The 57545-nt window shown below is 59.2% G+C and carries 51 protein-coding genes and 1 tRNA gene (1 of these 52 running past the window's edge); 30 read left to right on the forward strand and 22 right to left on the reverse strand.

Going from position 1 to position 57545, the window contains the following annotated elements; genetic code table 11:
- Nucleotides 1-273 precede the first annotated feature (273 nt).
- The 3 genes from NW839_RS03415 to NW839_RS03425 all read left to right on the forward strand — a co-directional run bounded on the left by NW839_RS03415 (nt 274) and on the right by NW839_RS03425 (nt 3170).
- On the forward strand, nt 274-618 hold the full coding sequence (locus NW839_RS03415; RefSeq protein WP_011432412.1) for a hypothetical protein: 345 nt from the start codon (nt 274-276) through the stop codon (nt 616-618).
- 187 nt (nt 619-805) lie between these two features.
- Nucleotides 806-2737 (forward strand): BamA/TamA family outer membrane protein, encoded by a 1932-nt coding sequence (locus NW839_RS03420; RefSeq protein WP_414351550.1) that lies wholly within the window; start codon nt 806-808, stop codon nt 2735-2737.
- 64 nt (nt 2738-2801) lie between these two features.
- Nucleotides 2802-3170, forward strand: a complete 369-nt coding sequence (locus tag NW839_RS03425) for a hypothetical protein (RefSeq protein ID WP_414347463.1) — start codon at nt 2802-2804, stop codon at nt 3168-3170.
- Here the strand turns inward: NW839_RS03425 and NW839_RS03430 are convergent.
- Nucleotides 3167-4249: an Mrp/NBP35 family ATP-binding protein gene (locus NW839_RS03430; RefSeq protein ID WP_011432409.1), complete on the reverse strand. Its 1083-nt coding sequence runs from the start codon at nt 4247-4249 to the stop codon at nt 3167-3169. The two genes, NW839_RS03425 and NW839_RS03430, sit on opposite strands and share 4 nt — an antisense overlap.
- Before the next feature lie 296 nt (nt 4250-4545).
- On the opposite strand from NW839_RS03430, the gene NW839_RS03435 reads away from it, so the two are divergent.
- The 3 genes from NW839_RS03435 (at nt 4546) to ylqF (ending at nt 6580) form a co-directional block, all read left to right on the forward strand.
- Nucleotides 4546-4710 carry a DUF6464 family protein gene (locus tag NW839_RS03435; protein ID WP_238376969.1) on the forward strand — a complete coding sequence of 55 codons (165 nt, stop codon included), beginning with the start codon at nt 4546-4548 and terminating at the stop codon, nt 4708-4710.
- Between the two features lie 68 nt (nt 4711-4778).
- Nucleotides 4779-5273, forward strand: coding sequence for a GNAT family N-acetyltransferase (locus tag NW839_RS03440; RefSeq protein ID WP_041436262.1), 495 nt, complete (start codon nt 4779-4781; stop codon nt 5271-5273).
- Nucleotides 5274-5728: 455 nt separating this feature from the next.
- A complete protein-coding gene (gene ylqF / locus NW839_RS03445; RefSeq protein WP_414343260.1) occupies nt 5729-6580 on the forward strand; it encodes a ribosome biogenesis GTPase YlqF in 852 nt (283 codons plus the stop codon).
- A 95-nt stretch (nt 6581-6675) separates the two neighbouring features.
- On the opposite strand, the gene NW839_RS03450 is transcribed toward ylqF, so the two are convergent.
- The gene (locus NW839_RS03450; protein ID WP_414330230.1) at nt 6676-7764 is read right to left on the reverse strand and encodes a radical SAM/SPASM domain-containing protein; all 1089 of its coding nucleotides are present in this window, start codon (nt 7762-7764) and stop codon (nt 6676-6678) included.
- A 114-nt stretch (nt 7765-7878) separates the two neighbouring features.
- Here NW839_RS03450 and NW839_RS03455 point away from each other — a divergent pair, with 114 nt between their 5' ends.
- The 4 genes from NW839_RS03455 to NW839_RS03470 all read left to right on the forward strand — a co-directional run bounded on the left by NW839_RS03455 (nt 7879) and on the right by NW839_RS03470 (nt 12543).
- Entirely contained in the window at nt 7879-8244 is a 366-nt protein-coding gene (locus NW839_RS03455; RefSeq protein ID WP_011432289.1) for an NAD(P)H-quinone oxidoreductase subunit M, read from the forward strand.
- 80 nt (nt 8245-8324) lie between these two features.
- Nucleotides 8325-8750: a DUF2996 domain-containing protein gene (locus tag NW839_RS03460; protein ID WP_011432290.1), complete on the forward strand. Its 426-nt coding sequence runs from the start codon at nt 8325-8327 to the stop codon at nt 8748-8750.
- Between the two features lie 550 nt (nt 8751-9300).
- On the forward strand, nt 9301-10776 hold the full coding sequence (gene glgA, locus NW839_RS03465) for a glycogen synthase GlgA (RefSeq protein ID WP_011432291.1): 1476 nt from the start codon (nt 9301-9303) through the stop codon (nt 10774-10776).
- A gap of 159 nt (nt 10777-10935) precedes the next feature.
- Nucleotides 10936-12543 carry a glycoside hydrolase family 57 protein gene (locus NW839_RS03470; protein ID WP_414330234.1) on the forward strand — a complete coding sequence of 536 codons (1608 nt, stop codon included), beginning with the start codon at nt 10936-10938 and terminating at the stop codon, nt 12541-12543.
- Between the two features lie 297 nt (nt 12544-12840).
- On the opposite strand, the gene ilvB is transcribed toward NW839_RS03470, so the two are convergent.
- Nucleotides 12841-14637, reverse strand: a complete 1797-nt coding sequence (gene ilvB, locus NW839_RS03475; RefSeq protein ID WP_414351549.1) for a biosynthetic-type acetolactate synthase large subunit — start codon at nt 14635-14637, stop codon at nt 12841-12843.
- 214 nt (nt 14638-14851) lie between these two features.
- Here ilvB and NW839_RS03480 point away from each other — a divergent pair, with 214 nt between their 5' ends.
- Complete coding sequence (locus NW839_RS03480) at nt 14852-16429, forward strand: phospholipid carrier-dependent glycosyltransferase (protein WP_414351547.1); 1578 nt, start codon at nt 14852-14854, stop codon at nt 16427-16429.
- Between the two features lie 109 nt (nt 16430-16538).
- Nucleotides 16539-17603, forward strand: a complete 1065-nt coding sequence (locus tag NW839_RS03485; protein WP_414351544.1) for a Gfo/Idh/MocA family oxidoreductase — start codon at nt 16539-16541, stop codon at nt 17601-17603.
- Between the two features lie 61 nt (nt 17604-17664).
- Here the strand turns inward: NW839_RS03485 and NW839_RS03490 are convergent, their stop codons facing one another.
- Together NW839_RS03490 and NW839_RS03495 are read right to left on the reverse strand one after the other, a co-directional pair.
- Nucleotides 17665-18180, reverse strand: coding sequence for a Uma2 family endonuclease (locus NW839_RS03490; protein ID WP_414351541.1), 516 nt, complete (start codon nt 18178-18180; stop codon nt 17665-17667).
- Nucleotides 18181-18212: 32 nt separating this feature from the next.
- Nucleotides 18213-19931 (reverse strand): transglutaminase domain-containing protein, encoded by a 1719-nt coding sequence (locus NW839_RS03495; protein ID WP_414351540.1) that lies wholly within the window; start codon nt 19929-19931, stop codon nt 18213-18215.
- A 342-nt stretch (nt 19932-20273) separates the two neighbouring features.
- Here NW839_RS03495 and NW839_RS03500 point away from each other — a divergent pair, with 342 nt between their 5' ends.
- Nucleotides 20274-21131, forward strand: a complete 858-nt coding sequence (locus NW839_RS03500; protein WP_011432297.1) for a sulfite exporter TauE/SafE family protein — start codon at nt 20274-20276, stop codon at nt 21129-21131.
- Between the two features lie 256 nt (nt 21132-21387).
- Here NW839_RS03500 and pheA read toward each other — a convergent pair whose 3' ends face one another.
- The 4 genes from pheA to sppA all read right to left on the reverse strand — a co-directional run bounded on the left by pheA (nt 21388) and on the right by sppA (nt 25296).
- On the reverse strand, nt 21388-22374 hold the full coding sequence (pheA, locus tag NW839_RS03505; protein WP_414351555.1) for a prephenate dehydratase: 987 nt from the start codon (nt 22372-22374) through the stop codon (nt 21388-21390).
- Between the two features lie 13 nt (nt 22375-22387).
- On the reverse strand, nt 22388-22756 hold the full coding sequence (locus tag NW839_RS03510) for a late competence development ComFB family protein (protein WP_414330167.1): 369 nt from the start codon (nt 22754-22756) through the stop codon (nt 22388-22390).
- A gap of 183 nt (nt 22757-22939) precedes the next feature.
- On the reverse strand, nt 22940-24214 hold the full coding sequence (gene alr / locus NW839_RS03515) for an alanine racemase (protein ID WP_414351538.1): 1275 nt from the start codon (nt 24212-24214) through the stop codon (nt 22940-22942).
- Between the two features lie 44 nt (nt 24215-24258).
- The gene (gene sppA / locus NW839_RS03520; RefSeq protein WP_414351536.1) at nt 24259-25296 is read right to left on the reverse strand and encodes a signal peptide peptidase SppA; all 1038 of its coding nucleotides are present in this window, start codon (nt 25294-25296) and stop codon (nt 24259-24261) included.
- A 253-nt stretch (nt 25297-25549) separates the two neighbouring features.
- Here sppA and NW839_RS03525 point away from each other — a divergent pair.
- Nucleotides 25550-25622 (forward strand) — tRNA-Ala (locus tag NW839_RS03525).
- A 386-nt stretch (nt 25623-26008) separates the two neighbouring features.
- Here NW839_RS03525 and NW839_RS03530 read toward each other — a convergent pair.
- The 4 genes from NW839_RS03530 to NW839_RS03545 form a co-directional block, all read right to left on the reverse strand.
- Nucleotides 26009-26266 (reverse strand): hypothetical protein, encoded by a 258-nt coding sequence (locus tag NW839_RS03530; protein WP_414330173.1) that lies wholly within the window; start codon nt 26264-26266, stop codon nt 26009-26011.
- 147 nt (nt 26267-26413) lie between these two features.
- On the reverse strand, nt 26414-27406 hold the full coding sequence (locus NW839_RS03535; RefSeq protein ID WP_414351553.1) for a heme o synthase: 993 nt from the start codon (nt 27404-27406) through the stop codon (nt 26414-26416).
- A 53-nt stretch (nt 27407-27459) separates the two neighbouring features.
- Nucleotides 27460-28392, reverse strand: a complete 933-nt coding sequence (locus tag NW839_RS03540) for a COX15/CtaA family protein (RefSeq protein ID WP_414329307.1) — start codon at nt 28390-28392, stop codon at nt 27460-27462.
- Between the two features lie 676 nt (nt 28393-29068).
- Nucleotides 29069-30178: an RpoD/SigA family RNA polymerase sigma factor gene (locus NW839_RS03545; protein ID WP_414351534.1), complete on the reverse strand. Its 1110-nt coding sequence runs from the start codon at nt 30176-30178 to the stop codon at nt 29069-29071.
- A 320-nt stretch (nt 30179-30498) separates the two neighbouring features.
- Between NW839_RS03545 and NW839_RS03550 the strand changes: the two genes are divergently transcribed.
- Both NW839_RS03550 and NW839_RS03555 read left to right on the forward strand, forming a co-directional pair.
- Entirely contained in the window at nt 30499-30756 is a 258-nt protein-coding gene (locus tag NW839_RS03550; RefSeq protein ID WP_041436246.1) for a helix-turn-helix domain-containing protein, read from the forward strand.
- A 328-nt stretch (nt 30757-31084) separates the two neighbouring features.
- A complete protein-coding gene (locus tag NW839_RS03555) occupies nt 31085-31444 on the forward strand; it encodes a hypothetical protein (RefSeq protein ID WP_414351532.1) in 360 nt (119 codons plus the stop codon).
- Nucleotides 31445-31498: 54 nt separating this feature from the next.
- Here the strand turns inward: NW839_RS03555 and NW839_RS03560 are convergent, their stop codons facing one another.
- The 5 genes from NW839_RS03560 to NW839_RS03580 form a co-directional block, all read right to left on the reverse strand.
- Nucleotides 31499-32791: a Glu/Leu/Phe/Val family dehydrogenase gene (locus NW839_RS03560; protein ID WP_414351530.1), complete on the reverse strand. Its 1293-nt coding sequence runs from the start codon at nt 32789-32791 to the stop codon at nt 31499-31501.
- Between the two features lie 72 nt (nt 32792-32863).
- Nucleotides 32864-33535, reverse strand: coding sequence for a diacylglycerol/polyprenol kinase family protein (locus NW839_RS03565; protein ID WP_414351527.1), 672 nt, complete (start codon nt 33533-33535; stop codon nt 32864-32866).
- A gap of 9 nt (nt 33536-33544) precedes the next feature.
- Nucleotides 33545-33838, reverse strand: a complete 294-nt coding sequence (locus NW839_RS03570; protein WP_369791762.1) for a c-type cytochrome — start codon at nt 33836-33838, stop codon at nt 33545-33547.
- A 299-nt stretch (nt 33839-34137) separates the two neighbouring features.
- Complete coding sequence (locus NW839_RS03575; RefSeq protein ID WP_414351525.1) at nt 34138-35934, reverse strand: glycoside hydrolase family 3 N-terminal domain-containing protein; 1797 nt, start codon at nt 35932-35934, stop codon at nt 34138-34140.
- A gap of 147 nt (nt 35935-36081) precedes the next feature.
- Nucleotides 36082-37497 (reverse strand): RecQ family ATP-dependent DNA helicase, encoded by a 1416-nt coding sequence (locus NW839_RS03580; RefSeq protein WP_414351522.1) that lies wholly within the window; start codon nt 37495-37497, stop codon nt 36082-36084.
- Nucleotides 37498-37809: 312 nt separating this feature from the next.
- Between NW839_RS03580 and hisB the strand changes: the two genes are divergently transcribed.
- From hisB to NW839_RS03630, 10 genes are all read left to right on the forward strand, one after another.
- Entirely contained in the window at nt 37810-38454 is a 645-nt protein-coding gene (hisB, locus tag NW839_RS03585; RefSeq protein ID WP_414351519.1) for an imidazoleglycerol-phosphate dehydratase HisB, read from the forward strand.
- A 171-nt stretch (nt 38455-38625) separates the two neighbouring features.
- Nucleotides 38626-38826 carry a hypothetical protein gene (locus NW839_RS03590; RefSeq protein ID WP_414380478.1) on the forward strand — a complete coding sequence of 67 codons (201 nt, stop codon included), beginning with the start codon at nt 38626-38628 and terminating at the stop codon, nt 38824-38826.
- Nucleotides 38827-38966: 140 nt separating this feature from the next.
- Nucleotides 38967-39650, forward strand: coding sequence for a hypothetical protein (locus tag NW839_RS03595; protein WP_414342254.1), 684 nt, complete (start codon nt 38967-38969; stop codon nt 39648-39650).
- Between the two features lie 36 nt (nt 39651-39686).
- Nucleotides 39687-40610 (forward strand): ABC transporter permease, encoded by a 924-nt coding sequence (locus NW839_RS03600; RefSeq protein ID WP_414350693.1) that lies wholly within the window; start codon nt 39687-39689, stop codon nt 40608-40610.
- Nucleotides 40611-40970: 360 nt separating this feature from the next.
- The gene (locus tag NW839_RS03605; protein ID WP_414330801.1) at nt 40971-41123 is read left to right on the forward strand and encodes a photosystem II protein Y; all 153 of its coding nucleotides are present in this window, start codon (nt 40971-40973) and stop codon (nt 41121-41123) included.
- Between the two features lie 34 nt (nt 41124-41157).
- The gene (locus NW839_RS03610; RefSeq protein WP_414350691.1) at nt 41158-42258 is read left to right on the forward strand and encodes an NAD(P)/FAD-dependent oxidoreductase; all 1101 of its coding nucleotides are present in this window, start codon (nt 41158-41160) and stop codon (nt 42256-42258) included.
- 177 nt (nt 42259-42435) lie between these two features.
- Nucleotides 42436-43341 carry a 6-carboxytetrahydropterin synthase gene (locus tag NW839_RS03615; RefSeq protein WP_414350689.1) on the forward strand — a complete coding sequence of 302 codons (906 nt, stop codon included), beginning with the start codon at nt 42436-42438 and terminating at the stop codon, nt 43339-43341.
- Between the two features lie 10 nt (nt 43342-43351).
- Nucleotides 43352-44668, forward strand: coding sequence for a DNA double-strand break repair nuclease NurA (locus NW839_RS03620; RefSeq protein WP_414350687.1), 1317 nt, complete (start codon nt 43352-43354; stop codon nt 44666-44668).
- A 119-nt stretch (nt 44669-44787) separates the two neighbouring features.
- On the forward strand, nt 44788-48228 hold the full coding sequence (gene treS / locus NW839_RS03625) for a maltose alpha-D-glucosyltransferase (RefSeq protein ID WP_414380474.1): 3441 nt from the start codon (nt 44788-44790) through the stop codon (nt 48226-48228).
- Nucleotides 48229-48275: 47 nt separating this feature from the next.
- Entirely contained in the window at nt 48276-49034 is a 759-nt protein-coding gene (locus NW839_RS03630) for an SOS response-associated peptidase (protein ID WP_414350683.1), read from the forward strand.
- On the opposite strand, the gene dprA is transcribed toward NW839_RS03630, so the two are convergent.
- Nucleotides 48973-50130 (reverse strand): DNA-processing protein DprA, encoded by a 1158-nt coding sequence (dprA, locus tag NW839_RS03635; RefSeq protein ID WP_414350682.1) that lies wholly within the window; start codon nt 50128-50130, stop codon nt 48973-48975. The genes NW839_RS03630 and dprA overlap by 62 nt on opposite strands.
- Nucleotides 50131-50209: 79 nt before the next feature.
- Here dprA and NW839_RS03640 point away from each other — a divergent pair, with 79 nt between their 5' ends.
- Both NW839_RS03640 and NW839_RS03645 read left to right on the forward strand, forming a co-directional pair.
- The gene (locus NW839_RS03640; RefSeq protein ID WP_414350680.1) at nt 50210-50455 is read left to right on the forward strand and encodes a hypothetical protein; all 246 of its coding nucleotides are present in this window, start codon (nt 50210-50212) and stop codon (nt 50453-50455) included.
- Nucleotides 50448-51902 (forward strand): sodium:solute symporter family protein, encoded by a 1455-nt coding sequence (locus tag NW839_RS03645; protein WP_414350678.1) that lies wholly within the window; start codon nt 50448-50450, stop codon nt 51900-51902. The genes NW839_RS03640 and NW839_RS03645 overlap by 8 nt, the downstream gene beginning before the upstream one ends.
- Nucleotides 51903-51926: 24 nt before the next feature.
- Here NW839_RS03645 and NW839_RS03650 read toward each other — a convergent pair whose 3' ends face one another.
- Together NW839_RS03650 and clpS are read right to left on the reverse strand one after the other, a co-directional pair.
- A complete protein-coding gene (locus NW839_RS03650; RefSeq protein ID WP_414350675.1) occupies nt 51927-52751 on the reverse strand; it encodes a lysostaphin resistance A-like protein in 825 nt (274 codons plus the stop codon).
- 15 nt (nt 52752-52766) lie between these two features.
- Nucleotides 52767-53048 carry an ATP-dependent Clp protease adapter ClpS gene (gene clpS, locus NW839_RS03655; protein WP_011432326.1) on the reverse strand — a complete coding sequence of 94 codons (282 nt, stop codon included), beginning with the start codon at nt 53046-53048 and terminating at the stop codon, nt 52767-52769.
- A gap of 284 nt (nt 53049-53332) precedes the next feature.
- Between clpS and NW839_RS03660 the strand changes: the two genes are divergently transcribed.
- Together NW839_RS03660 and NW839_RS03665 are read left to right on the forward strand one after the other, a co-directional pair.
- Nucleotides 53333-55060: an alkaline phosphatase D family protein gene (locus NW839_RS03660; RefSeq protein WP_414350672.1), complete on the forward strand. Its 1728-nt coding sequence runs from the start codon at nt 53333-53335 to the stop codon at nt 55058-55060.
- Between the two features lie 250 nt (nt 55061-55310).
- Nucleotides 55311-55670, forward strand: coding sequence for a hypothetical protein (locus NW839_RS03665; protein WP_414350669.1), 360 nt, complete (start codon nt 55311-55313; stop codon nt 55668-55670).
- A 56-nt stretch (nt 55671-55726) separates the two neighbouring features.
- On the opposite strand, the gene NW839_RS03670 is transcribed toward NW839_RS03665, so the two are convergent.
- A protein-coding gene (locus NW839_RS03670; protein ID WP_414350667.1) for a glycosyltransferase family 2 protein crosses the window boundary here: on the reverse strand, nt 55727-57545 show its 3' portion. It continues 476 nt past the right edge of the window; 1819 of the gene's 2295 nt are visible here — the last part of the coding sequence; its start codon lies off the right edge, out of view — the gene reads right to left on this strand; its stop codon occupies nt 55727-55729.

The raw sequence follows: 57545 nt of genomic DNA on the forward strand, positions 1-57545 counted from the left end.
GAGATAGGCAGGATGCGATCGCTTCTTTCCTGAACCATGTTCAGGAGAGTTCAGCGTGAATGTATCAGCTCCATCAAGACAATCCAGACGAGCAAGACGGGCCTGCACAGAGTACCCTCTGCAGGCTTTTTTGTGGGCCTGGGCCGCGCGGCTGTACGTCCCCAGCAGGGATCCCTCCCCATCACGTAGCTTTTTTTGCTTTTTTGCGGCAACTCAGCGGAGGGCAAAGCAGGCTAAAGTGTCGGCATCCTGGCGTCTTGTGGAGAATCCTCGATGTTGTCCACCCAACTCCTCCTCCCCGGAGTGGCAGCTCTGCTCGGCTTCGGGTTTGCTCCAGCCGTCCTGGCTCAGACTTCCCACACCCAGCAGATGGCGATCCTGAACGGCAACGCCACCACCCTGCAAAGCAACGTCCTGCAAAACACCGTCCTGATCCTGCCCAACGTTCCCCCACAACAGTACGCCGACAGTTGGGGCTGGAGGAGCAGCCGCTCTTTGCCTCCCACTCCTGCTCCCATCACCGTCGTCATCCTCAACTCCCAAGTCAACCTAGCTGCCGAGGAAGTCGAGCCGAGGTCTTGCGGCCAGCGCTGTAGGGGATCCCTGCGCCTGCCTTGAGCGGGGGAGGCTGCTTTTTGCACTCCAGACTGCCCAAGTCCGCAATCCGGTTCGCGGCCACGCTCGGATCTGGGTGGATGGGGATTGATATAATCCAGGGCAATTGTCCGCTGCTGGGCGGCAGAGGGTTTTAACGCAAGCTTGGCCCGGCTTTGCAATCTTGCTTTTTGGTGTGCGAGGGATCCCCATGAATCGTTCCAAGCAACTTCGCCCTTGGCTGGCTTCAGCTCTCACCTGCCGGATGGTGCTCAGCACCGCTTTTGCCCTCGCTGGAGCGTTGCGTAGCGATCTGCTGATGGGATCCCCGGCTTGGGCGCAATCGGTTCCTCAGCCCGGCACCCTCGACCTGCGCACCGGTGGCGACACCCCCGCCCAGCCCTCCCCCACCCCACCCCCCACTGCCGGCGAGCCAGAAGTGTTGGTAGCGGAGGTAGTGGTTGAGGGCACTGAAGATCCGGAGCTGATCAACCGGGTTTACAGCGTCATCCGCACCCGCGCCGGCGAGGTTTCCACCCGATCCCAGTTGCGGGAAGACATCAATGCCGTGTTTGCCACCGGATTGTTTGCCGATGTGCGGGCAGTGCCTTCCGATACGCCTTTGGGGGTGCGGGTCACCTTTGAGGTCAAGCCCAACCCAATCCTGAAAGCCGTGCGCACGGAAGGGGCGAAAGTTCTGGATTCGGAAGTGCTGCGGGCCGCCTTTGCCGACCAGGAAGGGCGGGTGCTCAACTTCGGCGAGCTGCAATCGGCGGTGGCCGAGATTGAACAGTGGTACGCCGATAAGGGTTACGTGCTGGCCAAAGTGACGGATGTGCGCTCCTCTGAAGACGGCACCATCACCCTGGAAATCGCCGAAGGGGTGATCGAGGATATTCGCGTTCAGGGCAACACCAAAACCCGTGACTTCATCATCACCCGCGAGTTGAAGTCCAAGCCGGGGGATGTGTTTAACCGCAACCAAATCCAGGAAGACCTGCAGGCGGTTTTTAATCTCAACCTGTTTCAAGATGTGAATGTGGGGCTCAACCCCGGCCAGGATCCCGACAAGGTGGTGGTGGTGGTGAACGTGGAAGAACGTCGCACCGGTACCTTGGGCGGCACCATCGGCGTTAGCTCCGCCACAGGGGTCTTCGCCGGCCTCAACGTCTCCGAACAAAACTTGGGCGGCAACAACCAAAGTGCCAGCTTCAACGTGCAGGTGGGCACCAACGAAACCCTCTTCGACTTAAACTTCACCGACCCGCGGATTGCCACGCTGGAGATCCCCACCTCCTACAACGTCAACATCTCCAACCAGCAAAGTTCTAGCTTTGTCTTCAATGAGGGATTCACCCTGCCCAATGGGGATCCCGTGCGCATCAACCGTCTTGGTGGCGGGGTGACTTTCTCTCGCCCGATTGGGGGCAATTGGCGGGCCAGCTTGGGCACCCGCATCCAATTTGTAGAAGCTCGCAACAGCAACGGGGAGCAGCAGCGCTTCGATGTGCTGGGCAACCCGATTACCTTCAGCGAGAGCGGCCAAGACAGCTACACCACCCTGCGCCTCGGCCTCATCAACGACGCCCGCGACAACCCCAACAGCCCCAGCCAGGGCTCGGTCTTTCGCATCTCCACAGAACAGTCGGTACGTCTGTTTCAAAATGGCTTGAATGCCAACCGCCTCGAGGCCGGCTACAGCCAGTTCATTCCCGTCAACCTGTTTGAAACCCGCAGCGAGCGACCGCAGGTATTGGCCTTTGATGTGCGAGCGGGCACGACCATCGGCGACTTGGCTCCCTACGATGCTTTTGCCATTGGTGGCGGCAACTCGGTGCGGGGCTTTTTTGAGGGGGGTATCGGTTCCGGTCGCAGCTTTGCCACCGCAACCGCCGAATTGCGTTTCCCCCTTTTTGACCCGGTGGGAGCCGTGGTTTTCGCCGACTACGGCACTGATCTGGGCAGTGGAGCTGCCGTGGCCGGCAATCCCGCAGCGGTGCGCAACAAGCCGGGCAGTGGTTTGGGGCTGGGGGTCGGCATTCGCATCCAATCTCCCTTGGGGCCGTTGCGCATCGACTACGCCATCGGGCAAGGTGGAGCCGGCCAAGGTCAACTGCACTTCGGCATTGGCGAGAAGTTCTGACTTGGCCGTGGATCGGCTGCCGGCTTGCTATGGTGGGAGCAGGTGCTCGTAATGGAAGCAACCCATGAAACAGCAACTTGGCCAATCGTTCCGCGGCGGATCCCTGGCGCTCCTGCTGGGCCTCAGCTTAGCCCTGGCAGGGTGTGGGCAACTGGCGCGGCTGGGCATCGGCACAACCCCCATCGCCACCGTAGAGCAAAATCCCTCCCGCTACACCGATGTGTATGTCCGCGGTCGCGTGGTAAACCAGATAGGGGTGTTCGGCCAGGGTGTGTATGAGCTCCAAGACAACAGCGGCTCCCTCTGGGTCATCACCGACAAGGGCCTACCGGCCATGAACAGCACTGTAACCGTGCGCGGCAAGGCCCAAGAGGGGATTGTGGTGGGGGGACGCAGCTTCGGGGTCTCGTTGGTGGAAGCCGAGCGCTTCTAGCCTGCCCCCAAAGCCAGCATCGAAACACGGCCTGCCAAGGTTTTGGCAATTTGCCGCAGCGCCTGGGCCGAGGCTGACTCAGGCTGGCTGATGACGATGGGCTGGCCCGCATCCCCCCCTTGGCGCAGGGCAATCTCCAACGGGATCCGCCCCAGCAGCGGGACACCAAGCTCGCGGGCCGTGGTCTCTCCCCCTTCCGAGCCGAAAATATCGTACTGGCGATCCGGCAGGTCGGGCGGGATGAAGTAGCTCATGTTTTCCACAATACCCAGGATGGGCACCCCCAACTGCCGAAACATGTTCAAGCCCTTGCGACTGTCCAGCAGGGCCACCGATTGTGGCGTGGTGACGATCACAGCTCCTGCCAGCGGCACTGCCTGCACTAGGGTCAATTGGGCATCGCCGGTGCCGGGGGGCATATCTACAATCAAGTAGTCCAACTCTCCCCACTGCACCTGATAGAGAAATTGCCGGATCACCCCGTTTAACATTGGCCCCCGCCAGATCACCGGCTGATCCCGTCCCACCAAGAGGCCCATCGACACCATCTTGACGCCGTAATTTTCCAAGGGGAAGATGTCTTCGCCGCCATCTTCCCGTTTTTGCACAACCAGAGACCGATCCTGCAGGCCCAGCATCAGCGGCACATTGGGACCGTAAATATCGGCATCCAGCAGCCCCACCCGCGCTCCACTTTGGGCCAGCGCCACGGCCACATTTACCGACACCGAAGTTTTGCCCACTCCCCCCTTGCCGCTGGAAATGGCGATGATGTTGCGCACACCGGGGATGGACTGGCGATTCGGCAGGGAAGGGGAACGGGGGGTTTCTGCCGTTACCGTAACATCAATGGCTTCGATGGGGGCCAGCTGGCGGATGGCAGCTTTGCACTCCTCGACAATGAATTCTCGCAAAGGGCAGGCCGGCGTGGTCAGCACCAGGGTAAAGGCCACTCGCCCAGGCTCGACGCGAATATCCCGGATCATGTTCAGTTCCACCAGGCTGCGGCGCAGCTCCGGATCTTGAACAGGGCGCAACGCTTCAAGGATGGCAGCAGCATCAAGGGTGGAGGTGGTCATGGAATCGGAAGGCTCAGCGGGTCAGTCCATATTTCACTCTAATCGGTTTTTCTCGGGTTCTTGCCGGCAGGGAAGGACAGCTCCAAAACGGGCTGCCACGCTAGTCCTGGGCAAGCAGGCTGGCCGAGGCTGATTCTGGTTGGAAGACAACGCTGTTGGCCGACGGGGGAGGGCAATTGTGCAAGCGCTGAGTGGGAGTTGGCTTGTGGTTGGGGCTAACGTTCTGGGCTCAGTTGATCCCTCTGCTGGAAAAGAGGGGATCCCGCCGCCTCTCAATCGGGGACGAGCGCCGGGCCATGCCAACTCTCTTTTCTGACTCGGCCTGGGATCCCTTCTGCCGTTACTTTTCTCGGTCACCCTACCTGCCTTGTGCGGTGAGTCCTCTGGGCCCCTGCCGCTGCCCCCACCACGCTGCGCGTCCAAAAGATGCTGCCTGGGCGTTCTGTCCACAACAAGAATAAACTGTGGTCTGTTCTCGTGCCGGTATCTCAGGAAATTCAAGGAATTGGTTGTGAAGCCAGGCAAAAGTATGGAAATCCGTCCTGCCACCGCCTTAGATGTGCCCGTTTTGTTTGACCTCATCTGCGCCTTGGCCGAGTACGAGAAGCTGAGCCACCTGGTAACGGGATCCGCTGATCTGTTGCGCCACTATTTGTTTGGCCCAGAGGCTTTGGCCTCGGCGTTGTTGGCAGAAGTGGAGGGGCAAGCGGTGGGATTTGCCCTCTACTTCCGCAATTTTTCCACGTTCCTGACCCGACCGGGGATTTACCTTGAGGATCTGTTCGTGTTGCCGGAGTTTCGCGGCAGAGGCATTGGCAAAGCGCTCTTGGCGCGGGTGGCTCAGGAGGCGGTGGCCAAAGGATATGGGCGGCTGGAGTGGATGGTTTTGGATTGGAATCAGCCGGCGATAGAGTTCTATCGACGCATGGGTGCCCAGCAACATCCCGAATGGATTCTCAACCGCGTGGTGGGTGCTGATTTGGAGGCTCTGGCTCGGCTGGCCAAGGATCCCTGTCGATCTTGAGCAAGCTCCCCTCTGTTACAGACCCTAGCATTCGTGACATCCTCCCGGCGCTCGTCCTACGGACAGAGCGCGGGCTTCCCTTGGCGTCAGCGGGATGGAGTCTTTACCTCGCGGTTGGGTATTCCTACCCCACGCCACTTGTCTAGGTCTACGACCCCCGACAGAACAACTGGACAGGTGGTTTCCCTTCCCCAGCATTCCTGGGTACTAAAAAGATAATGGTATAGCATGCAGGGATCCATGTATCCCGACGCTAACCCTGCGGGTAGAGCGCGGGGCTTGTTGCCCCCGCACCCCCGTTGGTTAAACATTAGGTTGCCCAGGAAAGGGATCCCAGCGGCACTCACGTTGTATTATTGGCTACTTCAGCCGGCAGGTCGAGCCTCTTTTGGGGAATCGGGCTAGATTGGATCCCACTGTTGATTTCTGCTGTCCACTTCTAGGGTTCTGGCGGCATGAGTTCTCCGGCCATCCAGTGGTATCCCGGCCATATTGCCAAGGCAATTGGCCAGTTGCGGGAAGAGTTGCAGCGGGTGGATGCAGTCATCGAGGTGTTGGATGCGCGGATCCCGTTGGCCAGTCGTCATCCTGAGCTGGGCCGGTGGCTGGGGGAAAAACCTCGCCTCCTGGCTCTGAACAGGGCGGACTGCATTGAGGCTGGGGATCTGAAAGCTTGGCAGGAGTATTTTTTACGGCAAGGGATCCCTGTCTATCCCACCAATGGCCGCTCAGGAGAAGGGGTGAATCGCCTCAAGCAGGCGGTCTTGCAACTGGGGCAATCGGTCAATATGCGGCGTCAACAGCGGGGAATGCGACCGCGGGCCGTTCGGGCGGTGGTGGTGGGCTTTCCCAATGTGGGCAAATCTGCTTTGCTGAATCGACTGTTGGGGCGGCGGGCAGCTGAGAGCGCAGCACGTCCTGGGGTGACGCGGCAACTGCGGTGGGTGCGGCTGGGGGGAGAGTTGGATCTGTTGGACTCGCCGGGCATCCTACCGCCCTCTCTGCCGGATCAACAGGCGGCCTCTCTATTGGCCATCTGCGATGACATCGGCGAAGCGGCCTACGATCCCGAACGGGTGGCGGCCCACTTTTTGGATCAAGTGCTGAGGGTGCAGCCCCAAGCCGGATCTCTCTTGCAAAAGCGCTACGGTTGGCCGGATCCGATCCCTCCCGGTGGTGCCGCAGTGCAGGAGTTGGCCGAGCGGCGGTATCAAGGGGATCCCCAGCGGGCGGCACGGCAAGTTCTCAACGACTACCGCAAGGGCTTGCTGGGGCCGCTGGCCTTGGAACTCCCTCCCAAGGCTTGAGCCCCTTAGAAGAAATCACGAAAGAAAGTCACGTTGTTGCTATGCCCACGGCAGGGAAACCGCTGCTGTGGGGCGTTGACTTTTCCCGAAACTGTCTACACTTGTCCCCAACCGGGATCCAGCCTCTGTTTCCAAGGCCGATACACCTTGAAGTAGACAACGGAACCCACTTGTCTGGCCAAGGCTTTGATGCAAGTGTCTCCACCCATACAGCGCTGGCAAACGGGATGGTTCACCTGCAGACGATTGAACCCCCGCCGCAGCGCACAGGCCGGTTGGCCCCGCAAAATCTCGGCCAGGGATCCCCCCAGCGTCACTTGCCCCAGCGGGATTTGCCCTTCATAGTCCTTGCAACAGGGCACCACCGTGCCGTCGTAGAGGATCCCCGCCTGACCGGAAGCGCCATTGCAGTATCCCCAGCGAGCTGGGATTACCCGGTCTGTCTCCACGTTGCCCCAACTGTCCAAGGGAAACGTTTCCAAAACCAAGCGGGGATGGATGCGGATCTGCTGCCAGCGGCCCGGTCGGTAAGTAGCAATCTGGGCTTCTACCCAATCGAGAGCCGGTGCATCCGGGATCCCTTGCAAAGCTCGTCTGGCCCAAGCCGAGAGCTGAGCGCGCATCTGCTGTGCAGAATCGATCACCGAAAGAGCCTTATGCGGCACCAAAAACGGGTGGGGGCTAGTATCCAGGAATTTGAGATGCACCTGCGTAGGGCTGGAGGAGCGCAAGTGCACCTGCAGAAATTGGGTAATCCCAGCAAAGTAGCGCTCCGGCGTGAGGCGGGGAGGTGCTCCGCGAATGCTGAAGGTGACTGGATCGGGAGTTTGCAGGGAAATGGTTAGCTTAGCAAAGGGGCTGCGGTTCAGCTTTTCAATGTGCTCCGGCCAGAGGGCAAAGGTGCTGCCGTTGCTGGTCAGGTGCAGGCGAAGGCCAAGCTCAGCGGCCCTGCGAATACCCTCGAAAAGGTATGGGTAGAGCAGCGGCTCCCCCATCAGGTGAAAAGCCATCACGCGGGCCAGCCCTGTTGCCGCTACTTCCTCCAAAATCTGCTCCAGCAGAGCGGGCTCCATGTGCCCCCGCCGCCGTTGCATGATCCCATCTGGACAAAACTCGCACTTAAAGTTGCAAACGTTGGTCACCTCTATGTGCAGGCGTTCCAGTTGGGGAATAACAGCAGACATTAACAGCAGACATAGAGAGGGCCGGAACAAGTCGAGGGCAAATAGCGGATCCCCCACAAGCGCTAGGTAGTGATACGCTGTTTATCAGGTTAGATCCGGAGCGGAGCCATCGCAATGCTGAAATGCACCACTCGCCACGTCCACATTTTTGCCGGTGAAGTTACTGCAGACAACAACTTCGTGCCCCGCGACGACCTGTTTACCCTCGATGTGGATCCGGACAACGAGCTGGTCTGGACTGATGCTGCCCTGCAAAAGGTCTATGCCCGTTTCGAAGAGTTGGTGGAAGAATACCGGGGGCGAGACTTGACCGAGTACAATATCCGCCGCATTGGGTCTGACCTGGAACATTTCATCCGCTCCCTGCTCAAGCAAGGGGAGATCGCCTACAACCTGCAGGGGCGTGCCCCCAACTTCAGCATGGGCTTTCCCCAGATCCCTGCTGAAGAAATTGTCGGCCAATACATCCCCAAGGGCTAGCTCTTTGCCGGTTCTGGACAGAGTTTTTGATTGTTCTGCATCTAAGGCTTTTACCCATCTGATTGTCGGAGCGTTTCCCCATGTCTGGAGAACCCACCCCCGAGGCCGCTGCTGCCGAGAAACCCGCTGAAGCTGCCAAGCCTGCTGCTGAGGATTCCCCCAAAGCCGCTGCGAAAAAAGTTGCTAAGGAAGAAAAGCCCTTCGAGCAACAGATCACGGAAGAGGTGATCCCGGCAGCCATTGCGGCTTTTCAAAAGCGCGGAGTCAGCGATCTGGAGCTGCGCCTGGAAGGCAAGACGCTGGTCGGCGCGTTTGCAGGAGGCAAGAAGCAATTTAGCGTGCTGTTTGCTGAGGGATCCTTGAATGGCCGCAAGTTCTTCCGCTGTACCACCGAAGGATCCCCGGCCAGCACCATCGAGTCTTTTATGATCGACGAGCGGCGCGTGGATGTCAACCTATTCGTGTTTTATTTGGTGCAGCGCCTTTACGCTCAGCAGTGGTATTGAAGCTAGTGACCTTGAGGGATCCCTGCCTGAGGAACGGTGCTCATGGATCCCATGTGAAAAACGTTCTGGTTTGGCAAAGCCGGGATCCATCCGGCCCCGTTCTCTGGCATGCCTAGATCCTAAACAGGGTACTTCGGTTGCTGCTTTCTCGGAAGATGAGCTGCACACTCGGATCGAAGAACGGTGCCCATATGCCGGGGTCAACCGTTCATAGCCGTTTCAGGTTAGGGTAAGACGCCTGGGCTATTGAGAAAAGCCTTCTGGCCTTGTGCATTATCGCTCCGCAACGCTGACGCGACCAACGTTTTGAGTGGGGGTGCAGGGCCCTAGTTTGAATCAAATGACCCTAATTCCGTAGAGAGCTGCTCCCGTAGATCAGGTTCCTGAGCAAATGGCGCCGCTTGAGCCTGAACCCAGTCTGCCCAGAGGTTATCTAAAGTGAGGATCCCTAATTGTGGGGATCCCTTGCCATTGGGAGGGATGTTCTGTCGAGGCCAAAAAGATTATCGTTTGTAAAGAAAGCTAAGGCGGTGCTACGGGAGGTCTCGAAATGTACATCGTGCAGATTGCGTCTGAATGCGCCCCGGTTATCAAGGCGGGGGGACTGGGGGATGTGGTGTACGGCCTCAGCCGCGAGCTGGAGGTGCGGGGCCACTGTGTCGAGCTGGTTTTGCCCAAGTACGACACGATGCGCTACGACCAGATCTGGGGTTTGCACGACGCCTATCGCGATCTCTGGGTGCCCTGGTACGGGGGAGCCATTCACTGCTCGGTGTACTGCGGCTGGGTGCATGGCCGCCTTTGCTTTTTTATTGAGCCCCACTCGGGCGATAACTTCTTCAATCGCGGGTGTTATTACGGCTGCCCGGATGACAACATGCGTTTTGCTTTTTTCAGCAAGGCGGCTCTAGAGTTTCTCCTACAAAGCAACAAGCGCCCCGACATCATCCATTGCCACGACTGGCAGACAGGGTTGGTACCGGTGCTGCTGTTCGAGATTTACAAGTACCACGGCATGGGAAACCAGCGGGTGTGCTACACCATTCACAACTTCAAACACCAAGGCTTTGGCGGCCCAGAGATTCTTTGGGCTACCGGCCTCAACCGCGAACCCTACTACTTCCACTACGACCGTTTGCGCGATAACTTCAACCCCTTTTCTCTCAACTTTATGAAGGGGGGAATTGTTTTTTCCAACTTTGTCACTACGGTCTCTCCCAATCACGCGCTGGAGGTGCAATTTGGCGACTACGGCTATGGACTTGGCCATACCCTCTACTTGCACCGGCACAAGTTTCGCGGCGTTTTGAATGGCATCGATTACGACATTTGGAACCCGGAGATCGACCGCTTTATCCCCGTGCGCTACACTGCTCAAACGCTGGAAAATAAAGCTAAAAACAAAAAAGCTCTGCGGGATCGGCTGCTACTGCAGGATGTTGACAAGCCTATCGTGGCCTATATCGGGCGATTGGACGAGCAAAAGGGCGTGCATTTGGTGCATCATGCCATCTACCGCTCCCTGTTCAAAAATGCCCAATTTGTTCTGCTGGGATCCGCTACGGAGCGAGGGATCGGCGCTTGGTTTGCCCACGAGAAAAGCTACCTCAACAACAACCCCGATGTTCACATTGAGTTGGGCTTTAACGAAGAACTTTCCCACCTTATCTATGCGGGGGCAGACATCATCGTAGTGCCCAGCCACTACGAACCCTGTGGACTCACTCAGATGATTGGCTTGAAGTATGGCACGGTTCCGGTGGTGAGAGGAGTGGGTGGCCTGGTGGATACCGTCTTCGACCGCGACTACGATCCCCACAAATTGCCCGAGCAACGCAACGGCTACGTCTTTTATCACACAGATCCAGCTGCTTTGGAGTCGGCTCTGGATCGGGCCATCGACCTTTGGTACACCGCTCCTGACCAGTTCCGTCAACTGCAGATTCAAGGCATGAGCTACGACTACTCCTGGAACTATCCTGGCAAGGAGTATCTGGAGATCTACGACTTCATTCGTCACCGCTGAGCCCAACAGCGATCCCCAGCGATCCCAGCTCTTGACCCCAAGGACGAAATGCTGGACGATAGGTAGCAATCTTGGGCTTAACCTTCTCTACAGATTTGCTGCTGAGAAGGGTAAGTCTGCTCCGTTATCTTTCCCTGTCTGTAAGGATCCCCGGCTGCCATGGGTTATCTCGCCTTGGTACTCCACGCGCACCTGCCGTTTGTGCGCCACCCTGAGCAAGACTTTGTGCTGGAGGAAGAATGGCTCTACGAAGCCATCACGGAGACCTATGTGCCGCTGCTGCACATGTTCGAGGGGCTACAGCGAGATGGCATCGACTTTCGCTTCACCATGTCCCTGACGCCGCCCTTGGTGTCGATGCTGCGGGATCCCTTGCTGCAGGAGCGCTACGACCACTACCTAACCAAATTGGAAGAGCTGGCCCAGCTGGAGTACGACAAAAACGCCACCAACGGCCACATTCGCTACCTGGCGGAGCACTACATCAAGCAGTTTGCCATGGTGCGGGATCTCTGGGAGCGCTACGACCGGGATCTGGTGCGAGCTTTTAAGCAGTTTCAAGACAGCGGCAACCTGGAGATCATCACCTGTGGGGCTACCCACGGCTACCTGCCCTTGATGCAGATGTACCCGCAGGCAGTCTGGGCGCAGTTGATTGTAGCTTGTGAGCACTACAACGAGCACTTTGGCCAATGGCCGCGGGGGATCTGGCTGCCGGAATGCGCCTACTACCAAGGGCTGGAGCGGATGATCGCCGATGCCGGCCTGCGCTACATGATCACCGACGCCCATGGTCTTCTCTATGCCAAGCCACGGCCCCGCTACGGCATGTACGCCCCCATTTTTACCGAGACCGGCGTCGCCGTTTTCGGGCGGGATCACGAGTCTTCGCAGCAGGTGTGGTCGGCAGAGGTGGGCTATCCAGGGGATCCGGTTTACCGCGAGTTCTACAAAGACCTAGGGTATGAGGCCGACTACGAGTACATCAAGCCTTACATCATGCCCAACGGCCAGCGGAAAAACACCGGCATCAAGTACCACCGCATCACCGGGCGCAACCTGGACCTGGGGCAAAAGCAGCTTTACGACCCCTATTGGGCGCGGGAGAAAGCGGCAGAGCATGCGGGCAACTTTATGTTCAACCGCCAGCGGCAAATCGAATATTTGTACAGCGTCATGGGCCGCCCGCCGCTGGTGGTGGCCCCCTACGATGCGGAGTTGTTCGGCCACTGGTGGTACGAGGGCCCTTGGTTTTTGGATTTTCTCATCCGCAAGAGCTACTTCGACCAAAACACCTACCGCATGACTCACCTGGCGGAGTACCTGCGGGAGAACCCCACCCAGCAGGTGTGCAAACCTGCCCAGTCCAGTTGGGGGGCGCGCGGCTTCCACGAGTACTGGCTCAACCCCACCAACGCCTGGATCTACCCCCACCTGCACAAGGCCACCGAGCGGATGATCGAGCTGAGCCGTCGCGAGCCTGCCGATGACCTAGAATGGCGGGCCTTGAACCAGGCGGCGCGAGAATTGCTACTGGCTCAATCGTCTGACTGGGCTTTTATCATGCGCACAGGGACGATGGTTCCCTATGCAGTGCGCCGCACCAAGTCCCATCTGCTGCGCTTCAACCACCTCTACGAGAAGATCAAAGAGGGTCAGTTTCGGCGAGAAAAAGCCACCCCTGAAGAGGAGCAGTGGCTGGCCAAGGTGGAATACATGGACAACATCTTCCCCAATATCAACTACCGGGTTTACCGACCCCTCTAAGCCGGTTGGGCAGGTCTGGAGGGTGCCTGCTTCCGACCGCCAGAGACACCAGAGGCAGAAGTTTCCGGCTACCCTCCTTGAGGGGATCGAACTACCCCAGGGCAGGAGGGATCCTCCGTTCGTTGCGCTGATCCCAACCTTCCTCTCCTTTTGGGAAAGGGGCAGGAGTCGCTCGTGTTGGCCTCGCAGAGCGCTCAGGGAGCGTTTTAATCTGGCTTGTTCAGTAGCCCCGATATCCCCGAAGACTCCCTGCTGCTGGGGCCCGCCTTCCCTAGCCGGATGGCCAGGCCACCGATTCTAGAGCTTGGTGCCGCACTCGGCGCAAAACTTGTGCAGGGTGGGGTTTTTGGTGCCGCAATTGGGGCAGTAGATCAGCTCGGCGGCTTGTTCCAGTTGCCGCTTCTCCGGCAGCCCGATCATCTGATAGTTAGCTTTGCCGGCAGGCACCATCGGGTAGCAGTTTTCGTCCCGCTTGACCACAAAGTCGGCCACTACCGGCCCCTCGTGCTTGAGGATCTCCTGGATGGCATCTTCCAGTTGATCGGGGTGATCGACGCGGATCCCTTTTACCCCAAAAGCCTCGGCTAGCTTGACAAAATCCGGCATTCCGGGAGACATATCCGAGTGGGAGTAGCGCTCGCCGTGGAAGGCCTGCTGCCACTGCCGCACCATGCCCTGCCAGCCGTTGTTGATGATGGCCACTTTGGTGGCAATGCCGTACTGAGCCACTGTGCCCAGCTCTTGCATGTTCATCTGGAAGCTGGCATCGCCACTGATGCAGATGACTTCTTCGTGAGGCAGGGCTACCTTGACTCCCATCGCCGCGGGGAACCCGTAGCCCATGGTGCCCAGCCCAGAACTGGAGATCCATTGGCGCGGCCCGTTGCGCAGAAACTGCGCCGCCCACATCTGATGCTGGCCAACATCGGTGGTGTAGTAGGCGTGGGGAGCATGACGACGAAAGGCATCGATCACCTGTTGGGGGGCAATCACGCCTTCGTAGCTGGGCACCTGCAGGGGATAGTCCCGCTTCCAGCGCTCGATCCGATCCAGCCAGGCCTGAGTTAGGCCTGGAGTAGAAGGCATTTTGCTCAGTTGAGCCAGCATCTCCACCAGAACAGTGCGCACATCCCCTACAATCGGCACATCGGGCGCACGGTTTTTGCCCACCTCGGCTGGGTCGATGTCGATGTGAATGACTTTGGCGTGCTTGGCAAATTCGTCCAGCTTGCCGGTTACGCGGTCGTCAAAGCGGGCCCCCACCGCAATGAGCAGGTCGCACTCGGTGACGGCGAAGTTGGCATAGGCCGTGCCGTGCATGCCCAGCATCCCCACCGACAGGGGATCGTTCTCATCGAAAGCCCCTTTGCCCATGAGGGTGGTGGTTACCGGGATCCGATAGGTGTGGGCCAGCTCGGCAATTTCGGCGTGGGCACCGGAGATGATCGCCCCACCTCCCACATACAGCAAGGGCCGCTTGGCCTGCAGGATCAGCTTGGCCGCTGTGTGGATTTGCCGTGGGTTGCCACGCACGGTGGGCTTGTAGCCGGGGATGTTGATCTCGCTGACGGGTTGATAGTCAAACTCTTCCATGCCCACATCTTTGGGGATGTCGATCAGCACCGGCCCGGGCCGCCCTGTCCCGGCAATGTGAAAAGCCTCCGCCACGATCCGAGACATTTGGCGCGGATCCCGTACCACGTAGGAGTGCTTCACAATGGGCAGGGTGATGCCAAAGATGTCCGTCTCCTGGAAGCCGTCGGTGCCAATCAGATGGCGAGGTACCTGCCCAGTGATGACCACCATGGGTACAGAGTCCATCATGGCGTTGGCGATGCCCGTCACCAGGTTGGTCGCCCCTGGGCCAGAGGTAGCAAAACACACCCCCACCTTGCCAGTGGCGCGAGCATATCCGTCGGCGGCGTGGGCAGCCGCTTGTTCGTGGCGTACCAGGTAATGTTTGAGCAGCCCCTGAGACTCGGCTTTGTACAGCTCGTCGTAGATGGGGAGGATGGCTCCCCCCGGATAGCCAAAGATGTGTTGCACCCCATGCCGGTGCAGGCTGTCCACCAACGCATATCCACCAGTCGCCACGGTGTCTCCTCCCCACTGAGATGACCGAACGTCAAACGCCCGCTCTCAGGAGCGCCAGCGCAGACAGGGTACTGGCCAGAAGTTGGCCAACTTTGTATTCAATTCTACAGTCTAGCAGTGGTTTGCTTTGGAATCGCTTAGGCTTTCACGGTCGGCTAAAGTAACACTGGGGATCCCTGGGGATCCTCGCCGGAGTGTTGAGAGTGCCCTATCCATGACTGGAGAGCCAACCCCCATTGACCCCGGGCCGGAGCGGTCTCAGGGCAGCTTGCTGCTAGCTGTGCCCATCCTCGGATCCCCGCACAGTGCTGTGGGATCCCGACAGTGGCTGGTATGGGGAGCGCTGGGGATCTTTCTGGTGGGTCTGGGGTTGCGCCTGTGGCGGCTGGACGAGTTCCCGGCACCTGTGTTCGATGAGGTGTACTTCCCGGAGTTTGCCCAGAACTACCTGGATGGCAAGCCTTTTTACGATGTGCATCCCCCCTTGGGCAAGTACTTCATTGCCCTTAGCATTCAGGTGTTTGGCCGCAACGAGTGGGGATTCCGCTTCGCCACTGCTTTTTGCGGATCCCTGATCCCTCTGTTGCTGACCGGTTTAGCCTACCGCCTCACCTACCACGTGGGCTTTGCTCTGTTGAGCGGGGTTTTGCTGCTGACCGATGGGGTGTTTCTGGTGGAATCCCGCTTTGGCTTGATCAACGTGTATCTGGTAGCCTTTGGGCTGGCGGCGACCATTCTGTTGCTCAGAGGTCTAGAAGGCCAAGGTTGGCGGCGGGCTGCTCACTTTGCTTGCTCCGGGATCCTGTTGGGGGCGGCAGCTTCGGTGAAGTGGAATGGCCTCTGGTTTGCCTTCATGTTTGCTCTGTTGGGGATCCTCGTCTGGGGGGTGGTCTGGCTGCGCCCGCAGTGGATCCCACGGTTGGGCATTTTGATCCAGATTCGTCATCTGCGCTGGTGGCACTATGTGTTTTGCTTCGTCCTCGCTCCGCTGGCCTTTTATGCCATTCAGTGGATCCCGCACCTGCAGCTGAATCCCCAACAGGGACTAACTCTGGATTGGAGCTGGACGGGCATCCAGAATTATTTCCGCTCCCTGGTGCTCATCAACCAATCCATCTACGGCGGCCACATGGCAGCCCACCTGGTGGTGAACGAAGAGACCCCTGTTCACCCCTACTGCTCCACCAGCTTGCGATCCCTGGTGGCTTGGTTCCCGGCTTTGCGTCCTTGGCTGACTACGCCCTTGGCCTCGGCAGGAGCTTGGTCCTGGCCAATTCTGGGCCGCCCCGTGGCCTACTACTTCAGCAGTCAGGGCAACCTCTGGCAAGCTGTTCATGGCGTGGGCAATCCTTGGCTGTGGTGGCTGGGGACGGGATCCATCTTGGTGCTCGTCTGGCGAGGGATCCGCCGCTTTCACGGTCTCGAAGCCTTCATTTTGATCGGCTATGCGGCCAATTACCTGCCTTGGTTTAGGGTCAGCCGCTGCGTTTTTATCTACCACTACATGAGCGCCCTGGCGTTTAGCACCCTAGCCCTGGCTTGGTTGGTGCTGCTGGGCTGGCAGAGCTATCGCCGCTTTTGGCGCGGGGCGAGCATCACGGCGGTGGCCTTGGTTTTGGCGTCCTTTGTCTTCTTTTTCCCCGTTTGGCTTGGCCTGCCCCTCAGCCCAAGCGGATTTTACGCCCGCATGTGGTTTCGCTCTAGCCCGGTGCCGCTGTTCTGTTTCAGCCCCCAATCCTGCCAACAGCCCCCGCTGCACCTGCCGCCCATCCCCGGCTTGAACTGGATCTAAGGGAGGCATGGTAAGCTTTGTGAAGTTTGTTTCGTGAAATGCGGCGCTCCGTTACCGAAAGATGGAGCGAGGTTCGCGAAACCCTTGTGGTGGAGGTAGTGGAAACGTCATGGCCCGATCTTGCCCGAGTTCTGCCAACTCTCCCCGCCGTCCACTGGCTTATTCAGAGCAAGCTGTCCCGGTTGGGGTGATCGGGGTAGGCAACATGGGCCAGCACCACACCCGCGTTTTCAGCCTGATGAAGGATGTGCGGGTCGTGGGGGTAGCGGATATCAACGTGGAACGGGGATTGGATGTGGCCAGCCGCCACCGCGTTCATTTCTATGAGGACTACCGCGATCTGCTGCCCCATGTAGCTGCCGTGGCCATTGCCGTGCCGACGGTTCTGCACCACGAGGTGGGTATGGCCTGCCTGGAGGCCGGGGTACATGTGCTGATCGAAAAGCCCATCGCTGCCAGCATCAGCGAAGCAGAATCGCTGGTGAACCGAGCTGCCGATTGCAATTGTATTTTGCAGGTGGGGCACATCGAGCGCTTCAGCCCTGTTTTCCAAAAGCTGGGCCAAGTCTTGCAAAGTGAAGAACCTCTGGCTTTCGAGGCTCACCGTCTCAGCCCCTATTCCGACCGCGCCAGCGATGTGTCGGTGGTATTCGACTTGATGATCCACGACATCGATCTGTTGCTGGAGCTGATCCCATCTCCCGTGACCCAGATTACCGCCAGCGGCAACCGCATCTCCAAGCTGGGCTACCTGGACTACGTCACGGCTACTCTCACTTTTGCCAACGGCGTCATCGCCACCCTCACCGCCAGCAAGGTCACCCATCGCAAGGTGCGCAAAATTGCCGTCCACTGCAAGAATGCCCTGGTGGAAGCAGATTTTCTACACAATGAGATCTCGGTGTACCGCCAGGGATCCGTCAGCAGCACCAGCGACTACGGCCAAATGCCCTACCAGCGGGATTGTTTGATTGAGAAAGTCCACACCGACAATATCGACAAGCTTCATGCCGAACTGGAGCACTTCATCAACTGCGTGCGGGGAGGCAACCAACCTTCTGTGGGCGGGGAACAGGCCCTGAAAGCATTGAGGCTGGCCTCGGAGGTAGAGCGGATTGCTCTGGATGGATGTGCCTGGAGCGAAGCCAAGCCCCGCCGTAGTCTCCTATCCTAGTCTTTAACGCAAGCCCCAGATGGGGGCAGAGCCCTGTTGTTGGCCCATAGCCATTCCAGCATCAGGCTGGGGAAGAAAAAGCGACATTCGCGCCCGCGGAGTGCAGCTCTATTGACAGCTCCCCATTCGGGTGGCAGCTTTTCGAGCGAGCAATGGGGCTCCCACCAGACTCAGGCAAGAGGTGGCATCCACAGCTGTGAAATCGGGCACGCAAGCCCCGGCAGCAACGGCGAGTCCAATTCGAGTCCAATTCATCTTTCCCAAGCAAGTTTTGATCAGCACCAACTGCCCTTGATGGCGTCGGTAGACTTCCGTAGACTTCCGCTTGTTGCTGTTGCCAGTCCACCGCCCAATACTCCTGTACCCCACGCCGACTGTAAAGCTTGAGCTTAGTTTGCTTATCTTGGCCAATATTGCGAGCTCCAGGGCTCAGCACTCCTACCGCCGATTCTGGGGCACTGTGGAGTTTGCCATCCGCCCCCAGCGCTGTTCTCAGTCGAGACCGGCTCACCCACACCACATCAGGAGCCACATTGTTATCTTCGGCAAAAATCACTCCCGGAGCAGTGTTGGCCAATCTCAGGCCCGTTTTCTCACTCTATTCGCCTTTCAAATTTCTTCTAAGATGCGAAACTGCACATGGTTAATGGCCAGCTCCCCAATTGAGGCTTGGTCGGTGTTGATCGTCTCGAAAGGGATCCCTTTGGCGATCTCGGCATGGGTCCAGGGCAAGCCCATGAAGTAGCGCTGCGAATAGGGGCGCTCCCCCCGATCGTCGGGGTTCGACTCCATCGGCACCCAACCCCAGCCGGGCAGATAAAACTCAATCCACACGTGGTTGTACTGGGGAAACAGCGGGATCCCTTTCAGTTCTGGATGGGGAGGACATTTGTAGCGCCCCACCGTGCGGCAAGGGATTCCATTGAGGCGGGCCAAAGCCAACAGCACCCCCACATATTCGCCACAAGAACCGGAGCCACGCCGCAAAACCTCATCCGGCGGATCAATGCGAGAGGTGACCCGGTAGGAGAGCTTGTCGTAAACATAGGCCCGGATATTGAGCATTTTGCGCAGCAAGTTGGTCTCGCTGCCAACGGCCAGCCGCGCTGCCTCTCGGACAATCGAGGTGTCCATGGCCAGGTAGTCATCGTCCACCAAGTAGCGATCCCGCAGCTCCCTGGGCAAAACGGCAGCCTCTACATCCAGTGGATCGATGCAGTACTTGATACTGTAGAGATCCAGCACCGCCCGCCAGCCAAACAAGCGCACCTCATGGGCCCCCAGGGATCCCAGCGAAAACACCGCCACCTGTTGGCCAGATTGCTCTTCCACTTCAAACGGCAGACCTACCCAGTGCAGGCTGCGCACCCGTTGGCGAAGGCTGTTGCAGGGCAAGGCAATTCGCCAGACCAAATCGGGCAGGAAGCGCGGCTCTTCTTGGGCAATTTCTTCCACATAGGTCAGCTCCACCCGATAGCCGTGGGAGAGGGTGTAGGTGGCGCGTTCCCCCAGACACTGGGGCTGAAAAACTACCGGACAGGCAATGGGGGAATCCTCGGCCTCGGTTCCACTGCCGCCAGAGGGGTCGGGGGAGCTAGGGGGATCCAAAGGCCGCAGGCGTAGGGGGGCCACCCAGGTTTTATCGCGCAGGGCCACCGACAAGGGATCCGGAGCGTTGGGGTTGTCGTGGATGTAGGCTTCTTCGTGGGCATAGGCCACCCAGAGTTGCCCCCGCCAGTAGGCCAAGCCTGTCGGCCCAGGAGAAGGGGTGAGGATACGGGCCAGTTCTCGCCCGGTCTGGCGCTCCAGCACGTAGATCGTCTCTTCCACCCGATCGCTCACCCAGAGGTAGTCTCCCTGCACCGCAATCTGTTCTCGGCCAACCCCAGGGGCAGGCATCTCCTGCACGATGAGACCACGGCTGGGATCCAGTTGCAGGATTTTTTCCCGTCGGTAGCAGGTGGCATAGAGGTAGCGGTTTCCCGTGTGGGGATCGCTCCAGAGGGCGATCCCTTCGATAGGGTAGGGGCACCTACACACTGGAAAGGCTTCCAGGGATCCCGGTTGCTGCAGAGCGGACATGGGAATGCGCAAGATTTGCCCCTCTTGCTCCCGACTGAGCCAAATCCACGCTTGATCCCCTTCTGACTCTACCCACAAACCGTAAGCGCCTTGGAAAGAATGGACATGATGGGGATTGAGCAGCAGGGTGTTGTGCTCTTGAATTTCCACCAAATAGCCCCTCACCCGATCCAAGCCCAACAGGCGATCTCCCCAGGTGGCCAAACCTTCCAAAGCAACCAGCCCCAGAGGTTGCAGAGGGGCCACAGTTCCCTGTTGCCGCCCAGATGGAGGCCACCAAGCAGGCTGGGATCCTCTTGCCGTGGAACCTAGATTTTTCAGAGCACCCAGATCATTTGCCGGATGGATGGCAACCATGAAGGCTTCCTTGCCTATGGATGAAGTTGACATGCTGGCGCGATCTGCACCAAGGCGGTACGACTGTCCAATATTTACTGTCCAACATTATTATGATGCGCCTCTTTTCAACCCCACACCCAAGGCTTCTCGACCGATGTATCCCTGCTAGTCTTGCCAGGACTGGAGAATGTTACGATGATGGCGGCTTTTTGGCCAGCAAGATAGAGCAGCGGTGGGGAGTGGTAGGGGATGGAGTTGGCCTTGGCAATTGGCGGCCTGGTGGCAGGGATCCTGGCCGGGGTGCTGGGCATTGGCGGTGGCGTGATCCTGGTGCCCTTACAGGTCAGCTTGGGGATCCCACCGGTTCAAGCTGCAGCCACCAGCAATCTTTCTATTGTTATGACCTCGATTGCAGGCAGCATCCAAAACTGGCGGATGGGCATGCTTGATTTGAAACGGGTGATCCTGCTGGGGATCCCAGCGTTGCTTACGGCTCAAGTAGGAGCAATTATCGCCAGTCGCCTTCCCAGCTATCTGCTGTTGGCAGCGTTTGGAGTGTTGCTGCTGGCCAACACTTACCTGGTGCAACTCAACAAAAAGGTGGTTATCCAGGCCCAAGAATTGGGGGCTGACGTCAGCGGTGCCGAGCACCTCAGCGGGACGGAGTCCTCAGGGCAGATGTCTCCCTGGTTAGCCCGCGCCCTGACCGGCGGCACTGCCGGTTTGTTGGCCGGGCTGTTTGGCATCGGCGGTGGGGTGATCCTGGTGCCAATGCAGATCCTGCTGCTGAAAGAGACAATCAAAGTGGCGATTCAGACCAGTCTGGGGGCCATTGTGATCACAGCAGTTGCTGCCACTGCCAGCCATGCGGGCCTCAGCGATTGGATCTGGAATGGCCTGGGGTTCGGGGACGGCACCATCCACCAGAATGTGCTCTGGATCCCAGGTTTAATCTTGGGCACAGGGGGGTTAATCGGTGTACAGATCAGCACACGCACCCTGCCCAAATTGCCCGATGAAACCGTCAGTCTGTTGTTTCGGGGCTTCCTGGCCATTCTTTCTCTTTACATTTTTTGGCAAGCCTGGCAAGGTTATCGAGCTCTGTGAAGTGATCCTGGTCTGCCCCAGTGCTCGGGACAGCAGTCCTGGTTCCAAGCTACGGTCATTTGGATTTAAACTGGGACACTGAACTCAAACCCAAAATGTTGCATGCACTGATCCAGAAGGCTTTTCAAGGACTCCGTCCCGCTGGCGCGATCAGCAGCCCAGGCGTCTCACCCTAACCTGAAATGACTCTATCGGGTGTCGCTCCCAGCTTTCGGGCCTGATGACTCAGATGGATTCAACGGTTTGAAAGACTTGGCTACGCTGGACGCGCTTTCCCCTCAGAGGGCAGGTCTTTTGCTACTTGGGATAGATCCCCTTGTTTGCAGAGGTCATGCACAGGGTAGCTGCCGAAGAGCTTCAAGGTTTCAGCAATTGATTCCAGCGCCGCAACCACCTCGGCATCCAAATAGGGTTGGCCGATAGGGTTCTCCAAATCGACAAAAAAGACATACGTCCCTGCCGATTTTTTGGTGGGGCGCGACTCAATGCGAGACATATTCAGGCCTCGCTCCGCAAACACTTGCAGAGGTTTCAGCAGCGCTCCCGGCACGTTGTGGGGGAGGCTGAAGGCTAAGGAAGTATGGGATCCCCCCGGAGAAGCAGGATCGGCAGAGGTTTCACCCTGTTGACCGGAACGCGAGAGCGGCGCACGGCCAATAACCCAAAAGCGAGTGCAATTGTCGGGGTGATCGTTGATCGGGCAGGCCAAGACCGGCAGTTGGTAGAGGGTGGCAGCTCGTTCTGAGGCGATGACGGCGGCGCTGGGCTGCTCCTGCAGGCGATCCAATTCTTCGGTGGTCGAGCGGGTTGGGATCAAAGTGGCCTGGGGCAGATGGGATCTCAGCCAAGCCTGACATTGGGCCAAAGCTTGCGGGTGGGAGTAGACCTGCTCAATTTGCTCCAACCGCGAGGCACGTCCGATGAGGGCATGGCGAATGGGCAGGATCAGCGCCTGCCGGATCCCTAGCCCCTCCAGTTGCCAGAGGGCGTCTAAGGTCATCGAGACCCCCCCCTCCACCGAGTTTTCCACCGGCACCACCGCCCATTGTTGCTGGCCGGCAGCTACCGCCTCTAGACAGGCGCTGATCGTTGGATAAGGCACTAAGGGGTGGGATCCCTGGCTGTGCAGGTGAGGCTGCTCAGGGCAGGCCAGCAAAGCTGCCAACTCTGTGTAGGTTCCAGCAGGGCCAAGAAAGGCCACCGGCGAAGGGGAAACGTTCGCGCCAGCGGAGCGCAGCTCCATCAGAGCCATTTCTTCAATTGTCGCTAGGGGCCAGTTCTAACTCTATCGTCTCGGCGTCGCGCAGCAGCAAAGGACATTCAGGCTCCGGGCAACGGGGATTGGCCGCCACCTTGTCCATGGCCTTCACCACCTCCAATCGGATCAGCCTCTGCAACTCCTGATCCGCTTGAATGGCTTCTAAAGTTCGGAGAGAGCCGTGAAAACTGGTGGCGTATCGAGGCTGGAGGTTGTTCAAAGCCAGGGCGGCAGCATCGTTACAGAATTTCTCGCAGAAGCAGTAGCGCTGTTGACTCTCCATCAGCAGGATTTCATTGACCATCTCCAGAACAGCCCGTTCCATTTGATTTTCCAGGCTCTTCAGAGGCTTATGTTGCTCCGCCATCGCTACCTCCCAATGGGAACCGAACCCGCCGCCAAGTCACTGTTTTCAGTGATCAGGAGTGCCCTCGATTACCTTCGATGCTGCTCTACTCTCTGTTGACACGTCAAGTCAAGCCCTCTGCTGCCGACGCGAACAGCCTCTGGCCCGCTCCTATCCGTGCTTGAGGCAATCCAATCTGTCGTGTCAGGCATCATCAAAACCCAGAGAATTAACCAACACTCTTGGCAGACGGGCAGAAAGTCCACACAGCAACTCATAGGAAATAGTACCCAACTGATCGGCCCAATCCTGCACAGATAAACCCGCATTTGCCAGATTGGGGCCCAGCAGCTCCACCACATCCCCCACCTGGATATCCGGCCTCTCGGTTACATCCCACATACATTGATCCATCGTGATTGTGCCCACCTGTTGGATCAAGCCGCCGCGCACCCATCCTCGCAGCCAGCCGGAAAGCCGCCGTGGGATCCCATCCGCATAGCCGATGGCCAGAGTGGCAATGCGACTGGGGCGAGAGGTGATGTAGCGATGCCCATAGCTCACGCCAGTTTGAGCAGGCACAGTTTGGATGTGGGACAGCCGCGCCTTGAGCCGCAGAATTGGCTGCAGACCTGGCACCGGCAAGTGAGGGGCAGGGGACAGGCCATAGAGGACCAACCCCAAACGCACACGGGAGTAGTGGAGATGGGTTAAAGCACCGGCTGAGTTATCCAGATGCAGCGCCGGTAAGGGATCCCCGGCTTGGCGGATCTGTTCCACCACCTGGGCAAAGCGGGCGTGCTGCTGTTCCATGACTGGAGAATGGGGCTCGTCCGCCGTCGCCAAATGGGAAAACAAGCTACAGCCTTCCAGCTCCGGGATCCGACAAATCTGCCCCCACACGGCTGCAGCTTCCTTCCAGGGGATCCCCAAACGGGTCATACCCGTATCCACATTGACATGCACCGGGACGGGGCGCCCGGCCCAACGGGCTACCTGGCGCATCAGCGGGATTTGCTCTGCACAGGTGAGGCTGACCTCCAACCGGGCTGCCATGGCCTGCTGTAGCTCCGCCCAAGTATTCAAAGCTCCCAACACCAGAACCGGAGCCTGCAGCCCCGTTTGCCGCAACTCGATCCCTTCGGCCAGGGTGGCCACACATAGCCCCTTGGCCCCAGCCGCAACAGCCACGGGAGCCACCAACTGCGCCCCATGCCCGTAGGCATTGGCCTTCACCACCGCCCAGATCTCGACGTTTGAGCCTAGGCGCCTCTGCAACAGCCGCAGGTTTTCTCGCAGCTGGGCTGCGTCAATTTCCACCCAAGCCCGACTGGTCAACAGCTCCAGGTCGATGGCCCAATCCAGCTCCGCCAAGGAATTGGCCTTCTGGGATCCCTCTCTCCAAGTATTGCCCTGCACTCCCAGAGCAGCTGCTCTCAAAGTGCCCTGCGCCGCCGGCGCGACCGGTTCTCGATTCACCGTTCACCCCCCACACCCAAAACCCGTCCTGATTAGATTTAGGTTTAGCGCAAAGTCCACTCCGGCGCCATCCACAGCAACGGCACGTCTGGGATCCCAACAGCCTCGTTGCTCTCCAACAGCCGGCCCAGCCAAGCGGCTTGCCTTTGCGAGGACAGTCCTTGGCTTAACAGGCGTCGCAGTACTCGTTGGAAGCCCTCTCCCTCACCCGCCGGCGACAAAGAGGGATCCCCGGTCATGCGCCGCAGATCCTCCACCGCTTCGGTGTAGCCCCCCAAAGCATCCACCAAGCCCACCTCCACAGCCTGTGCCCCGGTGAAGATGCGCCCATCGGCCAACTGTCGCACCCGGGCTTCATCCAAGCTCTGCCGCCGCGCGATCATCTCCGCCTCCAGCACCTCATCTGCCTTCTCTGGCAAGTGCTGGCGTCCTTGGGCCACATCGCGAATGAACTGCTCGAGGGTATCCTCCACCAAGTTTTGCAGAAGGCGCTGCTCTTGAGGAGTGGCACTGCGGAAAGGAGAGAGAAGGTCTTTGTACTCGCCGGTTTTGAAGGTCTGCGGCTCTATCCCGTAGTTTTCCAGCAGCTTACCAAAGCTGAGGCCGCTGATGATAACCCCTATGCTGCCGGTCAGGGTGCCGGGGTTGGCATAGATTTTGTCGGCAGCGCTGGCCACGTAGTACCCCCCACTGGCAGCAATGTTTTCTAGGATAGCGATCACCGGCTTGTCCGCCTCGTGCAGAGCAGTTACGGCACGGTAGAGTTCCTGGCTGGATCCCACAGCTCCGCCGGGACTGTTGATGCGCAGCAATACAGCCTTGACAGAGGGATCCCGTGCTGCCTCCCGCAACTGTTCCACAGGAGAAGTGGGCAGGCCTACCAAAGTCGAACCCCCTGGGCCGCCTATCGTTCCTTCCAGGGTGACCACCTCGATGCGATCCGCCCCCCGTGCGGCCTCTAGGCCAACCCCGCCTCGGGTAGGCTCTGGGGCAGGGCGCGTGCCCCCGACAATGGCCGCAATAAGGCAGACGACCAGCAAAGAAGCCGCCAAAATGCGGTTAAGCTGAGTTTCTTGTGTCACAGGCCCCTCAATTGCCACTGACTCCGTTCTACCACCCCGCGGGCTTCTCGCAACGTCTGACACCAAAAGGCTGAGAACCAAGCAAACTCCTCATCTCGGTTGAGCCATCCAAGCTATTGACAAGGATCCTCCACTTATTTACGATCAGGTTCCAGCGTTTTTTACCGCTGAGGCATCTTCTGCAGGTTGCCAGTGTAAGCTGGAGTAGAGGGTAGGATCCTTGAGCGGGATTCTGGCTCGAAGCCAAGTGATTGGGGCTTTAGCTCAGTTGGTAGAGCACTTCAATGGCATTGAAGGGGTCAGCGGTTCAAGTCCGCTAAGCTCCATCCCCAGAGGGCCGATAGCAGTCGTGGCTTCTATTACCATCTATTTCTACTGCTTGCGCTAGCGGGCCGGAGGCCTTAGCAGGAAGCAAGCGGTTGTTTGTTTCACCTTGACGGTGAGATAAGTGACTATGCGTTGCGAAACGGTTCAGCAACATCTCCCCAAGCCCAGACAGTCCTATCCAGCAAGGCTTCTGGGCTTCTTCTCTCCCCCTGGGAGAGGGGAGTTAGGGATCGACGCAGCAAGCCGTTTCATTGCTGTTTGAAATAATGAAAGTATTCTGCTTGGGAGCAAACCTTAGGCAGCAAGGGATCCTCCGCTGTTTTCACCCTTTCCACGGAGAGGATCCTGACCTATCTCAGGGGCTTCCACCAGGCGATTTCCCAACTCACGCTTGCCCCTCTCCCTGACGGCGGATTAAGAAGCGGATTTCCTGAAGGAGAACCTCAAAGCGTTGATCCGACTCGGCCTGCCGCTGCCGCAATTCTCGCACTTCCTGCCTTAACTCCAGGACGACTTCGGCGAGACGCCCTGAAAGGGTCTGCAAGGCAAGCTGAGCATCGGTAACCTGGGCAACTGTATTGGCCACCCTGGTCACAGCTTCGGCCAACTGGACAAACCGCGTCTCAATTTCCTCATTGGTCATGGCCGGGTGTGTCTTGCTTGGCTAATGATTAGCTCATTCTACCCTGCACGGTATGGAGTGTCACTCTCTGAGAATGGGCCGCAATTTTGAGGAAAAACCGGCTGGCCAACGGGGGTTATCAACCCAGGGATCCCCCATTCGCGCAAGTCAGCTGGCCAGCGCTATGAGGGTGGTGTAAATCCCTTGGAGGGACGCAGTGGCCTGGCTCCAGAGGATGTGGGTTAACGACCACCTATCCAGACCCATGGCCCCGCACAACAGCAGCAGATACAGGTTGGCAAACGTGAAGAGCGAGGCCGCCCGATCTCGGTCGCAGGGATCCTGCAGCAACTGCACCGCCTTCCAAACCAAGAGGGATCCCAGCAGCGCCGCCGCGCTCAGATAAAAGGATCCCAGCATCCCTAAGGGGTAAACCAGCAACAGGCTGACCGGAACCATCAGCAGCGCGTAGAGCAAAATCTGTGCGGCAGTGAGTCTTTCGCCCGCTACCACCGGCAGCATCGGCACCCCGGCACGGGCATAGTCTTCCCGCTTCAGAATGGCCAAAGCCCAGAAGTGGGGTGGAGTCCACAAAAAGATGATGGCGAACATCACCCACGCGGCCCAGCTGAGCTCGCCTGTGGTTGCTGCCCAGCCCACCAAAGGTGGGATCGCTCCTGCCGCTCCACCGATGACAATATTTTGCGTGCTGGAACGCTTCAGCCAGTGGGTATAGACCCCCACATACACCAGGATCCCCACCATGGCCAAACTGGCAGCCAGCAGGTTGGTGAACGTGGCCAACAGCCCAAAAGCAGTCAAAGCCAGGATCCCGGCAAAAATCAGAGCATCCTGCGCTCGGATTCGACCGGAAGGCAAGGGGCGATGACGGGTTCGCTCCATCATCCGATCGATATCGGTGTCATACACCATGTTGATGACGTTGGCTGCCGCCGCCGCCATTCCTCCCCCCAAAAGGGTGATGAAAAACCTGAACGGGTCGGTGTTGCCTGCCATCCACATGGCCCCAGCCGTCGTCATCAGCAAGAGGGCGATGATCTTGGGCTTCACCAACTGGCTGTAGCTGCGCAAAACCTGGACAAGCGCCTGGCGCTCGCACCCCAGAGCACATGGGCTCTGCTCAGAGGGGATCCCCCCCATCGGGTTCTGGTAGGAAGCCTGACGGTCGACTAAAACGCTATCTTGCATGAAATTCACTCACCGGTCATTTCTGCGGTCATGGCCATCCACTGGCCTTCTTCCCCCTGGGTTCGCATTCGCCAGGCCAGCACCGTAAAACCCAGCAGACAGGCCAGCAAAGCTGCCCCCATCATCTGATGGGCCACCGTTAGGGGTTCTACCTGCAGCCGGTAATGATAGGTCAAAACACCGATCCCCACCTGGGCCAACAGCAGGCCAACAGACCCATGGCCCAAGAACTTGAGAAGGCGGGGGATCCGCTTGCGCCGCAGCCCGGTGGCCACCGCTACCGCCAACACCCCAAGGGTGGCCGGAGCAACCCCCAGCAAGTGGCTATTCATCACCCAGCACAGCTCGCCGGCAGCAAAGCATTGATGCAAAGCCCATTGGGAGGCCACCAAGGCGCCCAGAAGGCTCTGGACATACACCAGCAGCACCGCCCCCAAGCCCAGCCAAGGCAAGTAGCCGACGGAAAATGGCCCTTCACCCAGTCGCAGCGGCAGGATGGAGTCCTTAGAACCGGCTCTTGTCCAGATCAGTAATCCCAGGGTGAGCAAAGTGGCAAAAAACAGCAGGCCCGTGCCCAAGTGGGCCGTCACAATATCAAAGCGCAGCAGCTCCGTGACCGTCAGCCCACCCAGGATCCCTTGCATCAAGACCAGAACAAAAGCCCAGCTCAAACCCCAGGGCAGCCAAGTGGGCAATGCCTGACGCTTCAGCCAAGCAAACCCCATCAGAACCAGCGTAGCCAAGCCTACCCCAGAAGCCACCATGCGGTGAAACCATTCCAAAAAGACTTGTAGGTTCATCTGCTGGCTGGGCACAATTGCCCCGTAGCAAAGGGGCCAATCTGGACAGGACAGCCCAGCATTCATGACGCGGGTGGCACTGCCTAACCCCATCAGCAGCCAAGTGGCCAATGCTAACCCCAGTAGGGCTTGTCCCATACGCAGGGAAAGCTTGTCTGAGAGCACAGGATTCCGCTGGGAAGAAGGTTGGGATTGATGAAAGATCGAAGAATCCATTGCAGTTGAAGGCATAGCAAAGACTGGGCTGACGGCTCGAGCATCTGCACTGAAAAAGAGGCTGGGCTGAAAAAGCCTAGCCGGCTTGGTATCGGGCCATCTGGAAACAAAGACGCAGGTTACTCGCTGACTATTCCTCGAAGCCAATCCTAAATGCGGTTTTGTGGCTGGCGAAGGCTTTTTAAGAATTTCTTTCTCGGCGCACAGGTGTTCCGAATCCTAGGCACCTCTGGGAAGTCAAGCCAGCAGACCAATCCTTTTCCCCCTGGGAGAGGGGTCGCGGCAGCGGCGCGAAGCGTTTGGGCGGCAGCGGGAGTGTCTCAATCTCGTTTGGAATGACTACAATGCCTGAGCGCCAGAGGAAACCGATCAGCCAACTCCTCAACGACCAAAGAGGTTAGCTGCCAAAGTCCTTCCCACTGGCTCTGGTCGTGAAGATGAGGTAGCCGGGGGGTCATCAGCCCCAATAGGCTCAGGGGATAAGGGATCCTTATCATCGCCGCTGCAAGGGGCTATGGTGTTCAACCCAAGAAGATTGAAAAAAGGCTATCCCTGGGCAGAAGCTGGCCCGGAAATCGGTCTGCCAGGCCTGTAGCCACTAGCGAATGTACTGGGCCAAAGCCCGCGAAGAATAGCCCACCCGCAATTTGCGCAGGGCATCCCGCTCGATCTGACGAATCCGTTCCCGCGTTAGGTTGAAGTGATCCCCCACCTCCCGCAGGGTTCTCGCCTGTTGCCCGTCTAACCCATAGCGCAACTCCAGCACTTGCCTCTCAATCGGCTTCAGGGTTTGCATGGCAGAACGCACATCCTGCTGCATCGATTGCACGAGGATCCCTTGAAAGGGCTGCTCTTGCCGCTCATCTTGCAGCAAATCTCCAAGGCGGCTTTCTCCTTCCTGGCCGACCGGCACATCCAGCGACAGGGGCAAAGCAGCAGCCTGTTGGATCATGCGCAGTTTCTTGACTTTAATGCCCAAGGCTTCTGCCAGCTCCGCTTCGGTGGGCCGCCTCCCCTGCAGCTTCATCAGCTCGCGGTTGGTGCGCTTGAGCAGGCGTACTTTGTCGACCATGTGTACCGGCAGGCGAATCGTCCGCGCTTGGTTGGCAATGCAGCGGGTAATGCCTTGGCGAATCCACCAATGGGCGTAGGTGCTGAAGCGAAACCCCCGTTCGGCATTGAATTTTTCGGTGGCCCGAATTAACCCGATATTGCCCTCTTGGATCAGATCCAAAAAGGGCACCCCCCGATTGAGGTATTTTTTGGCAACACTGACCACCAGGCGCAGGTTGGCGTTGACCAGCTTGCGCTGAGCCTGCTCCCCTTGTCGGATGCGGGAGCGAAGGGTGGATACGGAAATCTGCAGGGCCTCGGCCAGAGCCTCATCGCTGGGATCCTCCCCCCGCCGTTGCCGCCATTCCTGCCGGGCTTGGTCGATGAGGAGCTTTTGCTGAATTTTGCGCGACAACTCGATTTCCTCAGCGTGATCGATGCGGGGCACGCGACCGATGGTATTCAGGTAGTGATCGACAGCGTCTTCATTCAACCGGGATCCGCCGGCCCCTGGCTCTGAGTCAACTTCTGCGAGGTCGTCTTGAGGGGCAGACTCGGGGTCGAACCAGAGATCGTCGAACTCCTGAGGCGAAGAGGCAGAGTGTTCAGGATGAGGACGAGAAAAAACCACGGCCAGGTGAGGAGAGAACTTCATCTCCCAGTCTAAAAAGGTTTCTGCTGCTGCTGCGAGCGAAAATCGATCATGACCCTCTTTTTTGTCCGGAGATTTTTCCGTTTAGATGCGGGAACAGCAGGGATCCCATCCGTCAAGTCCTTGTAGGCAAGGGGTTGCCCGGCAAAAAGCGGTAAGCGATTTTCGATCTAGACCTTGAGATAAGATTGTTCCTGAGCCAGTCAGCTCAACGGCTGCCGGGTGGGATCCCAGGAAAAGGGAACCTTGCCAGCTCAGGCTACCATGTGAGGATCCCTCAACTTCCTCAGTCTGGAAAAGAATATTTACGGCTTTCTGCTCCTATGGAGTCTAACGACCGGCACCATCCATCGGCCAACTTGATTGGGGAGCGGGTGCGCTGGGTACGGGAGAAGCTGCAACTCACCCAAGATCAACTGGCGGGTCGCTTGGCCAAGTACGGTGTGCAGTTGGACTACGTCAAAATTGGCCAGGTGGAAAAGGGAAAACGGCGCGTCATCGACAAGGAACTGGTGGCCTTTGCCAAGGCGTTGGGGGTATCGGTCACTTGGCTGCTGAGCGGAGATGAATCCCACCTGTAGCGGCTGGTGGGAAGATATATCCGATACAAGTATCTCGAACGAAAAGACGTGAAGATACTTAAATACCTTGTACTCTCGGACGTGATCTCAGTCATTTTCCGTGTAAACACGGTAGGCTGGACTCATGAATAGATTGGCTTGAGGCCAAACCCCAGCTTTTCCTTGACCATCCGCGGGGGTGGGAAAAGCAGAGAGATACAGCGCCGCGCCGGAAGTACGGGTTTTTCCAAGAAGGATCTGGATCACAGGCTTCTTCACCTAAACTTGATATTGTTGACTTGGCGTTAAGCTGCCGCCGTTTATCTATCTGTTTGTGTGAGGTTTGCCGATGCTCTCTTTCTTCTTCAATTCCAACAAGGCCAACAGCCGACAAACCGGAGGCCACCGTCTGCCTGCTGCCAGCAAAACCACAGGCACGCAACGGATCCCTAACTACAGCCGCCTGTCCGCTCCCCATGAAGTGCTCAAGCAGGAAAGGCAGATCAAGCGGGAGCAAGAGTTTACAGAAATGGAGCAAAACATCAATCGCATTCGCTACTTCTACCAAAAAGCAGACATGCCCCTGGAGATGCGGCAAATTCTGACCTACCGTAAGCTGATGGAGCTGGACTACTTTACCCCACAGGCGGCAAAAGAGCTGCTCAAGCAATGGCAGCAGCAGGAAGAGCAAGAACGCCGTCGGGCTTGAGAAAAGGGCAATCGAACCTTGGCAAGTAGGCTTGTTGAGCCAAGAGTTCCCGGTCTACGGGTAAAGGCCGCGATCCTGTAGGGCTTGCGCCACTCGGCCTACCCCCAGGGTGTAGGCAGCCAGTCGCAGCGACACTTGCCGCCGTTCAGCCTCTTGCACCACCCGTTCAAAGGCACGTACCATCAGACCTTCCATCTCTTGATTGACCCGCTCCTCATCCCAGAAGATGTAAGAGAGTCCCTGCACCCACTCCAGATAGCTCACCACCACTCCACCGGCATTGGTTAGGATATCCGGCAATACCTGGATCCCTCGCGATTCCAAAATCCGGTCGGCGGCAAGGGTGGTTGGCCCGTTGGCAGCTTCTGCCACAATCCGGGCTTGAATTTGGTGGGCATTGGCTTCGGTAATTTGATTTTCCAGAGCGGCAGGGATCAACACATCCGCTTTTTGCACCAGCAGGTCGGCATTGCTAATGGGCTCAGCTTGCGGAAAGCCCGCCATGCGGCCTCCCTGTTCCTTCATGTGGGCTTTGAGGGCGGGGATATCCAGTCCTTTGGGGTTATAAAGGCCCCCAGAACTGCCGGAAACCGCCACAATTTTGGCTCCTGCCTGATGCAGCAAGCTGGCCGCTGCCCCGCCCACATTGCCAAAGCCTTGGATCAACACCGTTGCCCCTGCCAGGGATCCACCATGTCGGGCCAAGGCTTCCCGTACCGTGATCATCACCCCCCGTCCGGTGGCCAGTTCTCGCCCTCGGGATCCCCCAATCGAGAGAGGTTTGCCCGTCACCACTCCCGGCACCGCATGCCCAACATTCATGGAATAGGTATCCATCACCCAGGCCATCTCGCGGGCGGAAGTTCCCATGTCTGGAGCGGGGATATCCTCTGCAGGGCCGATATCCTTGATCAGCTCGCTGGTGTAACGGCGGGTGATGCGCTCCAGCTCCGAGACCGAATAACGCTTGGGATCGAGGGGGATCCCCCCTTTGGCCCCACCGTAGGGAATGCCCATAAGGGCACATTTCCAGGTCATGAGCATCGCTAAGGCCGATACCTCTTCAAGGGTGACCGCGGGATGGTAGCGGATCCCCCCTTTGTAGGGGCCGAGAACGTTGCAATGCTGCACCCGATGGCCCGCCAGCACTTGGATGTGTCCGTTGTCCAGCCGCACGGGGATCGCCACCGTCACCACTTTGCGGGGGGTGCTGAGGATTGCCACCCAGCCGGGATCCAGCTTCAGCTCGCCAGCTGCCCAATCCAGGTAGCTACAAGCCTGGGCAAAGGGACAGATGTGGGCGGGAGAGGGAGGGGCAGAAGAGGCCAGCGCAGGACTTGCAGCCATGGTGGAGAAGAAGAAAGGGCTGTTTCCACGCTATACCGCCGGGGACGGGAGAGGAACGTTTTGTAGCAAGCGTTACAAATAATTGAGGATCTGGATCAAGACGAAACAGAGGCCGGCACTGGCCAGGGGCACGGTCAGGTTATCCAACCCCCACCAAGAGAACACCTCCAGCCCCATGGTTATCCCCCCCACCAAGAGGCTGATAGCCAGCAAAGGGGGGGAGAAGCCAAAGTACCCCAGCAGCAGAGCCGCGATCACCAAGCTGCTCACCGCCCACATGGTCAGGGATCCCTCCCAGCTTTTTTGAATGGATCCCAGTTGGTAGGGGTGTTTGCCCCAAGTTTTGCCCACTAACCCTGCCAAGGCGTCGGCCCACGTCATCACCAATATGCCGATCACCGCGAAGACCTGTCGCTGGGGACGCCAGAACCAAAACAGCAGCAGGCCAATGCTGACGGCGTAGAAACAGGTGCCAAAGCTGCGGCGACCGACTCCATTCAAGCTGGGCAAGATGGCCACCCGGTAGGAGAGCAGCGCCAAGCCGGCAAACACCAGAGAGAATCCCACCCCTAGCCAGCGAGGCACTTGCAAAGCCCAAGCCAACAAAATGATATTGCCCACACCAATGTGAATGGCCTTGCGCACCCATTCCCCGTCCACCTGGCGGGAGCGCAACCATTCCGCAAAAGCGAATACGGAGGCCAGCCAGAGAGCATAGCAAGCAAGCTGCTGGGCCAGGCCCATGAAACGGCCTCAGAGGGTTTTCAAGTAGCTGAGCAGATCTGCCATCTCCTGAGGATCCGGCTGGAACTGGGGCATGGGAGGCGTTTTGCCACCGGTCACCTGCTGAATAATAAACCGATCCGAGCGGCGGCTGCTCACCCCCCGCAGACTGGGCCCCACTCGCCCATCCGCTTCTTCTCCGTGGCAGGCTGCACAGTTGAGGGCAAACAAGGATGCACCATGGCTAACCTGCCCCTGTAAGCTGAGGACGGCTTCCGTGTAGGGATCCAGACGAGCCTCAGCACTTAGCCAAGCCCAGGTCAATATCGCCAGCCCTAGGCCGAGGAGGGCAAGACCCAGCCGAGTTTTCTGAGCCCAGACACTTGTAAAGAATCGCTGCAAGGATTTGAGGAAGGGTTGTAAACGCTGTTGGGATGAAGGCTGAAGTCGCTTTTGCTCAAAGCCGACGCAACTGCCAGTTGATGACTGGCTGCTGCGGGATTGAGTGGTCTCTGAGAGGGAGGGAGACACAGACAACGCTGAGAGAAACCGTTTCAATCTTTTACATTTCAACCAACACGATAACTCAGGAGCCTTTCCCTGCCAATAATCTGTAAAGGTATTTACTTTTTCTTAATGGTTGGCTGGGCCACGTGAGACTTTGATCCCTCTGAGGGGGAACGGTTGGGAAAGAGCCGCTCCATCACCTCCGCTTGAGCCCAGGGATCCCGGTTGAGGCTGTGGATGGCATTGGCCCATGGAAAGTGCGCCTGCAGGCGGCGGTAGAGAGATAAATTACCATAAATGACGACCGCTGCCACCCGCTCCCGATGCTGTTGCAGCCAATCCAGCACATAGTTGGGCAAGGGATCCCGAAGGAAACCTTGGAAGATGAATCCTGGGGCGTTGTCTAGAGCGGCTTCCAACCAAGGCAGGGGGGTAAGGGCATCGCTGAGCACAGGAAGCATGCCCAGGGCAGCCGGAACATGGAGGGCGGGAGACTGCAACTGCACATCGGCAGCACCCAAGGGGGGATCCTGCCAGATCCAGTTCAACCATCCGGGCTCTGCGGGCGGGCTGAGGGGCCGGCCTCCTTCCACGCCACCGCGGGCCATAGCCGCTTGACAGGGGGCGATATCCTTCTCGGCCAAGAGGGATCCCAGCTGTGCGGCTCTGTGCAGAGCAGAGGTCAGGTGGGAGCGCCTGTTGAACAACTTTCCCAACGCCGTTCGCGTCCGCGGAACGGAGTCCTTGTCCTTGGAGATGGGATCCCCCAACAGCAAAGGCTTCAGTTGCTCGGCTGGAGAGCCACGGTTGAGGGCCGGATCCGTGGGATCCTTGGCTCCCATCCATCCGCCAAGGGCGCTGAAGTCGGTTTCTGCCAGGGCCGGCCACACCTGTTGGAGGAGAGCTGAGGCGGCGGGTAGGAGTCGCTGTTTGGCCCGCAGCACCCGCGTCACCGACTGGGCAAGCTGGTCTGTGCTGAGGGATCCCTGTTGCACCGCTTCCAAAACGGCTGCCAAGGATGCCATCGGATCGGGGGGGGCCAAAATTAGGTCGGCACCGGCCTGGAAAGCCCGCACGGCCAATGAGTTGGGCCCGTTAGCATTGGCCAGCTCTGCCAAGCAGCCTTGATCGAGGCTGTCCACAACAATAAGCCCGCCAAACCCCCATTCCTGGCGCAACAGTTGGGTCAGCCGCCCCGGCAGCAGGGTGACAGGCCAGCGCTCATCCCACTCCGGCAGCACCACATGAGAAACCAAGATCGCCCCCACCTGCTCCACCAAACCTCGAAAAGGCAGCCAAGGTCCCTCTTGGAGCTGGGCTAGGGTCAGGGTTAATCGGGGGCACCAGGGGGTGTCTGTTGTCTTTGGGGATGGCTTCAGTCCGGCCTGAACCGGATCCCTCCAGCCTTTGCCCGGAAAGGAGCTGGCCGTGGTCAGGATCCCTTCTGGAACCGCTTGCTCACATCCGCGCACAAAAGCTCGCGCCAGTTGCAAAGCAGATAGGGGATCCTCCGCCAGCGCCCCTTCCCCCAGCGGCTCTGCCACCGGGCTGAGCAACCAATTGATGCCGATGGCCGCCGCCTCCCGCGCCGTGATCCGACCCCACTGTTCCGCCCAGCGTTCTGCCTCTGATCCCAGACGGCTCAACCCCAGGGGATGGGGAAAAGAGGTAGCCCCCTGTAGGGCCAGCCCACGACCGGCCTCGGCTGCCACCAAAAGGGGCAGAGCCGCCCAAGACTGGGCCTCCTCGATCAGCAGCAGGGCCTCGGCCACGTGGCCATCCGTGAGCCAGATGCCCCCGATCCCCACCTCCTGGATAAGCCGTTTGAGGATCTCTCGGGGAGGAGACTGGGATCCCAGACGGGCCGAGACCGGCACCACCAACAGTTGCGCCACCTGCCGGGCTAGGGACAAGGGTCGGTCAAGTTCCTCGAGCGGAGATCCGGAAACACTCATAGGCACAGCCGAAAGTTCGTCAGCAAGGGGAACTGCTCCCTTTGCAGAAACGCAGATCGTGATAGCCACTCCTGCCGGTTGCGGCTCGCAGCGGGCTGTTGAGGGCTAACGAGAAAGCCGACAACGGTCACAGGTGCCACAGGGCAGGCCGGGCTGCTCCCCAGGGTAGCCAAAATAGGGCAAGATCGCCTGCCACCGACAGCCGCGGGCGTGGATGAGGGCTTCCATCCCTTGCCAGGGATCCTCTCGTCTTAAAGGCTGCCAACGGCGGTGCAACACCTGAAAGTGAAAGGGATCCGGCCACCGCAAACAGCCCATCTCCTGCAGCAGACCCAAGGCCACCCGTGCCTCTCCAGGCGGCAGGTCGGCGTAGGATCCCTGCTGAGGCAAGGTTTGCAGCAGGTGGCGTGCTCGGGCCTGAAGGCGCTCCTGCTGGGAATAGAAATAGGCTTGGCGCCGGCGATCGCTGGGATCCAGCAGGCCCGTCGGCTCCGAGACCAGCATCAGGGCCCGGCAAGGGCCACCATCCCGACCGCCTCGTCCCACCTCTTGTAAATAATCCATCAAGCTGGGCGGGGGATGAAAATGCAGCACCCAACGCACATCCGGCTTGTTGATCCCCATGCCGAAGGCGTTGGTGCAGACCAGAAAGCGCAGTTCCCCCTGCAGCCAGGATCGTTCTAGCCGGCGGCGGGATCGCGCTTCCAGCCCCCCATGGTAGGTGGCGGTTTTTAGGTTCTGTCGGCCCAGCCACTCGGCCAGCTCTTCCCCATCCCGCCGGGTGCGCACATACACCAGACCCGACCCGGGATTCTCGCCCAGGAATCGCAGCAGACGACGACGGCGATCCGCCGGGCTCCAGGCTATCGCCACATTGAGGGAGAGGTTGGCCCGCAGGGGATCGGCGCGAATGTGCTCCGGATCCCGCAGCCCCAGGATTTGGCTGAGGCGGCTGCAGGTTTGGGGGTCAGCCGTGGCGGTAAAAGCGGCGATGGGAAAAGAGGGCTTCACCGGGGCCAGAGCCGGGCGCAGCAATCCCAGACGGCGGTAGTCGGGCCGGAAGGATCCCCCCCAATGCACCAACGTGTGGGCCTCATCCACGATCAGGCCGTTGATTTGCACCTGAGGCTGTTGCAGCCGTTGCCAAACGGGGGGGCTGAATAGGGTCTCCGGCCCCAGATAGAGCAGGCGCAGTCGGTTTTCCTCAAGGGCCTTCAACACCCGCTTGCGCAGGGCTGGATCCAGTTCGCTGTGGAGACAGGCTGCCGGCAGCTTGCGTTTCCAGAGATCCTGAACTTGGTCTTCCATGAGGGCGATTAGGGGTGAAACCACCAGCATCACCCCCCTTTGCAGCAGAGCTGCTAGCTGAAAGCACAGGGATTTGCCAAACCCCGTCGGCAGCACCACCAGCGCGTCGCGCTTGTCCAGCAGAGCCTGGATCACCTGATCCTGCGGTGGGCGCAGCGTCTCGTAACCCCAGTGTTGCTTGAGGGCCTGTTGGATTTGCTGCCAATCCTGCAAACGGCAACCCCCTTTTCAACAATTTCCTTCAGCAATCTACAGCGATTTCGGGAGAAGCTGTCTTATAGGCTATTTCAAATCCCGCTGAACCTGCTAGCTCCCCTCTCCCAAGGGGTGAGGGCGCAGAGGATCGGCCCCACCGGCTTGCCTGTAGGGGATCCCTGTCACACCTATCCCCGTGTCCAGGGGGCTGGGATCAGGATCCCCGGCAGAGAAGGGATTCTCACCTGCTGCATGGGTGAAGGTGTCGATGGCGGCGGGCTTGTGCGATCCTAGAGCTGGGACTTCCCGCCTGCTTCGATACTTTATCCCATGACTGCCAAAGTGCTCCGCACCGCTGACGCGAACGACTCCTCGCGCCTGCTCCAGCCCAGAACGGCCTCTGTTCACCGTCGCACCGGGGAAACGGATGTTCAAATTCATCTGAACCTGGATGGCAGCGGCCACTACGAGATCGACACCGGGATCCCCTTTTTGGATCACATGCTGGCCCAGCTCAGCACCCACGGGTTGATCGATTTGCAGATCAAGGCCATAGGGGATCTGCACATCGACGATCACCACACCAACGAAGATGTGGGCATCACGCTGGGACAGGCTCTGGCGCAGGCTTTGCAGGATCGGCGGGGCATTCATCGCTTCGGCCATTTTTGGGCGCCTTTGGATGAAGCCCTGGTGCAGGTGGTGCTGGATTTTTCGGGTCGCCCTCACCTCAGCTATGGCCTGGAGCTGCCCACAGAGCGCATTGGCCGCTACGAAACCCAGTTGGTGCGGGAGTTTTATCAGGCGGTGGTCAACCACGCCCAGCTTACCTTGCACATTCGCCAAGCTGCCGGTCTCAACGCCCACCACATTGTCGAGGCCAGTTTTAAGGCGTTTGCCCGTGCCCTGCGCATGGCCGTAGAACGGGATCCCCGCCGACAAGAAGGGATCCCTAGTTCGAAGGGAGTACTCTAGGCATGAACTGGCCACGGAGACTGTTGGCCTTGGCTCTGGGATTGGGGGCAGTTTTCTTCGGTCTGGGCCAGATGGGGGGTGCAGAGCGCTTGGGGGTGTTTCTGCCGCCTTTGTTTGATTGAGTTCTCCTTGCCCGTGGAGGATCTGGCCCAGTTTGCTCACAATGGCACGGTGAGCCGGCAGTTGGATTTTTATCTGCGGCGGCTTACGCCAGAGCAGCAGGCAGCTTTGGCAGATTTGCTCACACGCGATTTTGATCCCAGCACCTCTGCGCACTACTTTGATTCGAGACCTGAGGCCAGAACAGATCCAACTGGCCTTGTCCGCAGCAGAGGTGCGGAACACTTTCCCGTGAGAAGTGTCTTGAGCTGAGGAGCTGAGAAGAGGGCTGGCTGCTATCTTTGTCGGATGGCCCTCCTTGGTCTTGTTGAATCTCTGCCCATGCTGCTGTTGCTGACCAATCTGATTGCCGTTTTGCTGTTTTTGCTCTGCCCTTAGTGGATGCTGAGTGGATGCTGAGGCGGGAGTTCGGCGGAGCAGGGGTGCTGGCGGGAACCTTTGGCCTCATCGACCCGCAGCAGTTGGGAATCCCGGAGACTTTGGCGGTGGGTTGGATCCCAGGGTTGAGCTGGGCCTGGGTGCTGTTGGCGCTGTTGTCATGTCTGGCTCTGGGGATCAAGGAGCGGCAAGTGCGGGCCCGCTGGCTGTACAGCTTGGGAGTGGTCGGTCTGGTTCTATTTGGGCTGGGCTTGCTCTGGTTTTATGGGGCAGTGGGGGCGGTGAATGGGGCGGCCCTGGCGGAAGGGATCCCGCCGGCTCGGTTGCCGTTGCGGCGGTTCAGCCCTTCTTTGGCTGGCTATGCCAGCTTTGCCTATGCCCTGCTGCTGTTGCTGCTGGGGCGGCTGCAGTTGCCGGGAGGAAAAGCTTTTTTGGTGCGGCAGCGGCAGATCATCGTACCCCTGAGTGCCTTGGGGGCGGCGGTGGCAGCAGGGGCGGTGGTGGTGGGGTTGCTGCGGCCCGGCTTAGGCTCCTCGCCCGATTCGCCTTTTTTTGTAAAGCTGAGCACCAAAGTGGACTTGATCACCTACACCTTTTCATTGCTGCAGGCGGCCTGTTGCCCGGCTATTTCACGGATCCCTTGCAGGCAGCCCAGGTGGAAATGGACTGCGATGAACGCTCAACTTGAGTACCTCTGAGCGGAGATCTCGTTTGCGCTGGCGCTGCGGAGCAATATGGCAACTCTGTTTTGGACTTTGATCCCGGCTACCCTGCGCTCCACTACCCCTCTGTTGCTCACGGCCTTGGGGGGCATGTACTCCGAACGCAGCGGCGTGGTCAATATTGCCCTGGAGGGGATCATCTTGTTTGGGGCTTTGGCGGCGGCGGTAACCACCCAACGCCTGGAAGCTTCCCTTCTGGCCCAGACTCCAGCAGCTCAGGTGGGTTGGATCCCTTGGGTGGGTTTGTTGGCCGGCGCCTTAGGGGGGGTGGCCATTGCCTTTGTGCATGCGCTGATGTGCATCCGCTACAGAGCCGATCAAATTGTCAGCGGCACTGCCATCAACCTGTTGGCCATGAGCGTGCCTTCGCTGGTGCTGCAATCGTTCTACGGCAACACCACCAACTCTCAAGAAATTGTCAATCGGCTGCCGCTGTGGCATGGGTTTAGCCCCTTGGTGTATCTGGCCTTTCTGTTGGTGCCAATCTCCTGGTGGTTGCTGTTCAAAACACCCTGGGGCTTGCGGCTGCGAGCGGTGGGAGAGCATCCTCAGGCTGCTGCCACCATGGGGGTGGATGTCCTGGGTATGCGCTACGCGGCGGTGCTGCTCTCCGGCCTGTTGGGGGGCCTGGCGGGGGCCTACCTTTCCATTGGCTTTTTGAACCAGTTTGTCCGCAACATGTCAGCAGGAAAGGGCCTTATCGCCTTGGCAGCGATGATCTTTGGCAAGTGGCACCCCTTCGGGATCCTGGGCGCGACGCTGTTGTTTGGGGCCACCGACGCCCTGGCCATTCAACTGCAAGGGGGAGATGTGATGCCGCCCGTGTTGATCCAGGCGTTGCCCTTTGTGTTGACGATGGGGGTTCTATCGGGAATGCAGGGCCGCGCCCGCCGCACTCGTCCGCTGGCTGCCTTGGGCAAAATCTACAGCAACTGAGAAAGAGCCCAGAATTAAGATCCAAGTTGCGGGCTTGGGCAGCAGTTAGTCAGGTGATCGGGGTCGATTGCACATCCCTGGTGGGTGCGCTAGTTCTGGACGCGATTCTCAGTGTGGGCCTGTTGGCTCCCGCCTTGGCAGCCCAGATGGGGCAAAGTCTAGCCGGTAGGGATCCCCATTTGGGTTTATTCTGGACTTAGCCATCTTTCCAGAGTTGCACCTCAGCTTATGCGGGATCCAGAGTCGAAAACGGTTTCACCCCATCGGGATTCTGGCGGTGGCCAACCCTGGAGGCTCTTGTTCCAAGCAGTCGGTAAATCAATCTGGTAAATCAATCTATGTTAGGGGGGGATGAAAACCATGGACATTGATCTCCGTCCGCTGATCGTTCTGTCGCCCATTGTTTTGGTGGTTGCCTGGGCTGCCTACAACATCATCAAGGCTGCCATCAAGGGAGAAGCCAAGCTCTTCGGCGAAAGAGGCAACAACCCCTTTGGCAGAGGGGGGAGCTGAACGTGCGGATCCGCTCACAGCCGGCAGGCTCAGTATGCTAGGTGAGGAGACCCAGGCAGCGGTAACCCCTTCCGAGGGAGCCCGCTCAACATCCGCCGATGTGATTGTCATCGGGGCGGGAGTGGCCGGTTTGGTGTGTGCAAGGCAACTGCTGCGGGCAGGGCTCCAGGTTCTGGTGCTGGAAAAATCGGCAGGCTTGGGCGGGCGCATGGCCACCCGTCGAGTTGAACATGCTGGGCAAACGGTGCCGGTGGATCATGGGGCTCAATACCTGACTGCCGATTCGGATGGCTTTTATCGCTGGGTGAAGGAGCTGCTGGGCCTGGGGCTGCTGGCGGAGTGGACGCGCTCGCTGCATGTGCTGGATCGAGAAGGGCTGCGCCCAGAGGATCCCAACGACGAGAAACCACGCTACGCTTGCCCCCAGGGCATGACAATGCTGGCCAAACACTTGGCTGCCCCGCTGTCGGTACACACCCAAACTCGTGTGGTCAGCCTCAAACCTTTGGTAACCACCTGGCAATTGAAAGCGGAGAACGGCCAATGCTACGAGGCTGCTGCCCTGGTGGCGACAATTCCGGCCCCCCAGTTGCTGCCCCTGCTCCGGGAAGGGATCCCTTCGGCTGAAAACCTGTTGCCTCTGCTGGAATCCGCCCAGTATCAACCCTGCCTTGCGGTTTTGGCGGGCTACTCTGAGCATACGCCGCCTTGGAAGGGGATCAAGTGCTTGGAGGATCCGATGTTGGCCTGGCTGGGACTGGACAGCAGCAAGCGCCTGCAGCCGCTCCCGCCTGTGGTGGTCTTGCATGGGGGGGCGGAGTGGTCATCTCTGTACTTGGAGGCCGGCCCCTCTGAGCTGGAAAAGGCCGGTCGAGAATTGCTGGCCCACGCAGCCCAACGGCTGGATCCCTGGTTGGCTTCGCCACAATGGATGCAGGTGCACCGTTGGCGCTACGCTTTGCCTTTGGAAACCACGGGATTGGCCAGCTTAAGCACCCGTGTGCCGGTTTCCGCTGCCGAGGGATTGCCTTTGGTTTGTGCCGGCGATTGGTGCGCCGGAGGGCGCGTAGAGGGGGCTTGGCTCTCAGGACACAATGCCGCCAAAACCTTGCTCGAAATGCTTTCTGGGAAATGAGGGTATGCACAGGCCGACCCGGTCGGCAGGGCAAGTGCCTGACCTGGCGCAGGACAGAGATGACGGCAAGACCACTGGGAGGGCAGGCTGAGGGCCGCTGAGAATTTCCACCCTCTGGGCCGGGGAGTGTGTCAAGCTAAAGGGTGGATCCCCCGGCAGATGCTCTCCTCTCCACTCATGTCCAGAATCTGTACAATCTACCGCCGTGCGCAATTTGCCGCCAGCCATCGGTACTGGTTGCCCGAACTCTCAGAAGCCGAGAACTTAGCCCGCTTTGGCCCAAATGCCCGTTTTCCCGGCCATGGCCACAACTATGTGCTGGAGGTGGGCATGAGTGGTGAGGTGGATGACTATGGGATGGTGCTCAACCTCTCGGATGTAAAGCAAGTGATCCGGCAGCGGGTGATTCAAGATCTCAACTTTGCTTATCTAAATCAAGCTTGGCCGGAGTTTGCCCAAACCTTGCCCACTACCGAGTTTATCGCTTACGTGATTTGGCAACGCCTGGCCGATGCCTTGCCCCTAACCAGCGTCCGTCTGTACGAAGATCCTGAGCTTTGGGCCGAATACCGAGGAGAAGCCATGCAAGCCTACTTGACTGTTGCCACCCATTTCAGCGCCGCCCACCGCTTGGCTCTGGATCACCTGAGTTTTGAAGAAAACAGCGCCATCTACGGCCTCTGTGCCCGTCCCCACGGCCACGGCCACAACTACGGCCTGGAGATCACCGTCAAGGGATCCATCGACCCGCGCACGGGGATGATCGTGGACTTGGCGGCCCTGCAGCGGCTGATCGAGGAGCAGGTGGTGAAGCCGCTGGATCACACCTTTTTGAACAAAGACATTCCCTACTTTGCCCAGGTGGTGCCTACTGCCGAAAACATCGCCCTCTACATCCAGCGGCTGCTGACTCTGCCCCTGCGGGAGCTGGGGGTGCAGTTGCATCGGGTTCGCCTGCAGGAGAGCCCCAACAACAGCAGCGAGGTCTACGGGGAGTTTCCGCTGGAAGAGCTGCTCAACTCCTCAGAAGGACAAGATGTGGCTTCTTCCGCTTCTGGCAGCCGTATTGCCATGCAGGGCTGATGCGGCCATCATGTTGGATCTGGTTAAGCTGAGCGGGCAAATTCCTGCCTTCACCCGGCACCTGCAACAGGAGTCGAAAGCCAGCCAAGAACGCCTCCGCCAAGCCTGGCAAGTTTTCGAGCGCTGGCAGCAGGAGCCGCAGGTTTGGCAGTCCCGCTGGGCCGAGTGGGGATCCCATCTGTCGTTTGTTTGCGCCAGCCCCGCCGAGCCGCCGGAAGCCTGGGGATCCCTGCCCAAGGTCGAGCCTCTGCAGGGGCGACACACGGTGGTGGCCACGGATGGATCCCAGATTTTGCCCAGCCATCACGAGATTGCCTACTGCTCGCTGATCAATGTTGGGCGCGTGGTTCTCCACTACGGCACCCAGGAGTGGCCGCTCCTGGACAGCCAGCCCCTGCTGCTGTATGGAGATGGGCCCCTTGCCCAGCAAAACCGCTCAGACTCCCCTCTCTCGGAACCGCGGGCAGAAGGGTTGCCGAGGGCCCCCCTTAACCGGCGAGACTCTCGCCCGCAGCGCGCTCCAGGTGAACGCAATCCTACCAGCGGCACGGAGTCCTCGTTGGGGCTGGAAGAGATATTGGCCTTACGACGCTCCCAAGCGGAACTGGAGGAGCTGGCTCGTTTGGCCCTGTCGGTGCCCCGTCGCCGCACCACGCTGGCGCTCCTGGATGGATCCCTAATCCCTTGGGGACTGGAGCCTCTGCCCCAGTCGGCCCGGCGCCCCTGGTTGGATCCCATTCTGGCGACCTTGGAGCAGTTGCGGGCGGCCCGCATTCCTCTCGTGGGTTACATCAGCGCCTCCCGCAGCAGCGAAACCCTCAACTACCTGCGCTTGGGGCTGTGCCCGTACCTGGGCTGTGACTGCTACCGCTACTGTCCCGGCGAGAAGTCTCCTCCCTGCCATCCCTTCGCCCCCCTGGCAGACCGCGTCTTTTGGGGATCCCTGCTGCAGCCGGGAGAGCGCAGCCCCCTTTGGCGCAGCGGCGCCAGCGTGTTGGACGCCTTCGGGGAACACCACGTCCACTGTTGTTACCTCAATGTTGGCGAGGGATCCCTGGGCCAAGCCGAAATTGCTCGCCTGGAGTTTCCCGCTTGGGTGGTCCAGGATGCGGAGTTGCTGCAGCGGGCTCTGGCAGGGGTGCTGAGCCAAGTGCACAAGGGCTTTGGCTACCCCATCGCCTTGGCGGAAGCCCATCATTTGGCGGTGGTGAGAAGCGGGGATCGGCAGCGGTTTTTTGCCTTGATCGAGCAGGAGCTGCTCCGGGCCGGCCTGCGCCACGTGGCCGTCTCCCGCAAGGAAGCCCAGAAGCGGAGTGGCATTGCCTGAACCGACGCCGGGGATCCCTGGCACCCAAGAGAAGGCTGTAGCCTATTGAGGGGATCCCCATTCAACGGCTAGGGTTGCCAAGGTGTCCCAATCCTGTCTCTGTTGCCGACATGACCGACATGATGATCCGAGCCCCTCTGCGCAGCCTCATCTCCCCCCTCACCCACGACCCCCTTTGGTACAAAGATGCAATCATCTACGAGCTGCCGGCACGGGCCTTTTTCGACAGCGACGGCGATGGCGTGGGCGACTTCCAGGGCCTGACCGAAAAGCTGGACTACTTGCAAGAACTGGGGATTACAGCCGTCTGGCTGCTGCCGTTTTTCCCCTCGCCTTTAAAAGATGACGGCTACGACGTTTCTGACTTTACCAGTGTTCACCCTGACTTGGGCACCCTAGAAGACTTCAAGATCTTTCTGGAGGCTGCCCATAAGCGGGGGATCCGCGTCATCATTGAGCTCATCCTCAACCACACTTCGGATCAGCACCCCTGGTTTCAGCGGGCCAGACGAGCTGCCCCCGGCACCCCCGAGCGGGACTTTTACGTTTGGAGCGATACCCCCGAAAAGTACAAAGAGGCCCGCATTATCTTTCAAGACTTTGAAGCCTCCAACTGGACCTGGGATTCAGCGGCCAAGGCCTACTACTGGCACCGCTTTTACTCCCACCAGCCAGATCTCAACTACGACAACCCCGCCGTACAAAAAGCCATGTTCGAGGTGGTGGACTTTTGGCTGAGCTTGGGGGTAGATGGCATGCGGCTGGACGCGGTGCCTTATCTCTACGAGCGGGAGGGCACCACCTGCGAGAGCCTACCGGAGACCCATGCCTTTCTCAAGGCTCTGCGCCGACACATTGACCAAAGGTATCCTGGCCGCATGCTGCTGGCGGAGGCCAACCAGTGGCCAGAAGATGCTGTGGCCTACTTCGGCGATGGGGACGAGTGCCACATGGAGTTCCACTTTCCCCTCATGCCACGGCTGTTTATGGCCATCCAGATGGAGGATCGCTTCCCCATCATTGACATCCTGCAACAAACCCCTCCCATTCCTGAAACCTGCCAGTGGGCCCTCTTCCTGCGCAACCACGACGAGCTCACCCTGGAGATGGTCACTGACGAGGAGCGGGACTACATGTACCAGGTGTACGCCAAGGATCCCAACGCGCGGGTGAACCTGGGGATCCGCCGCCGCTTGGCCCCCCTGCTGGGCAACAGCCGCCGCCGCATCGAGCTGATGAACAGCCTGCTGTTTTCTCTGCCCGGCACGCCGGTCATCTACTACGGGGACGAGATCGGCATGGGGGACAACATCTACCTGGGGGATCGCAATAGCGTGCGCACCCCCATGCAGTGGAGCGCCGACCGCAACGCCGGCTTTTCGCGGGCCAACCCTCAGAAGCTCTACCTGCCCATCGTCATCGACGCCGAGTACCACTACGAAGCTGTCAATGTGGAGGCGCAGCGAAACAACCCCCATTCCCTGTGGTGGACCATGAAGCGGCTCATCGCCGTGCGCAAGCGATTCCAAGCTTTTGGCCGCGGCTCCTTTGAGCTGCTCCACCCGGAAAATCGCAAGGTGCTTGCCTTTGTGCGAGCCTACCGCGGCGAGCGCATCTTGGTGGTGGCCAATCTCTCCCGCTACGCCCAGTGGGTGGGGCTGGATCTATCGCCGTGGGAAGGATTGATCCCGGTGGAGATCTTTGGCCACACCGAGTTTCCCCCTATTGGGCGACTGCCCTATTTCCTAACGCTAGGCCCCCATTCCTTTTACTGGTTTTCCCTTGAGCCCAAAACGGAGACCATCCACCTCAGCCCCAGCAAAGCGGAGGAGCAGGAACGCCTGGTCCCTCTGGTTGTTCAAAGTGGTAGTCCTCTGGTTGTTCAAAGTGGTAGTTGGGACAGTCTCTTGCAAGGGGAAAGCCAAAAGCAGCTGGAGGCAGTCTTGGCGGACTACCTCTACCGCTGTCGTTGGTTTGGCTCCCAAAACCGCCAGCTCCAGGCGATCCATATCCTGCAGGCTATCCCCTGCCGCCGAGAAGAGGAGTCCTTGCTGGGCAGCCAGATCTTGCTTCTCCAGGCCGAGTTTATCGAGGGCGATACGCAGCTCTACTCTCTCCCTGTGGGCTATGCCACCCAAGAAGCAGCCGTACACCTGCGCCTAGAGATGCCCCAGGCGGTCATCCTCCCTGTGCAAGTGGCCGGAGGGCCGGCGGGAGTAATTTTCAACGCTCTGGCTGACAAAAGCTTCTTGCTGCGGCTGCTGCAGCTAATTGCCCAGCAGGGCCGCCTGCGTCACCGTCAGGGAGAGCTCTGGGCCACTAGCTTTGCTGCCCTTGAGCATGACCTGGAACCCCGCCTCCTCAAGGCGGAGCAGAGCTACGCCTCCGTTGTCTATGGCAACCACTACCTCCTCAAGCTCTACCACCGGGTGGCCGAGGGGGTAAACCCAGAGCTGGAGATAGGCCGCTACCTGCTGGAGCACCATCCCCAGGTGCGCGTGCCACGGCTGCTGGGATCCCTGGAGTATCGCCGTCGTCGCGGGGCCCGTGGGTTTGATCCCGCCGATCAGCCCATTACCCTGGCCATTTTGCAGGAGTACATCCCCAACGAGGGAGATGCCTGGCACTACACCCTGGACAGCCTGGGGCAATTTTTTGAGGCGGTGCTGGTTCACTACCAAGAGGTGGATCCCGTGCCCGTGCCGCAGGGATCCTTCTTGGAGCTTTCCCAACAGCCCTTGCCAGAGCTGGCCTACGCCATCATCGGCAGCTACCTAGAATCGGTGCGGATCTTGGCCAAGCGCACCGCCGAGCTGCACATCGCCCTGGCTGCCGATACGGAGAACAAAGACTTTGCCCCAGAGCCTTTCTCCAGCCTGTACCAGCGCTCCGTTTACCAGTCCATGCGCAACTTGGTGGGGCAGGTGTTTCCGCTGCTGTTCGCGTCAGCGGGACGGAGTCCTTATAAGCAGCTCCCCAAGCTGCCGGAAGCAGAGGCCAACTTGGCTCGGGCTGTTTGCGACCAAGAAGGGGAAATCATGAGCCGCTTCCGCCTGATCCTGGAGCGGAAGATCACCGCCCTGCGTACCCGCTGCCACGGGGATTATCACCTGGGCAAGGTGCTGTTTACCGGCAAAGACTTTGTCATCATCGACTTTGAAGGGGAGCCGGCCCGCTCTTTGGGCGAACGGCGTCTCAAGCGTTGCCCCTTACGGGATGTGGCGGGGATGCTGCGATCCTTCCACTATGCTGTCCACACAGCTTTGCGCCAGCAACTGGAGAGCGGCTTGGTCTGCGCCGACCACTGCCCCGACATGATGCGGTGGGCCCAGTTTTGGCACCGCTGGGTCTGCGCGGGCTTTTTGGCCGAATATCTGCAGGTGGCTTCCCAAGCGGCTTTTTTGCCCCGCAGCCTGCAAGAGATAGAGGTGTTGTTGGACGCCTATCTGCTGGAAAAAGCCATTTACGAGCTGGGCTATGAGTTGAACCACCGCCCCGAGTGGGTGGAGATTCCCCTGCGCGGGATCTTGCAACTGCTGGGCATTTCCACCAAGGTTTAGGGGATCCTGTCGGCAGGCCATTTGGGGTGAGCGACTGGGGGACAAACATGTGTGGACGGTTTAGCCTGGCAGTGGCGCCAGAAGTGCTGATGCAGCATTTCGGCTTGCCGGCGGCAGCCCAAGAAAGGGCAGCTGTCCCCCGGTATAACATCGCTCCTTCTCAGCCGGTGCTGGCGGTGGTGGCGGGATCCCTTCAGCGCGAGGCAACCCATTTTCGCTGGGGCTTGATCCCCGCTTGGAGCCAAGCCGCCAAGGCCGGGTTGATCAATGCTCGTTCTGAAACGGTGGCCGAGAAGCCTTCTTTCCGCGAAGCTTTCCGCCGTCGTCGCTGCCTGATCCCGGCAGATGGCTTCTACGAGTGGGCCGACCAGGGTACAGGCAAGAAGGGCAGACAACCCTACTGGTTTCACCTGCTGGATCGACCGGTATTTGCCTTTGCCGGGATTTGGGAACGCTGGCGCAGTCCAGAGGGGGTGGAGGTGGAAACCTGTGCCATCCTCAACACCGCTGCCAACCGCCTGATGCGGCTTTTTCACGAGCGGATGCCCGTGATTTTGACGGAAAACGACTACGACCTTTGGCTGGATCCCCAGGTGCAGGATCCCAAGCTGCTGTTGCCCCTGCTTCGCCCCTACCCGGCAGAGGCCATGGTGGCTTATCCGGTCAGCACCCATGTGAACAATCCCCGCCACGAGGATCCCACTTGCCGTGCTCCTATCGGAGAAGCAGTGCAGGGATCCAGCCTCAGCGAGCCCGCTGGTAGCGCATCCCCGGCAGTTGTACCAGCCAGCCTTCCAATTCCATAAGCAGCAGGGTACTGGAAAGGGTGGCAATATCCATCTGGCTAGCCTGGGCCAGGGCATCGAGGCTGAGGATGCCCTCCCCTAGCAGCTGCCAGAGCAGTTGCTGTTGGGGATCGCTGGGGCCAGTGGACGAGGGCTGCTTTAGCACAGGGGATCCCTGGAGGAGGCCCAAGTCTTTCAACAGCTCCTCGATCCCCAGGATCATGCCGGCGCCGTCGCGGATGAGCTGCAGGCAGCCGCGGGCTGCTGCCGTGTCGATGTTCCCCGGCAGGGCATACACTTCCCGACCGTAGTGGTTGGCCAGGTGAGCAGTAATTAGCGCTCCCGAGGTTTCCGGAGCCTCCATCACCAAAGTGGCGCGGCAGAGGCCGGCAATGATGCGGTTGCGCTGGGGAAAATGCTCCTTGGCCGGTGGCGTGCCGGGGGGATATTCGCTGAGGATGGCCCCTTGGGCCAGGATGCGCCGGTAGAGAGCTTGATGGTGAGCTGGGTAAACTTTGTCCACCCCCGTTCCCACCACGGCCACCGTCTTGCCGCCGGCATCCAGACAGGCCTGGTGGGCAATGCCGTCGATCCCCGTTGCCAGCCCCGAGACCACCACACAGCCAGCTTCCGCCAGGGCAGCGCTGACTTTCTGGGTCCACTGTCGACCGTAGGCCGTAGGGGCGCGGGTGCCGACGATGGCAATAGCCGGCTGTTGCCAATTGGGACATTCTCCTAGGGCATAGAGAATGGGCGGGGGATCTGGCACCTCCCACAGCAGCGGCGGATAGTCCGGATCTGCAGGCGTGAGAAAGGGGATCCCCGCTTTGAGGGTTTCCTCCAGGATCTGCTCGGGATCAAGGCCAGGACGGGCAGAGACAATAGCCTGGGCCAGGGTGGGGCCAATGCCTTCCACCTGCCGCAGGGCCGGGGCATCCGCTTGCCAAGCCCGCTCCAGGGATCCAAAAAACTCCGCCAGCCGCTTGAGCCGGTGGGGGCCAATCCCTTTGATGCGGGCCCAAGCTAGCCAATAAGGCCGCTCTGGTTCTCCGCGCTTTGGCCAACGGAAAGGCTCCACCTTGCCGGCAGGATCTGAAGGGGAAGTGGAGAAAGACAATTTCAGCTCTGCGCAACAGTGGCTGTATCTTAAATAATCGGCAAAAGGAACCCGTGGCAAAAAATCAGGAGATGGGCAGATGTCAGGGTTGGATCCCGGCGGTAACCTTCAGGGATCAAGGCCCCTGCGGTTTGGACGGATGCGGCAGGCTTGGGTGTGGGGGTTTTATCCCCTGCTGTGGCTGTTGACCTGGGCAGGGATCCGCTCTGCCCAGCCGCAGGTATTGGGGATCCCTGCTTGGTACTGGGGGGCAGGGCTGGCCGTGCTGCTGCTGGTGCCCTTGAATCTTTACATTGTGCGCGTTTGCTGGCCTGGAGATGACTGACAGCATTTTAAGTTTGGGTGTGGTGGGGGTGTACTTGCTGCTGCTGGCAGCCATCGGCTTCTGGAGCTATCGCCACAGCGGTCGGGATCCGGTTAGCTACTTTTTGGCGGGGCGGGGTCTGGGATCCCTGGCTCTAACTTTGACGACGCTGGCCACCTTGCTCAGCGCCTTTACCTTCATTGGGGTGCCGGCAGATGCCTATACCCATGGCCTGGGAATCTTCTTGGGGGTGGGGGTGACCACCGCCCTCATTTCGGGGCTGTTTTTGTGGGTGGGCTACCGGGTATGGCTAGCAGCCCAACACTTTGGCTTCATCACCCCTTCGGAGTTCTTCGGCCATCGTTTTCAAAGCCCCCTGTTGGCGTTGTTGTATTGCCTGAGCGCTTTGGTGTTTACAGCCCCCTACATCAGCATCCAGATCATTGGCGGAGCCCGAACCCTAGCGGCTGTCTTGGGGGAGGGGATCCCCTACTGGCCCTTGGCAGTGGTGGTGGCCTTGGTGATCCTGGGGTATGTGCTCTTTGGCGGATCCCAGGCGGTGGTCTGGACGGACGTGGTGCAGGGGATCATCTTGATTCTGGGGATGGGGGTGGCCTTTGTTGCAGTGGCTTTCTCCCTAGGGAGAGAAGCGGGTAGCGAACTGGATCCCTGGCTGAGCTTGCCCGGCCCCCAAGGACGCTGGAGCTGGCAAGGGTTACTCGGCAATCAACTGCTGTTTTTCATGGCCACTCCCCTTTTCCCACAATTTTTCCAGCGCTTCTACATGGCCAAAAGTGCCCGGCCCTTCCAGACCCTGATGGTAGTCTGGCCGCTGCTGATTCTGCTGGTCTTTTTCCCAGCAGCTCTGCTGGGGGTTTGGGGCCGCCTGGCTTTTCCCGGCCTGGAGAAAGCGGACCAGATCATACCCCTGATGTTGCAAACTCTGCCCGGCGGCGTAGCAGCGGTGGTGATTACGGCGGCCCTGGCTGCTCTCATGTCTACAGCTGACTCCCAGCTTCTCACCGCCAGCTCCCTAGTGACGCGGGATCTGGTGGTTACCTTCTTCAGGCGCCAGCTTTCCCCCCACCAAGAAGAACAATTGGGACGCTGGGTGGTGCTGGGGATCGGTTTGGCCTCTTTTGCCATTGCCCTTAACCCGCCGGGGCTGATTGTGGAGATTGCCACCTGGAGCTTTCAGGGAAATGCCATGCTGTTCCCAATCCTGATAGCCGGTCTGTACTGGAAGCGGGCTACCCGCGCTGGGGCTGTAGCCGGGGCCCTCGTCTCCAGTGGCCTGACTTTAGGTTGGCTGTCGGGTCTGTTGCCGCGGGCTTGGACAGGGGGCTGGTTACCCGTAATCCCGGCAGTGGTGATCGGCAGTGGGGTGTTAATTGGCGTAAGCTTGCTTACCCAGCCGCCCAAGGAGCAGGTGACCGCCTACTACGAGGAAGGGCCTTGGGGAGAGTAGGTTATTCTTTATCGATCAGCTCAATCAACGCTTTTCCAGGTCTGCCGGTAGCCAGCCAGCTTGAGCCAGGCCGTTGAGAAATGCGAAAGTCCCTCCTAGAAAAAGCAAGCCCATCAGGCCCGCCAAGGGGTTGCCGCCGATCCCGGTCAGCCACTCGGGCACCCTGCCGGTGTACTCAATCCAGGCCAGATTGTTGACCCAGGCCATGCCCCATACCCAACCCGCGTGCAGCCCTAGGCTAAGGCCCAGCTTGTTTTGGTTCCAGACCCTCGCCTGCACCAGCAGCAGCCCCATCAGCCACAGTCCGGGAAATTGCGGCCAGGTGGCGAGAATCTCAGGCAAAGGCTTCAGGAAATGGGCCATAGCAAACAGGAAGCTGGATCCCCACACCGCAGTGCTGCAACCGTAGTCCAGCAGCATCTCCTGCAGCAGCCAGCCGCGAAAAAACAGCTCCTCCGCCAGCGCCACCCCCAAGCCCAAAAGCAACCCCAGCAACCCATAGACCAGCAGGGATCCCCCTCCTACCGCCCTCCAACTCAGCCAACCCAGGGATCCCTCCAGGCCCAAAAGCAAGAAAAGCCCCCCGACCCCGATCCCCAGGCCCCACAGGATCCCGCTTCGGCAAGGCCAACTGCCATCCAGTCCATAGGCGGCAAACCCGGATCCCCACAGCCCCAGCCAGACCAGCAGCAAGGCATACAGGGGCAGCCACAGGTAGGCTCGCGCTTCCGGAAAAAACCACCCCCCTAGCCCGACCCACGGCAGCCACGCTAGGAGGGGGATCCCCAAAAACAGCAACAGCCGCAGCGGCAAGGGCAAAGCCTTGAGTTTTGCAATCAGCAGGCCCACCCCAACCGCTCCTGCTTAGCGTTCCGGCTCAATGGAGCTGGTGAGGCCGTGCTGACGCAACTGCTCACAGTAAAACTCCGCGTGCTCCCGCGGCACCACGATCACCACAGCAACGCCGTTGTGGTGGGCTTCCAGCATGATCTCAGTGGCTTGCGGCGGCATCATCGCCGGGATCACCTTCACCAGCACCTGAACCACGTACTCCATGGTGTTGACATCGTCGTTGTGCAGCAACACCCGGTACATGGGCATGTGCTTCGGGGTTACAGAAGGCTTGACCAGAGTCTCCGTAGCCACGACGATCCCTCCTTCGGCAGGGTCAACAAGAAGTCTAAGGAACGCAAAACCGCAAAAATGGGGCAAAAGCAGGAAAAACTGTAATGAAATTTTAGCCTTCTCAGCAAGCTCTGTGAAAAGGCCGTGGGGAACCTGGGCGCAGGGGTCAGAGCCGTTAAACCAACCCTAACCCAACCTTCACCTGCCCACAACCTCAGCTTGGGGGCAAAGGTGCTTGACTAAAAAGGCGATTGGCCTTTGTTGCGGATCCCTTTACATTTGCCTGCGTCCCTGAGGTGGGCCCTATGAGTTCCCTGCGTTCCCGTCGCTTTTTCCTGCAGTTGCTGATGTTTGGAGGTGGGGCAGCCGCCCTGGCTGCCTGTGGGGGCACCTCCAGTTCCTCCATTCCCCCCCTGGGAGAGCCTGGATTTCCCCAAGGGGTATTTGCCGGGGATCCCACCGCTGAGGGGGCGGTGCTTTCCACGCGGGTGGTGCCGGCCAGCAGCGTGGATACGGTGCCTGTGACGCTGCAGGTGGCGGAAAATGCCGAGTTCAGCCCCATTCTGCAGCAGGTTTCGCTGACTGCCCGCCGCGTGGCCGGTCGCAACTACCGCACCGAGCCGGGCGACTACATTGCCCGGGCCGTCGTTACCGGCCTGAGGCCGGCGCAGCGCTATTTCTACCGTTTTGTCAGCGAGGGGCTTACCAGCCCTGTGGGCCAGTTCCGCACCCTGCCGGCTGCGGGCGATGGGCGGCCCATCCGCTTCTTGCACATTAGCTGCGCCAATGAGCCTCCTTTTCCCATTGGGGCAGCCCTATTGGCCGAGGTTAACCGCGGCGATATCGATTTCATCTCCTTCAACGGCGACACCGTTTACGCGGATCGCTTTTGGCTGGGGCTGGATCCCATCGGCAACCTGGAGTTTTACCGCAGCCTCTATCGGGATCAGCGGGATCCCAAATATGCCGGGCCGGAGTTCCCGCAACTGTTCAGTCGTACCTCCTTTGTCGTCAACTGGGATGACCACGAGGTAATCGACAACTACAGCGGCCAGAAGGCCCGCGGCGGCCGCGCCGTCCAGCTCAACGACACCACCGGGCAAACCCGCGATGTGGAAGATTTCAGGGTGCTGGGCTACCAGGCCTTTTTTGAGTACAACCCCATCACCCCCAACTTGACGGATGTGCCGGGGGTAGATAGCCGGGATCGGCTGTTTCGCAGCTTCCGCTACGGGGCCAATGCCGAAGTCTTTATCCTGGATCTGCGCCAGTACCGGGATTTGGCGGCGGTCACCCCCATTTTGCCCATTTTGCCTCCCGGCCTGACCCGGCAGCGTTTTTTGGAGCTGGCCGGCATTCGCCTCACGCCCGAACAGGAAACCCTTTTCTTCGGCCCACCCGGCTCCGAGCAAGCCCTGTTTAACCTGCTGCGCCGCACGCCCCGTACCCTCTTGGGCAATCCGCAGAAGCAGTGGCTGTTCAACGGCCTGCGCAACTCCACCGCCACCTACAAGTTCATCGTCAGCGAGTTTCCCATCACGGTGACCTATTTCCGCTCCAACGATGTTTGGGAAGGCTACTGGCTGGAGCGGCAGGAAGTCATTGACTTTATCGAGAGCAACAACATCCGCAACGTGGTGTTCTTGACCGGCAACAACCATGCCGGCTTCATCGGCCAGGTCAACCCCGGCAGCAGCAACCCCATCTGGGAAGTGTGGACCGGCCCCACCGGGCGGAGCGTTACGGCCCTGAGCATTGACGAGCTGGGCAATCAACTGGGGATCCCCAATGCCAGCCGCCTGTATTACCGGATTGTGAACGGCTTTTTGGCACCGGTGAACCCGACCAATCCGCAAGTGAGCGGGATCCCAGGGGTAACGACGGGCAACTTGCGCTTTTTGGAGCTGGCGGTGCCCAACTACAACGTTATTGAAGTGTCCGGCAGCCGCTGCACCATTCAAATCAAAGGCCCTACCGGCAGTGTTTTGACGGATCCCTTAGGGCGAAGGGGGGAACTGAGCTTGCCACAATAAAACCACAATAAAGAAGTCGGCTCAACCGATGAGCCAGCTGCGCCGGATTGTCAATCAAATTAAGGGATCCCTGCTCTACTCGGGATCCCTTTTTTTGTAACTCTTTTTCGCGATTTTCAGCATGAGATTCTTAAGATCCTTAACGTGATCTGAATCATTCGGGAGAAACGGATCTGGGTGCTAGAGTGTGGGCGTTGAGGTGGATCCCTGTAGAAAATCTATCTCCGTTTTTCAGTAGGAGGGCAGTCTTATGGCTTCGGTGCGGGGCTGGTTGGTGGCAAGCTTAATAGGAGCGGCCACAGTTATCGGGGGCGCTGCCGCCTGGGCTCAGAGCCGTAGTTTGTGGCTTCTTAATGGACAATCGACCGTAGTTACAGGCTATTTCTACCGAGGTGAAAACATCTGGGCGCAGTGCGACCAGGATTGCTTCGATGTGGATCTGGTGCTTTACGATGCCAGTGGTCAAGTGGTGGCTACAGACGAACTGTTGGACGATTTCCCCATCGTGCAGGCGCCCTACGAGGGCAACTTTTCTGTCAAGGTGATCATGGCTAGCTGTCTCCACCCCAGTGGTTGTGCTGTGATCGTAGACTCGGACTACAGCTTCTAGAAGGGTGCTGGCTGTCCTCACTTCGTCACCACTGCTTGGGAAACCGATTCAGTAGCCTAGGCTGCTTTATGAGCAGCTTCCTGGACTTTGGCATGGGTAAACTTGCTCAGCCCGTGGATGGTCTTTTCCCAGTAGAAGGGCTTGGTGAAAAGCTGCCACAGAGCCATGTAAGCTGCCATAGAGTGCAGTTGCCAGTAGATGGGGTTGAGCAGGGCATAGAAGGCCAGATCGTAGTACCCTCGCCGGAAAACGGCCACCAAGTTGAGGTAAATCCCAATGGCATTGCCCACCAGGAGGTTAAACAAGCCCAGATAAACCAGCCAACTGGGAAATAGGTTTTGCAGCCAATGGGCGCGGGTGAGCAGCCAGTAAATAAACAGCAGCCACATGATGGGGCTGGTGAGAAAGGTAAAGAAGCTGCCCCCGATAAAAAATTGGTAGGATAGCCAGTTTTTGAGGCCCAGCTTGCGCAAGGAGCGCAGGGGGTTGCGGTTGTGGACCAGCCAAGTTTGCATGTAGCCTTTGATCCAGCGGGAGCGCTGCCGGATCCAGTTTTTAACGGCACAGTTGGCCTCTTCGTAGGTGGTGGAGTTGATCACGCCCACGGTATAGCCGTGCTGGCTGGCGCGGATGCCTAGATCTGCGTCTTCGGTGACGTTAAAGGGATCCCATCCCTGCAGCTCCCGCAGGCGGTCAGTGCGAAAGTGGTTGCTGGTGCCACCCAAGGGGATCGGCATTCTGAGAGTTTCCAAACCCGGCAGAAGGTAATCAAACCAATAGGAATACTCCAGGGTGAACATGCGGGTGAGGAAGTTCTCGTTGCGGTTGAAGTAGTTGAGGGCAGCCTGGACGCAGACCAAGCTGGGATCCCCTTTCTGGAAGGCGATGACCGCTTTTTTGAGTTGATCTGGGTCAGGAATATCTTCAGCGTCGTAGATGGTGAGATATTCGCCACGGGCAAAAGCCAGGCCGTAGTTGCAAGCTTTGGGTTTGGTCTTGGGCTTGCTATCCGGTACCAGCAGCAGGCGCACGTAGCGGGGGGGCTTGGCAGCCCGGGCCGCCTCAATGGTGGCGCGGTCGTTTTCTTCTAGCAAGATGAGCACATCTAAGCGCTCATGGGGGTAATCCAGCTTGGAGAGAGACTTGATCAAAATCGGCATTACTTCCGGCTCTTTGTAGACCGGCACCAGGATGGTGTAGATGGGCAAGTCGCGATCATCCAAAGCGGCTACTTCCTCATCGGTAATCTGGTGGAAGCGATCGGCGGATCCCACTAGGCTGAGCAGCAGTTTGAACAGGATCGAAGCGACGTAAAAAAGATTGATCAGCAGCACCAAAATGGTCAGAGTCGTCCAGGGAGCAGTGGCCAACCCCAATAGAAATAGCAGCAGCAGGCCGTAGCCCACTGCAATCTGGGAGGGGGTAAACACCCGCGAGGCCGATTCTTCTGGCAGGCGGGCCATGAGCTTGTACACAGCTTCTTGGCTCAGCTTAGGTCCTTGATCCTGGCTGAGAAGCTGCGTGATATCCTGCTCGGTGCCCAGAACTTTTTCAATACGCAAGCCTGGCCGCCAAGCGTAGAGGATCTCATCCACCTCCCAGTCCAGGGGGTCATTCACCATCACCATCAGAGCATTTTCATCTGCCCAGGCTAGGGGGTAGAACAGGTGGCGCATCATCAGCTCAGGATCAAACTGTTGGCTCAGATTCTCCTCCCGATGAAGCAGCCCCGTTCCCATCAGTTGCGAGACCGTTGGGTAGCCCAGCAAATGGGCTAGGATGCTGAGATACTCGGGGGTGGAGAGGTAGCTCAGCCGGGTCAGCACCTGCCCCAGGCTGGAGCCGGTGCGGCGACGAATGGCCAGAAGATCCTGC

It is taken from the genome of Synechococcus sp. R5-15, from assembly GCF_047462035.1.
In the GTDB taxonomy this organism is placed as follows: Bacteria; Cyanobacteriota; Cyanobacteriia; order Thermostichales; family Thermostichaceae; genus Thermostichus.

Excerpts from the sequence above, each read along its gene's own strand:
- NW839_RS03550 (WP_041436246.1), top strand. The coding sequence starts at position 30,499 with ATGGAGTCTAACGACCGGCACCATCCATCGGCCAACTTGATTGGGGAG.
- glgA (WP_011432291.1), top strand. The coding sequence starts at position 9,301 with ATGTACATCGTGCAGATTGCGTCTGAATGCGCCCCGGTTATCAAGGCG.
- NW839_RS03630 (WP_414350683.1), top strand. The coding sequence starts at position 48,276 with ATGTGTGGACGGTTTAGCCTGGCAGTGGCGCCAGAAGTGCTGATGCAG.
- NW839_RS03480 (WP_414351547.1), top strand. The coding sequence starts at position 14,852 with ATGACTGGAGAGCCAACCCCCATTGACCCCGGGCCGGAGCGGTCTCAG.
- ylqF (WP_414343260.1), top strand. The coding sequence starts at position 5,729 with ATGAGTTCTCCGGCCATCCAGTGGTATCCCGGCCATATTGCCAAGGCA.
- NW839_RS03565 (WP_414351527.1), bottom strand. The coding sequence starts at position 33,535 with ATGGGCCTGGCCCAGCAGCTTGCTTGCTATGCTCTCTGGCTGGCCTCC.
- hisB (WP_414351519.1), top strand. The coding sequence starts at position 37,810 with ATGACTGCCAAAGTGCTCCGCACCGCTGACGCGAACGACTCCTCGCGC.
- NW839_RS03510 (WP_414330167.1), bottom strand. The coding sequence starts at position 22,756 with ATGGCGGAGCAACATAAGCCTCTGAAGAGCCTGGAAAATCAAATGGAA.
- NW839_RS03595 (WP_414342254.1), top strand. The coding sequence starts at position 38,967 with ATGCTGAGGCGGGAGTTCGGCGGAGCAGGGGTGCTGGCGGGAACCTTT.
- NW839_RS03645 (WP_414350678.1), top strand. The coding sequence starts at position 50,448 with ATGACTGACAGCATTTTAAGTTTGGGTGTGGTGGGGGTGTACTTGCTG.
- NW839_RS03530 (WP_414330173.1), bottom strand. The coding sequence starts at position 26,266 with ATGACCAATGAGGAAATTGAGACGCGGTTTGTCCAGTTGGCCGAAGCT.
- NW839_RS03455 (WP_011432289.1), top strand. The coding sequence starts at position 7,879 with ATGCTGAAATGCACCACTCGCCACGTCCACATTTTTGCCGGTGAAGTT.
- NW839_RS03560 (WP_414351530.1), bottom strand. The coding sequence starts at position 32,791 with ATGGCTGCAAGTCCTGCGCTGGCCTCTTCTGCCCCTCCCTCTCCCGCC.
- NW839_RS03435 (WP_238376969.1), top strand. The coding sequence starts at position 4,546 with ATGCCAACTCTCTTTTCTGACTCGGCCTGGGATCCCTTCTGCCGTTAC.
- NW839_RS03620 (WP_414350687.1), top strand. The coding sequence starts at position 43,352 with ATGTTGGATCTGGTTAAGCTGAGCGGGCAAATTCCTGCCTTCACCCGG.
- NW839_RS03640 (WP_414350680.1), top strand. The coding sequence starts at position 50,210 with ATGTCAGGGTTGGATCCCGGCGGTAACCTTCAGGGATCAAGGCCCCTG.
- NW839_RS03425 (WP_414347463.1), top strand. The coding sequence starts at position 2,802 with ATGAAACAGCAACTTGGCCAATCGTTCCGCGGCGGATCCCTGGCGCTC.
- NW839_RS03420 (WP_414351550.1), top strand. The coding sequence starts at position 806 with ATGAATCGTTCCAAGCAACTTCGCCCTTGGCTGGCTTCAGCTCTCACC.
- NW839_RS03660 (WP_414350672.1), top strand. The coding sequence starts at position 53,333 with ATGAGTTCCCTGCGTTCCCGTCGCTTTTTCCTGCAGTTGCTGATGTTT.
- NW839_RS03615 (WP_414350689.1), top strand. The coding sequence starts at position 42,436 with ATGTCCAGAATCTGTACAATCTACCGCCGTGCGCAATTTGCCGCCAGC.
- NW839_RS03450 (WP_414330230.1), bottom strand. The coding sequence starts at position 7,764 with ATGTCTGCTGTTATTCCCCAACTGGAACGCCTGCACATAGAGGTGACC.
- NW839_RS03470 (WP_414330234.1), top strand. The coding sequence starts at position 10,936 with ATGGGTTATCTCGCCTTGGTACTCCACGCGCACCTGCCGTTTGTGCGC.
- NW839_RS03460 (WP_011432290.1), top strand. The coding sequence starts at position 8,325 with ATGTCTGGAGAACCCACCCCCGAGGCCGCTGCTGCCGAGAAACCCGCT.
- pheA (WP_414351555.1), bottom strand. The coding sequence starts at position 22,374 with ATGGAGCTGCGCTCCGCTGGCGCGAACGTTTCCCCTTCGCCGGTGGCC.
- treS (WP_414380474.1), top strand. The coding sequence starts at position 44,788 with ATGATGATCCGAGCCCCTCTGCGCAGCCTCATCTCCCCCCTCACCCAC.
- NW839_RS03500 (WP_011432297.1), top strand. The coding sequence starts at position 20,274 with ATGGAGTTGGCCTTGGCAATTGGCGGCCTGGTGGCAGGGATCCTGGCC.
- NW839_RS03430 (WP_011432409.1), bottom strand. The coding sequence starts at position 4,249 with ATGACCACCTCCACCCTTGATGCTGCTGCCATCCTTGAAGCGTTGCGC.
- NW839_RS03610 (WP_414350691.1), top strand. The coding sequence starts at position 41,158 with ATGCTAGGTGAGGAGACCCAGGCAGCGGTAACCCCTTCCGAGGGAGCC.
- NW839_RS03485 (WP_414351544.1), top strand. The coding sequence starts at position 16,539 with ATGGCCCGATCTTGCCCGAGTTCTGCCAACTCTCCCCGCCGTCCACTG.
- NW839_RS03415 (WP_011432412.1), top strand. The coding sequence starts at position 274 with ATGTTGTCCACCCAACTCCTCCTCCCCGGAGTGGCAGCTCTGCTCGGC.
- NW839_RS03535 (WP_414351553.1), bottom strand. The coding sequence starts at position 27,406 with ATGGGGGGGATCCCCTCTGAGCAGAGCCCATGTGCTCTGGGGTGCGAG.
- NW839_RS03555 (WP_414351532.1), top strand. The coding sequence starts at position 31,085 with ATGCTCTCTTTCTTCTTCAATTCCAACAAGGCCAACAGCCGACAAACC.
- NW839_RS03545 (WP_414351534.1), bottom strand. The coding sequence starts at position 30,178 with ATGAAGTTCTCTCCTCACCTGGCCGTGGTTTTTTCTCGTCCTCATCCT.
- NW839_RS03440 (WP_041436262.1), top strand. The coding sequence starts at position 4,779 with ATGGAAATCCGTCCTGCCACCGCCTTAGATGTGCCCGTTTTGTTTGAC.
- NW839_RS03600 (WP_414350693.1), top strand. The coding sequence starts at position 39,687 with ATGGCAACTCTGTTTTGGACTTTGATCCCGGCTACCCTGCGCTCCACT.
- NW839_RS03605 (WP_414330801.1), top strand. The coding sequence starts at position 40,971 with ATGGACATTGATCTCCGTCCGCTGATCGTTCTGTCGCCCATTGTTTTG.
- NW839_RS03665 (WP_414350669.1), top strand. The coding sequence starts at position 55,311 with ATGGCTTCGGTGCGGGGCTGGTTGGTGGCAAGCTTAATAGGAGCGGCC.
- NW839_RS03540 (WP_414329307.1), bottom strand. The coding sequence starts at position 28,392 with ATGGGACAAGCCCTACTGGGGTTAGCATTGGCCACTTGGCTGCTGATG.